Below are 57,671 nucleotides of genomic sequence, written 5' to 3' on the forward strand. Positions count from 1 at the left end.
CGCCGATGCCGCGCAACTGCTCCAGCGTGACCATGGTGGCGCGGGCGTCGTCCATCAGCGTGCCTTCGGTCAGCTCGAGCTCCAGCAGCTCGGCCGGCAGGCCGGTGTCGTGCAGCGTGGACAGCACGATCTGGGTCAGGTTCTCATCCTTGAACTGCTTGGCCGACAGGTTGACCGCCACCCGCACCGGCTGCTTGCCGGCGGCCTGCCACGCCATCGCCTGCCGGCAGGCGGTGCGCAGCACCCATTCGCCGATCGGCACGATCAGGCCGGTCTCCTCGGCCAGCGGGATGAACTCGGTGGGCGAGATGATGCCGCGTTCCGGGTGGCGCCAGCGCACCAGCGCCTCGACGCCGACGACCTGGGCGCTGGCGACGTCGATCTGCGGCTGGTACAGCAGATACAGCTCGTTGTTTTGCAGCGCCTTGCGCAGGCCCACTTCCAGCTTGACGTGGCTCATGATCTGCATCGTCAGCGACGAACTGTACAGCTTGGCGTTGTTCTTGCCGCAGTTCTTGGCGTGGTACATCGCGGTGTCGGCGTATTTGAGCAGCGAGTTGCAGTCCTCGCCGTCCTCAGGGTATAGCGAAATGCCGATGCTGGCGGTGACGAAGATTTCATTGGTGTCGAGCAGGAAGGGCCTGCGCATGGCTTCCTTGACGCGGTGCGCCACGTTGAGGGCGTTCTCCACCCGCTCCAGGTCGGGGATCAGGATGGTGAACTCGTCGCCGCCCAGGCGCGCCAGGTTGTTGCCGCCCACTTCGGTGCGCGACACCAGGTCGCTGGGCCGGGTGGTTTCGCGCAGCCGCTCGGAGACGGCCTTGAGCAGGTGGTCGCCGACGTCGTGGCCCAGCGTGTCGTTGATGCGCTTGAAGGCGTCCAGGTCCATGAACAGCACGGCGAACTTCTTGTTGCCCTTGCGCGAACGCACCAGCTCGGCCTCCAGCGTTTCCAGGAAGGCCTGGCGGTTGGGGATGCCGGTCAGGCTGTCGCAGTAGGCCAGGCGGCGGATCTGTTCCTCGGTGCGCTTGCGTTCGCTGATGTCGCGCACCAGGCCGAGCACCTCGTCGGGGCCGGTGGCCACCAGCCGCGCCTCGAAATGGCGCACCGGCGCCGCCACCGCGTGTTCGCCCTGGCGCGCGCGCGCGGCGCCGGGGATCGGCAACTCATAGTCGAGCGAGCGGATGTGCTGGGTGTCGAGCACGGTCTGCACCTGCTCCAGCATGTGGCGGGCGATGTCGTCCGGCAGCACCTGGTTCAGGTGGCGGCCCACGCACTGGTCGCTGTCGAACACGCCGCTGGCCTCGTGGCCCTGCTCGTAGTCGAGGTAGTAGCCGTCCTTGTTCATGCGGAAGAAGGTGTCCGGGATCGCCGCCAGCACCGCGCGGTGGTGGGCGTCGGCGATGCGCAGGCGGGTGATGGCGTCGCTGGCGCGCAGCACGTACAGCACCCGGTGGCCGAGGATGGGCCAGTTGATCGGCTTGGAGACGAAATCGGTGGCGCCGGCCTCGTAGGCCTGGGTCACCGATTCGAGCTCGTCGCCGCCGGTGACCATGATGATGGGCACGGTGGTCTGGGTTTCCAGGCGGCGGATTTCGCGGCACACGGCGAAGCCGTCCATGCCCGGCATGTCGACGTCGAGCAGCAGCAGGTCCGGCGTCATGCTCTGGAACAGGGCCACGGCTTGCACGCCGTCTTCGGCCTCGACCGCGTCCAGGCCGACCTGGCCCAGCATTTCCAGCATCAGCAGGCGCATCACCGGATCGTCGTCGGCGACCAGCACCAGGCCGCGCTTGGGGGAGGTTGGGCTTGCCATGTCATGTTTCCTTTTCCAGGATGGCTCCCAATGCCTGCCGCACGGCCTGGAAAGAGCGTTCCATATCGGCCAGCAGGACAGCGGCGCCGGCGGTGGTGTCGTTGCGTCCCAGCTGCTCGAGTTCCTTGCAGCGCTGGGCCAGCGCGTCGGCGCCGACGTTGGCGCTGCTGGACTTGAGGCTGTGGGCGGCCTTGCGCATCTGGCTGATGTTGCCGGTGCTGATCGCCTGGCTCAGCGTGTGCAAGTGCTTGGGGGTGTCGTCGAGATAGGCGTGCAGCACGCGCTCCAGCAAGGCGTCGCCGTTGGTGGCGCTCAGGGCGCGGATGTTTTCCAGCGCCTGGCGGTTGATCTGGCCGTTGGACGCGGGGGCGGCCGGGCGCGGCTCGGGCGCTTCCGGCGCGGCCGGCTTGCGCGGCAGGCTGATCCAACGGGAAATGGTCTGCCCCAGCGCCTGCTGCGTGAAGGGCTTGCTCAGATAGTCGTCCATGCCGGCCGCCAGGCAGGATTCGCGGTCGCCCTGCAGGGCGTTGGCGGTGATGGCGACGATCGGCATGGCGCGCCCGCGCCCGCGCTGCTTTTCGCGGCGGCGGATTTCCGTGGTCGCGGCAAAGCCGTCCATGACCGGCATCTGGCAATCCATCAGGACCAGGTCGAACTCGGTCGCCTGCACCGCCTGCAGCGCTTCCTCGCCGTTGCAGGCGCGGCTCACTTCCAGCCCCAGCCCTTCGAGCATGGCGCTGGCCACTTCGACGTTGACCGGGTTGTCTTCCGCCAGCAACACCTTGCGCCGCCGGCGCGCGCGCGGGGCCGGCGTCGGGCCGGGGCTGAAGGCGGCCAGCGGCGGCGCCACCGGCGCGGCGGCCGGCGGCGACTCGGCCGGACGTGCCGGCGCGCCGCGGCCGGGCGCCAGCAGGCAATCGAACAGGTCGCAGGCGCGCGGCGGCTTGATCAGCTGGAAGGCGACGCCGGCCTCGCGCCGCTGGACGCCGTCGGCGGCGTTGCGCTCGGTGCTCAGCAGCAGCAGCCGGGTGGCGGCCAGCGCCGCTTCGGCGCGGATCGCGGCGGCCAGCGCCAGGCCGCTGGTGCGCGGCAATTCCATGTCCAGCAGCACCACATCGTAGGGACGGCCGGCGGCGGCCGCCTGGCGCAGCTGCGGCAGGGCGTCGGTGGCGGTGGCGCCGGCGCTGGCGATGCGCCAGCTGCGCAGCAGCGTTTCCAGCTCGTCCCGGCTGGTGGGGTTCTCATCGACAATCAAAGCGCGGCATTCCTGGGTGGCGTGGAAAGAGGGATCGTCGACATCGATGCGACGTTTGTCAAAATTTACGGCAAACCAAAAGATCGACCCTTGCGTTAGCGCATGGTCGACTCCTATCGTGCCACCCATCAGCTCCACCAGTTGTTTTGAGATCGCCAGGCCCAGGCCGGTGCCGCCGTGCTTGCGGGTGGTCGAGCCGTCCGCCTGCGAAAACGAATCGAAGATGCGCGCCCGCGCCTCGCTGGAGACGCCGATGCCGGTGTCGTGCACTTCGAAGCGCAGGCCGACGGTTTGCGCATCCTCCCGCACCACGGCGACCTTGACGGTGATCTTGCCGCTCTCGGTGAACTTGATCGCGTTGCCCAGCAGATTGAAGATGACCTGGCGCAACCGGTTGGGATCGCCGCAGATGGCCACCGGGATATCGTTGGCGACCGCCAGCTCCAGCCGGATGCCCTTGGCCTGCGCCTGCGGCGAGAAGACGTTGTCTATGTCGTCGAGCAATTCGCGGAAATTGAAGTGGATGTATTCGACGGTCAGCTTGCCGGCCTCGATCTTGGAGAAATCCAGGATGTCGTTGATGATGACCAGCAAGTGTTCGCCGGAGCGCTTGACCATGCTGGTGTAGTGGCGTTGCTGCTCGGACAGACGGGTGGCCAGCAGCAGCTCGGTCATGCCCAGCACGCCGTTCATCGGGGTGCGGATTTCGTGGCTCATGGTGGCGAGGAAGGCGCTCTTGGCCTGGCTGGCGGCCTCGGCGGCGTTCTTGGCCTTTTCCAGCTGTTCGGTGCGCACGCCGACCTGGCGTTCCAGCTGGTCGCGGTATTGCGCCAGCGCGGCGTCGCGCGCCTCGACCTGGGCCAGCATGTCGTTGAAGCTGTCGGTCAGCGCGCCCAGTTCGTCGCCGCGCTGGTGGACGATGCGCGGCGTGGGCTGGCCGCGGCTGACCTGCTGGGCGGCGGCGATCAGCTTGCCGACCGGCTCGGCGACGCTGCCCTTGAAGCGGGCCGCCGTCAGCAGCGCCATCATGAACGACAGGATGGCGGCCACGGCCGCAGCGGCCAGGTGCTTGAACAGGTCCAGCCACATGCGGGTTTGCGCGCACTCGATCATCACGGTGCCGATGAACTCGTCCTTGACGCGCACCGGCCGGTACAGGCGCAAGGCCGGCGCCCACAGCGGGCCGCTGTGGAAGGTGCTGATCTGCTGGCCGGCGTCTTCGATCGCCAATTGCTCCGGTGCATCTTGCTCGCTGGGCAGGGCGGCCGACTTGTAGCGGGCCAGCAACTGGCCGGTGCTGTCGTACAGGATGGCCTGCTGGATCTGGTCTTCGACCGCCAGCGTGGTCAGCGTCTGCTGGGCGCGCCGGGTGTCGGCCGACAGCAGCGCCGCCACGCTGTTGTTGCCGATCACGCCGGCCAGCGAGGACAGCTGCCGGCGCTCGTCGTCGGTGCGGCTCAGGACGGACGTCGCGGCAAAGGCGAAGAACACCAGCATCAAGGCGCTGCCGGTGGACAGCACGGAAATGATGGTCAGTTTCTGGCTCAGACCCGAACGTTCGAAATTGAACATTGCTGTAAGCGTTGGCAAACGGTGAGCGCCGAAATCGTCGGCGCGACAAGCTGATCGGTAAGTGCCAGTAGGAAAAATATAGGGTTCAGATCAAGGTGGCCTTGATCTGCATCTAATCCCCGCACGTTTGAGCATTCTCAAAGGCCGCGGCGAAGTGCGTCGCAAGCTGCAAGGATGGAGCGAAAAAAAATCCTGTTCGTGGCGGAGGCCGTCACGCTGGCCCATGTCGGCCGGCCGCTGGCGCTGGCGCAAACGCTGGCGCCGCAGCGCTACGACGTGCACTTTGCCTGCGCGCCCGGCTACGAAGCCTTTTTCCAGGGCAGCAGGCTGAGCAGTTGGACGATCGGCAGCATTTCCAGCGCGCGTTTCCTGGCGGCCCTGGCCGCAGGCAAGCCGGTGTACGACAGCGCCACCTTGCAGCAGTATGTGCGGGACGACCTGCGCCTGCTGCAAGCGGTGCGGCCGGATGTGGTGGTGGGCGATTTCCGGCTGTCGCTGTCGGTCAGCGCGCGCGTGGCGCAAGTGCCGTATGTCGGCCTGATCAACGCCTACTGGAGTCCCTACGTGCCGCAGCGCTACACGGTGCCGGCGATCGCGCTGGCGCGGGTGTTGCCGATCGCGCTGGCGGACCGGCTGTTCCGCCTGGTGCAGCCGCTGGCGTTCGCCCTGCACAGCCGGCCGCTGAACCGGGTACGGCGCAGCTACCGCCTGCCGTCGCTGGGGTATGACTTGCGCCGCGTGTATGCCGACGCCGACTACGTGCTGTATCCGGACATCCCTGAAATGTTCCCGGCGGTCGATCTGCCGCCACATCATTCCTATCTGGGGCCGCTGACCTGGTCGCCGCCGACCGCGCTGCCCGGCTGGTGGGACGCCTTGCCGACGGACCGGCCGCTGATCTACGTCACGCTGGGCAGCTCGGGGCAGGGCGCGCTGCTGCCGCAGATCCTGCAGGCGCTGGCGGCGTTGCCGGTGCGGGTGATCGCCGCCACCGCCGGTCAGGCCGATCCCGGCCAGCCGCCGGACAACGCCCATGTGGCCGACTACCTGCCGGGCGAGGAGGCCGCGCGGCGGGCGCAGCTGGTGATCTGCAACGGCGGCAGTCCGACCAGCCAGCAGGCGCTGGCGGCCGGGGTGCCGGTGCTGGGCATAGCGGGCAACCTGGACCAGTATCTGAACATGCGCGCGGTGGCGGCGCTGGGGGCCGGCGCCTTGCTGCGCTCGGACCGGCTGGACGAGGACACGCTGCGGCGCACCGTGCTGGACTTGCTGGAGCGCCCGGCGGCGCGGGCTGCGGCGGCCCGGCTGGCGTCGCTGTTTCAGCGCTACGACGTGGCGACCCGCTTCGACGCGGCGCTGCGGCGCGCGGCCGGCGGCGCCCCTGCCATTTGAGCCCGCCCGCCGTCAGGGCTTGCCGGCCGGGCCGACCAGCAATTCGCGCAGCGGCTTGCGCAGCGAGCGCGCCGCCGCCGCCGGGCCGGCGCCGATGCGGCCCATGAACACCGCCGTCTCCCACGCCGCCTGGCCGACCAGCGCCGCGCCCTCGCGCGCCAGCGCCTCCGCCCGTTCCTGCATGCCGGGCGTGCCGGAGAACACCCGGCCTTCGCGTACGTAGCGGGCGAAGATCAGCGGCGTCAGTTCCGGTTGCAGTTGCAGGCCCTGCGCGGTGGCGGTCAGCCAGAAGCGCTGCATGGCGCGGCCGGCCTGCAGGTAGTCGTCGACCCGCTGGGCGCGGCGCGGCGCGGTCAGCACGAAGTGGGCGGCGCAGGCCAGGCCGGGGATCAAGTCCATTTGCAGGCGCGGCGCCAGCGTGCCGGCCAGCCAGGTGTTGAAGAATTCCACCCGCTGCCAGCGCTGCATGATCCAGCGCATCAGCTTGGCGGTGGCGGCGTCCACCCCCAGCGCCTGGTCGGGGATGCGGTCCTCGCTGTAGCGGGCGTTCCATTCGATCACCGACTTGTGCACCTGCCAGGCTTCCGGCATCGTCAGGCGCAGCTTGGCGTTGCGGAACATCAGCCGCGCCGCCGCCGCGCGCTGGCGGCCTTCCAGCCAGTGCACGCCGTAGCCGTCCGGCAGCGTGGCCACCAGCGCCGAGCGTTCGGCCGGCGTCAGCGGGCGCCGGCTCAGCGGGCGCCGTTGCACACTGCGCGGCAGGATGGCGTCGGCCAGCGGATCGGGCTCCAGGTCCGGCGCGGGAACGAACTCGACGCTGAGGGTGGGGCGGCTCTCCGCCGCCTCGACGTGGCGCATGACCCGCATCTCCAGCTGGTAGCTGCTGGCGGCGATGGCCATGGTCTCGAGCAGCGCGCCAATCGAGATCTGGCTGGGATGGCCGTCGAGGTCGTAGACGCAATGGTCGCGGGTGTCGTGGCCGTGCACCACCAGGCGGCGGGCGTCGAGGATTTCAAAGCGCCACGGCTGGGTGTTGTCGCCGCTGGGGGCCCAGCGCGCCAACTCCAGGATCTGTTCCAGCGTGGCGTCGAGGTGTTGTTCCATCTTGCTCATGATTGCTCTCCGCGCCGGCGTTTCACCAGCATCATGGTCAGCCGCTGGAGCGGGTGGCGGTGGCCGCCGGGGCGCCAGGTGCGGACCAGCTTGTTACGATAGGCGTCGAAATGATAACCGCGCGGCGCGGCCTCGACCTGGCCCCGGTTCAGCAGGATCTTCAGCGCCTCGGTGGCGGCGGCGCCCGCGCACAGCTCGCAGCCCATGATGGTCGACGGCCCGCGCTGCTCCTTCAGGTTGATGCTGGACGGATCGACCAGGTAGCGCGCGTGCAGCCCGGCCGGCGCCAACCCGACCAGGAAGCGCAAGGCCTTTTCCTCGTCCGGCAGCGAACCCCAGCCGAAGTATTGCTCGAACGTCATCCGGCCCGGCAGGAAGTTCAGCACCGCCGTGCCCATGCCCAGCGGCGCCGCCGTGATGGCCGGGATGCCCAGCCGCGCGCAGGCGGCGAAGGTGGCCTGGCGCGCGCCGAAGGCGAAGAAATCCAGGCCGTCCACGTACAGGTCCACGCCTTCGAAGAACTGCGCCAGGTTGCCGCTGTTGACTCCGCTTGGAAAGCGGACGATCTGCAGCTCGGGATTGATGTCGCGCGCCATCTCGGCCAGCACCTCGACCTTGGGTAGCCCCAACGTGGACATGGTGGCGCCCACTTGCCGGTTGAAGTTGGCGATGTCGAAGGTGTCGAAGTCGGCGATGTGGAAGGCGCCCACGCCCAGCCGGGCCAGGGTCAGCAGGTGCACGCCGCCGACGCCGCCCATGCCGGCGATGGCGATGCGCTTGCCGCGCAACACCGATTGCTCGGCCTGCGTGACCCAGCCGATGTTGCGGGCGTACGCCTGTTGGTATGAAAAAGGTTGCGACATGGGTCTCCCGAGAATGACAGACAAGGCGGCTCAGCGGAGTTAGACACACAGGTCGGGCAGAAAGTTCCCGAAAAAAAGAAAAAGCCTCCCGGTCAGGCAGAACGCGCTCAAGATCGCGCTCTGTCCAGACAGGGAGGCTTTTTGTCAGCAGCAACCGCCGCGCTTGCCGGCGCCGCCGTAGCGGGCTTCCTGACGTTCGCGGAAGAATTCCTCGTAGGTCATCATCGGCTCGTCGGGATGGGTGGCTTCCCGGTGCGAGACGTAGGTGTCGTATTCAGGCAGGCCCATCATCAGACGCATGCTTTGTCCGAGATAGCGGCCGGCCTTGGCGATGTCGCCCAGCATCACTGCACCTGGGGCGACAGGACCAGCGGGCTTTCCTGGGCGGTCGGCTGGGCCGAGGCGCGCGCCGCCAGCACCGTGCGGATGCCGAACGCCAGCACGCTGAGCACGACGATCATGAAGAAGCCGGCCAGCGACGCATCGAGGTAGTCGTTGAAGATCACCTGCTGCATCTGCAGCACCGACTTGGCCGGCGCCAGCAGCTTGCCTTCGTCGAAGGCGGCCTGGTACTTGGCGGCGTGCGCCAGGAAGCCGATCTTCGGATTGGCGTCGAAGATCTTCTGGAAGCCCGCCGTCAGCGTGCACAGCAGCAGCCACACGGTGGGCAGCACGGTGACCCAGGCGAACCGGGCGCGCTTCATCTTGAACAGCACGCAGGTGCCGAGGATCAGCGCGATCGCCGCCAGCATCTGGTTGGCGATGCCGAACAGCGGCCACAAGGTGTTGATGCCGCCCAGCGGATCGACCACGCCCTGGTACAGGAAGTAGCCCCAGGCCGCCACGCACAGGCCGGTCGCGCTCAGGTTGGCGTACACGTTCTCGGTCTGCTTCATGGCCGGCACGAAGGCGCCCAGCAAGTCCTGCAGCATGAAGCGGCCGGCGCGGGTGCCGGCGTCGACCGCCGTCAGGATGAACAGCGCCTCGAACAGGATGGCGAAGTGGTACCAGAAGGCCATCATGAGCTTGCCGCCGATGACGCCCGACAGGATCTGCGCCATGCCCACCGCCAGGGTCGGGGCGCCGCCGGCGCGCGAGATGATCGAGTGCTCGCCGACATCCTTGGCGGTCTGGGTCAGCATTTCCGGCGTGATGTAGAAGCCCATCTGCGACACCGCGTGTGCGGCGGACTCGGCAGTGGTGCCCAGCAGCGCGGCCGGGCTGTTCATGGCGAAGTAGACGCCCGGCTCGATGGTCGAGGCGGCCACCAGCGCCATGATGGCGACGAACGATTCCATCAGCATCGCGCCGTAGCCGATGAAGCGGGCGTGGGTCTCGTTCTCGATCATCTTGGGCGTGGTGCCGGAGGCGATCAGCGCGTGGAAGCCGGACACGGCGCCGCAGGCGATGGTGATGAACAGGAACGGGAACAGCGAGCCGGCCCAGACCGGACCGGTGCCGTCGATGAACTTGGTCATGGCCGGCATTTTCAGGTAGGGCGCGACCACCACGATGCCGACCGCCAGGCCGACGATGGTGCCGATCTTGAGGAAGGTCGACAGGTAGTCGCGCGGCGCCAGCAGCAGCCACACCGGCAGCACCGAGGCGACGAAGCCGTAGCCGATCAGCATCCAGGTCAGCTCGGTGCCGGTGAAGGTGAACATCGGCGCCAGGGCGGGGTTTTCCTGCACGATCTGGCCGCCGAAGATGGCCGCCATCAGCAGCACGAAGCCGATGATCGACACTTCGCCGATGCGGCCGACGCGCACGTAGCGCGTGTAGACGCCCATGAACAGCGCGATCGGGATGGTGGCCATGACGGTGAAGCTGCCCCACGGCGAGCCGGTCAGCGCCTTCACCACGATCAGCGCCAGCACCGCCAGGATGATGACCATGATCATGAAGGTGCCCAGCAGCGCGATCATGCCGGGGATCTGGCCCAGCTCCGATTTGATCAGGTCGCCCAGCGAGCGGCCGTCGCGGCGCATCGAAATGAACAGCACGATGAAGTCCTGCACCGCGCCGGCGAACACCACGCCGGCCAGTATCCACAGCATGCCGGGCAGATAGCCCATCTGGGCGGCCAGCACCGGGCCGACCAGCGGACCGGCGCCGGCGATGGCGGCGAAGTGGTGGCCGAACAGCACGTACTTATTGGTCGGCACGTGGTCGAGGCCGTCGTTCAGCTTGTTGGCCGGGGTCATGCGGCGGGCGTCCAGGCCCAGCACCTTGTCGGCGATGAACAGGCTGTAGAAGCGGTAGGCGATCAGGTAGACGCAGACGGCGGCGATGACGATCCAGATGGCGCTGACGGCTTCGCCGCGCTTGAGCGCGATGACGCCCAGCGCCGCGGCGCCGCACAGGGCGAGCGCGGCCCAGCCCAGCCGGCTGGCCAGGGTGGGTGGCGCGGTGTGGTGCAGTGTTTTCATGCTTCCTCCAAGGTTTTGGGCGCTGCTTTGAGACCCCACTGCAGCTTATGTCCAGTATTCAGGAAGCTGATAACCGCCGCAAGCGCAGCACTACGCACTATGGCTCGGTACAACTACGTAGTCGCCGCGGCCGGCGGGGGCGTAGAATCGCGCTACAGAATCATTCGGGACGAACGTCATGAAGTTGCGGCAAAAAGTCATATTCCTGGCCATCACGCCGCTGATCCTGGCGCTGATCGCCATCGCGCTGGCGGTGCGCCACCAGTCGGTGCTGCTGGCCCAGCAGCAGCGCGAGACCATCCAGCAAGCCTACCTGAGCAGCAAGGAGGCCGAACTCAAGCACTATGTCGCGCTGGCCTCGCACGCCATCGCCCATCTGTACGAATCGGGCCGCGACGACCAGGCCACCCGCGACGAGGCCAAGCGCATCCTGTCCTCGCTCAGCTATGGCGACGACGGCTATTTCTTCGTCTACGATATGCAGGGCAACACGCTGATGCATCCGCGCCAGCCCGAGCTGGTGGGCCGCAACCTGTACCAGCTGCGCGACGAGCAGGGCCAGCCGACCATCCAGAACCTGCTGGCGCGCGCCCGCGCGGGCGGCGGGCTGGAGCGCTACAGGTGGGTCAAGCCGTCCACCCACAAATCCGGCGCCAAGCTCGGCTACGTGATCCCGATGCCGAAGTGGGGCTGGATGCTGGGCACTGGTATCTATCTGGACGACGTCGACCAGGCGCTGGCCAGGGTCGATGTCCAGCAATCGGGCAACATCCGCAACACCATGCTGTGGATCGCCGCGATCGCCATCGCGGCCTCGGTGGCGGTCGCCAGTTCGGGCCTGGCGCTCAACATCAGCGAGCTGCGGGTGGCCGACGCCAAGCTCAAGGTGCTGGCCCAGCGCGTGGTCGAATCGCAGGAGGAGGAGCGGGCGCGGCTCTCGCGCGACCTGCACGACGGCATCAGCCAGTGGCTGGTGTCGATCAAGCTGCAGATCGAGGCCGGCATCATCCGCCTGACGTCCGGCCTGGCGTCCGGCCAGGTCGCGCAGCAGCAGGCGGCGCAGGCGGCCTTCGAGCACGCGGCCGACCAGCTCAACAACGTGATGGGCGAGGTGCGCCGCATCTCGCACAATCTGCGCCCGGCCATCCTGGACGACCTGGGCCTGGCGGCGGCGCTGCACCACCTGGGCCAGGAGTACACGCTCAGCAGCGCAACCCCGGTACACTTCGAGGCGGACGGTTGCACCGACGACTTGCCCGATGTCGCCAACACCGTGCTGTTCCGCGTGGCCCAGGAAGCCTTGACCAATATCGAGCGCCACGCCGGCGCCAGCCGCATCGAGATCCGCCTGACCGGCGAGCACGGCGGCGTCACCCTGCGCATCCGCGACGACGGCGCCGGCTTCGACGCCGAGGGCATCGCCCTGCATCCCAAGCACGGCATCGGCTTGCGCAATATGATGGAGCGGATGGACGCCATCGGCGGCCGCTTTGACATCGCGTCCTCCAGCGACGGCACGGCGGTGACTGCCTTTGCCGGCAATAGTTAATACCGTTTATAAAGATTAAGACATGACAGCCACAATCAAAATCCTGCTGGTCGACGACCATCCCCTGGTGCGCGACGGCCTGCGCGCGCGGCTGGAGGCGATGCCGCAATTCCAGGTGGTGGCCGAGGCCGGCGGCGCGGCCGAGGCGCTGGAGCAGGCCGCCCAGTGCGAGGTCGACCTGGTGCTGATGGACATCAATATGCGCGGCACCAACGGCATCGAAGCGACGGCCCAGTTCAAGCAGGCGTTTCCGCGCATCGCGGTGCTGATCCTGTCGATGCACGACAAGCTGGAATACGTGTCGCAGGCGATCCAGGCCGGCGCGCGCGGCTATGTGCTCAAGGACGCGCCCGGCAAGGACATCGTGGTGGCGATCGAGACCGTCATGTCCGGCGGCATTTACTACAGCGCCGCGCTGGCGCGCCAGCTGGCCCAGCCGCACACCCAGGACAACCAGCTGACCTCGCGTGAGCACGAGGTGCTGCGCCACATCGCCAACGGCGAGTCGAACAAGCAGATCGCCCGCGCGCTCGACCTCAGCGTGCGCACCGTGGAAACCCACCGCCTGAACATCAAGCGCAAGCTGGGCATCGAGGGGCAGGCCGAGTTGATCCGGTTCGCGGTCCAGCACGTGCAGTAACCTTGCGGCGGTTGCAATCCTGTTGTAAATACAGAGTATCGACTCTAATTCTATTAAGCAATTTTTAACAGTGCGTGTTTGTGCGGCAATATCTGCTATATTCCTGCACCGCTTGTGTATTTGCAATTGTATAAAAGTAAACGTTTCGCGCGCGATGATTGGTCTTACACTGGTCGTATTGAAAATAACAATACTGTCGGGTGGTAATTGATTGCCTAATATCAATGCTTGATCTAAGATTGCGCGCACAACCTTCAATGAGATATTGATGTCTGCGCCTGAAACTAGCATGTTTCCACTGGTGGAATTACAAGCCGTGTCCAACGCTCACAACGAGTGGGTGGCACTGACTTTTGAATTGTCCGCAGACTCGGGCGACGCCTTCCAGGCGGCGCTGACCTTGCTCAAGACGCAGGACGCGTTCGCCGCGCTGGCGCCGCTCGATTGCATCCTGCCGGTGGCCCAGCCGGCGCTGCTGGAACTGTCCCAACTGTCCGAGCTGCCGCCCCACCGCGTGATCCTGCGCGTGCCGGCCGCCGCCTGCGCCGAGCTCCCGGTGCAAAAGAAACTGTCCTCGTATGCCGACGCCGGCTACCGCATCATGGTCGACGGCGTGGCCGGCATGGACGCCACCCTGTGCGGCGCCAAGTCGCTGATGGTCGACGCCGCGCTGGTGATGCCGCCGGTGCTGGCGCTGGTGGCCCAGCCGGGGCCGCACCTGGCCGCCGGCATGGGCAGCGAAGCGCGCATCGCCGAATGCGCCCAGGCCGGCTTCAGCTGGTTCGCCGGCGACTTCGCCCTGCATCCGCCGCAAGACATGAACGCCGGCGACGGCACCTCGCGCAAGCGCCTGCTGGCGCTGCTGGGCTTGCTGGCCCGCGACGCCGACTCGCGCGAGCTGGAAGTGCTGCTCAAGCAGGATCCGGCGCTGTCCTACCATTTGCTCAAGCTGGTGAACTCGGCCGCGTTCGCGCTCAGTTCGCCGATCCACAGCTTCGGCCAGGCCATCAACGTGCTGGGCCGGCGCCAGTTGCAGCGCTGGCTGCAGCTGCTGCTGTACGCGCGCCAGCAGGACGACGGCATGTCCAACCCGCTGCTGCCGCTGGCGGCGGTGCGCGCCGCGCAGATGGAAGGGCTGAGCAAGGCGCTCGGCTGGGAGCGCGACCAGCAGGACATGGCCTTCGTGGCCGGCGTGTTCTCGCTGCTGGACGTGTTGCTGGGCATGCCGATGACGGAAATCGTCGCCGCGCTCAGCCTCGACCTCGACGTGGTGATGGCGCTGCTCGACCGCGCCGGCCCGCTGGGCGAACTGTTGGCCCTGGTGGAGCGCCACGACCGCGCCGGTCTGGACCAGGCCGGCATCGACCATGAGACCTATTGGCAAGCGCAATTGCAGGCTTACCACTGGGCGATCCAGGTCAGCAGGAATATCTAAGCCATGGTCGCGCATCCCGTCTCCGATTTCCTGAGCAACAGCGCGGCTTTATGCGACGCGGTGTTGCGCTTGCGCGGAGCGGCGCTGGCCGAGGAGCTGGGGCGCATCGTCCGCAGCGTGATGAACAGTCCGCTGGGCGAATTCCTGCCGGCCGACACCCACGCCATGCTGCTCAAGGCGCCGGTGATCGAAGTGCTGGCCGCCAACGACGACGCGGTGCCCAGCCTGACCCAGGACATCCTGTTCGACGACGAATATTTCGGCCGTTTCGTGGTGTCCGGGCGCGAGCGCTACAGCTCGCTCGACCGCGAACACCTGGCCAGCCTGGCCAACCTGGCCGGCAGCGTGTTGCAGGTGCACGCGCTGGCGCAGCGTTCCAGCCACGCCTACGTGCAGGTGGAATCGCAGCTGCAGCACCAGGCGCAGATCCTCGACCACATCCACGAGTCGGTGCTGACCATGGACATGAGCGGCTTCATCATCAGCTGGAACAAGGGCGCGGAGCGCCTGTTCGGCTACAGCTCGGTGGAAGCGGTGGGGCGCAACATCCTGTTCCTGTACGACGACGAGGACGAGAGTTTCGACGACACCTTCCTCGAGCAGGGCGGGCGCCTGATGGAAGTGCGGCGCAAGAAAAAGTCGGGCGAAGTGTTCTGGGCCAGCCTGTCGCTGTCGCCGCTGCGCGACATCAACGACCGCGCCATCGGCCTGATCGCCTACCTGACCGACATCACCGAACGCAAGATGGCGGAAGAGCGCATCCACCACCTGGCCTACTACGACGCGCTGACCAACCTGCCGAACCGCTCGCTGCTGACCAAGCTGGTCGACCAGGCCTTGACGGTGGCCCAGCGCAGCAAGCTGCACGGCTGCGTGTTGTTCATCGACCTCAACCGCTTCAAGCTGATCAACGACACCCTGGGCCGCAAGATCGGCGACGAGTTGCTGTGCGAAGTGGCGCGCCGCTTCCGCGCCGTGCTGCGCGACCAGGACCTGGTGGCGCGGCTGGGCGGCGACGAGTTCGCCGTCGGCCTGTTCGACATCGGCCAGCATTTCGAGGCGAGCATGGTGGCGCAAAAGCTGCTGGGCACCTTGAACACGCCGATCGTGATCGACGGCCACGACCTGCGCGTGGGCGGCAGCATCGGCATCAGCGTGTACCCGCAGGACGGCGGCGACGCCGAGACCCTGCTGCGCCTGGCCGACATCGCCATGTACCGCGCCAAGCAGGAGGGCGGGTCGGAAGGCGACCACGTCGCGTTCTACAGCCAGGACATGAACCAGGGCATGCAGGAGCGCATGCGGATTGAAACGGGGCTGCGCCACGCGCTGGGCCACGGCGAGCTGCTGTTGCACTACCAGCCCAAGTTCAGCATCGACACCGGCAAGATCATCGGCGCCGAAGCGCTGGTGCGCTGGCGCCATCCGATACGCGGCCTGGTGCCGCCGATCGAGTTCATTCCGCTGGCCGAGGCCACCGGGCTGGTGGTGCAGGTCGGCGAATGGGTGCTGGAAGCGGCCTGCGCGCAGGCCAAGGTGTGGAAGGATGCTGGCTTGCCGCCGATACGGCTGGCGGTCAATGTGTCGGCGCGCGAGTTCACCTCGGCCTTGCCGGGGCGGGTGCAGGAGACGCTGACGCGCTACGGGCTGGAGCCGACATGGCTGGAGCTGGAGATCACCGAAAGCACGCTGATGCACAACATCGACCGGGTGATCGGCATCATGGACCGGATCACGGCGCTGGGCGTGACCTTGTCGCTGGATGATTTCGGGACGGGGTATTCGAGTTTGTCGTACTTGAAGCGCTTCCCGATCGATACGTTGAAGATCGACCGTTCGTTCACCATCGGCATACCGGGGGATGCTAATGATTGTGCGATTGCCAATACCATCATCAGTATTGCGCAGCAGCTCAAGCACAAAGTCATCGCCGAGGGCGTGGAGACGGTGGAGCAGCTGGCGTTTTTGAAGAATTCGGGTTGTGATGAGGTGCAGGGGTATCTGTTCTCGCGGCCGCTGGAGGCGGAAGCGTTCGAACAGGCGCTGCGCGAGAACTGGACGCCGGGGCAGGCCAGCCGGGCCGCTTGAGGGCGGATCGACGGTTCGGCACCCAAGTGGGGGTGAAATCTGTATAATGCTGCACACTTAGGAAGCGTGGCCGAGTGGTTGAAGGCACTAGTCTTGAAAACTAGCGACGGGTTAAACTGTTCGTGAGTTCGAATCTCACCGCTTCCGCCAGGAAATAAAGAAACCGCCTTCGGGCGGTTTTTTATTGCCTGGCGGAAGCGAGCAGGGCCCCTGCGGGCCCTGCGTGTGAGATTCGAAGGGCATGGCCCTGCAGGGCCATCCCGCTCCGAATCGCCCAACTGCTGCCGCGTAGCGGCAGCCTAGCGCGCCGAGGGCGCGCGGTGCGTGCATACTCTAACTCTCACGGTAAGCAGACCGGCGGCTCGTCAAAAATTTCCTAATTTCAATTCCATGATGCAATAAATGTCCAATTGCCGGAACACCCCGAGCGCGCCCCTATATCGAGGTCATGCCCAGCGGCACGAAGTTCTGGCGCATGAAGGTACGCCAGGCGAATGGCAAGGAGTCGCGGCTGTTCTTTGGCAGCTAGCCCGGGGTCACACTGGCAGGTGCTCGCGCAGAGCGTAGCATTGTTAAGCAGCATCGTGCTGAGGTATGGTAAGGATCGCTCTTATGTTCCGCTGCGCATAAAAAGGAGTCCTTGTCGCACCCCTTTCTCTTCGGGGTTCCTTTTCGTGTTACCGTATTCAGCGCCGTTAACTTTTGGGGGTAGAGCAATGAAAAATATCGGCTTCTTCGGAGTGCTTGCGCTTGTACTTGGCGGATGTGCCTTAGTGCCAGTCCAAGATCAGACCCTTAAAAATGCTAAGGGCGGGGAAATAACATGCAAGCAAGTGGGCACGGGCCTGTTTTCCTCTTCGCTCGGGAAGTCTCGATTTGATGACTGCGTGGCGAAAGCCCGCGCTGACGGGTATCAGTAAGAAACACATCCCGCACTGTGCTATGTGTAACGGCTCGCGTTTTAAACGGGCCATGCTCGCATTTGACGCCGATCTCAGCTCGAATTAATTGCAACTGGCGACGCGATCATGCTCATGCCCTCTGCAAATGAGCTTACAATCGACGGCGCTGGCTCGCATTCCACGGTGGCGTGCTCGCAATAGATGAAAATGAAATTAGATCACCATCTGCGGACGTACAGCGGCACTTACATTTTTTCCTCAAAGGGATGCCTGTGGGAATTTATAAATGCAACGTTTATGCCAACAAAGATGATCAAAATCCGGAGCGCAGTGTACTTGTACGCGGCGATACTGAAAAAGATGCGGTGAGCAAAGTGGCCAATCTTTATCCGAATTATCCACGAGTAGATTCGTGTGGACTAGCGTCTGATGGCGAGGCACTCATTTTGCCTGATGCTCAAAGTCATATCGAACAATTCACATCCTCCAACGGTAAATCCATACCTTCAAAAAAGTGACTGCCGCAAAGAGGTAAGACTCTTGGATTGGCGTATGCCCTGTTTGGGTACATCCAGCCGGCAGGCTTCCATCGGCGGGCACGCATGGGGGAAAATATTCTGTCCTTATAACGATCAGGAATGCCGCTGCGGAGAATTTTGCATCACGTCCATCTGGAGTAGCCCGAGAAATCCAGGCAATCATGCAAGAGCCATTAAGCGTGTCGTAGACAATTGCACCGGACGGAAGAGTGAAGCTGCGGACGCCGATCAGACCGGCGATGCACCCAAGGAGTCGGAAATGGAATTTACTTTCAAGCTCAACTATCAACTGTCCGGCGCGGATGGAAATCAGGACGAACTGGTCGAGCGCCTGGGCGGGGGCGGATGTGATGATGCCCTGATTGGCATAGGCGTCCCGGGCCGAATAGCGCTTGAATTTACGAGGGAAGCGAACTCTGCCTTTGAAGCCCTGACCAGTGCACTGACCGATGTAAGGCAGGTCATCCCATCTGCCCAGCTCATCGAGGCGGGACCAGATCTGGTTGGTCTTACCGACATTGCGGACGCGGTTGGCGTGACGCGTCAAAACATGCGGAAACTGGCGGTGAATAATTTCTCCACTTTCCCCGTGCCTGTCCACGCGGGCAGCTTGTCCTTGTGGCATTTGGTCGATGTGCTTCATTGGATGAGAAAAAAAGCTGCGTACAACATCGCTCCTGGCGCCATTGAAGTTGCGGAGGCGGCGAAGCAAATTAATCTGGCTAAAGGCGCCAAGCAAATTGAGCCTGCGACTGTAGACCTGATGCAGGCATTGTTCGTCTAAGATGCATCCGTGAACAAGCTAGCTGTATGGCGGGTATTTGACGAATACCTGTTATGCGCGTAATCTGTAAATATTCGTTATACAGGTAAAACGCAGAAAGCATCTCATGAAGCAAATTCTGGCGCTCTCCAAACAGCTTGGGCCGCTTCTTCAGTCGGTGCGCAAATCCGCTGGTCTTTCGCAGACGGAGCTCGCGCAACGTGTGGGCATTAGCCAAAGCCGCATCTCCGCGATGGAGCTGGACCCTGGATCGATCAACGTCGAACAACTGTTGGCGCTGCTAGCGGCACTGAATTACGAAGTGCTAGTGCAGCCGAAAAACGATGATGCCGAAGTGCGTGGATCAGCCACGCCGGATTGGTAAGCCATGGGACGCAAATCGCACTCGCGCTCGTTATCGGTCTGGAGCAACGGCGAGCGCGTAGGAACCTGGACCATCCCCGCTCGTGGCGAAACACAGTTCCTCTATGATAAGGCGTGGCGGGCATCGGCTGTGGGGCGGCCGCTGTCGCTGTCGTTGCCCTACACAGGCGACCAGCCTTTGCGAGGCGATGTCGTCCGCGATTTTTTCGACAACCTGCTGCCGGACAGCGAACCTATCCGCAAGCGCCTGGCATCGCACTACAAGCTGGCGTCCATTGAAGCGTTCGATTTGCTGCAGGAAATCGGCAGGGACTGCGTTGGCGCGGTCCAGCTGCTGAAGGAAGACGACGCGCCCACCAACGTCAAACGCATCGATGGCAGTCCGATGTCCGAAGAGGACGTCGAACGGCATCTGATCCAGCTCACGCAGTCGGGGACGATGGGGCGCGGCGAGGATGCCGACGACTTGCGCATCTCATTGGCTGGCGCGCAGGAAAAGACCGCTCTGCTGTGGCATAACGGCGGTTGGATGCGGCCACATGGATCGACCCCTACCACCCACATACTCAAATTGCCCTTGGGGCTGGTCGGCCACCGCAAAGCGGACCTGACGGCATCGGTAGAGAACGAATGGTTGTGCATGAACCTGCTGGCGGGATTTGGCCTGCCGGTTGCCCAGACCGCCATCTTGAATTTTGGCGGCCAGAAGGTGCTCGGTGTCGAACGCTTCGACCGCCGAATGCACCCGTCCGGAAAATGGATCATGCGCTTGCCGCAGGAAGACTTTTGCCAGGCCCTCGGAGTACCGTCGCACTTGAAGTACGAGAGCGACGGCGGGCCGGGCCTGGCGGATCTGGCTGCGGTGCTGCGCGGCTCCGAGCGCGCGCAGGAAGATCTGACGACGCTGTTGGCCAGCCAGGTGTTGTTCTGGATGATGGCCGCGCCGGACGGTCACGCCAAGAACTTCAGCATCCACTTGCTGCCGGGGGGGCGCTACGCGCTGACGCCGCTCTATGACGTCATGTCGATTTGGCCGATAGAGGGTGGCGGGGCGAATCAATATTCGCTGCACAAAGCCAGGCTGGCCATGGCCATGCTGGGCAAGAGCAAGCACTACCGATACTCAGACGTGCGGCGGCGACACTTCAATAGCACCGCTGCAAAGTACTTCCTGCGCGCCGATGCGGAAGACGTCATCGAAAGCGTGCTGGCGAGGACCCAAGGTGCGATTGAGGCGGTCGCGGCTAGGCTGCCGCCGGGATTTCCTGAACGGGTCGCCGGGATGATCTTTGCCGGCATCGAGCGATCCGCAAAGCAATTGAGCGGCGCTTGAACCCGTAAACTTCAAGGCGGCGCTAGTCGAAAAAAGGAATTGACCTTCCCACTGCAGTAAGCTTTACAGTGTGTGTAAGGATTTCGGTTTTGAGCCGACTATTGACTACCCATGTGTTCAAAGATAGGCTAGCAGGACTGTAGACAGCATCTCCCCATGAAGACTTTCCACCCCACTCGGTTTCTGACGGTTATCGTCGCTCTCATCAGTATGCTGTTTATGCAGCTTGCTGTGGCGTCGTATGTGTGCCCCGGAACGCCGGCGGCAGCTCGGAGCCATGCGGCACCAGCCAACCCTGTCATGGCGGATATGCCGAACTGCCAAGGCATGGATGCCGCACAGCCGGCGCTATGCCATCTGCACGCGCATGGCGAGCCCTCCAAGCAATCGCTCGATAAAACGCCTGCGCCAGAAGTGCCGCCTTTCGTCCCGGTCACGTTGCTGTTGACTCTGCAACTGTTCGAGGTCGTCTCGATTGTCGATGCCACCTCCTATCCGCCGATCGAGCTGGCGCGATCGACAGCGCCGCCTATCGCCATCCGCAATTGCTGTTTCCGCATTTAATTTTCCAGACTGCCTAGTTCGTCATCGCATCGCCGCGTCCGGCGAGCGCGATGTTGTCCGTTGCATTCTGGAGGTTCTATGCCATCCCCGTTATCCGTGCATGTCTACGCACGCTCTTCGTGTCTTCGCGTGTTGTCGAAGACCACTTTCACGCTCGCCTGCCTGGCGGCCGCACATGGCGTGCCGGCGGCATCGCCAGCGCTCACGCTGGGCCAGGCCCAGCAGCAGGCAGTCGACCACTCGCGCCAGCTGAGCGCCCAGGATCAGGCCACCGCCGCCGCCCATGAGATGGCGGTCGCGGCTGGCCAACGCCCCGATCCCGTCCTCAAGGTCGGCATCGACAATTTACCTGTCAGCGGCCCTGATCGGCTCAGCCTGACCAATGACTTCATGACCATGCGCAGGGTCGGCATTGCGCAGGAGCTGACGCGCGCCGACAAACTGCATTGGCGTGCCGCGCGCCTGGAGCGCGAAGCGGACAAGGCGCAGGCGCAAAAGGACGTCGCGCTGGCGGCGATCCAACGCGACACCGCCATCGCGTGGCTGGAGGTCTACTACACGCAGCAAATGGCCAGCGTGGTCGCCACCCAGGTGGCCTTGTCGCGACAGGAAATCGAGGCCGCCGAGGCAGCCTACCGTGGCGGGCGCGGCAGCCAGGCCGAGATGCTTGCCGCGCGTTCTGCCTTGCTGGCGCTGGATGACCGGGGCAGCGAGGTCGGCCGCCGCCTGCGGGTCGCCCAGACCATGCTGGCCCGCTGGACCGGTTCCGGCGAGGCCGCCGTCGCCGGCGCTCCCGATATCGACAGCATACGCCTGGACCCGAGGTCGCTCGACAGCGACCTCGCGCACCACCCACAAATCGCGGTGATGAGCAGGCAGGAGGATATCGCGCAGGCGGAGGTCGGCCTGGCGCAAGCGAACCGGCGCGCCGACTGGAGCGTGGAGGTGGCGTTCCAGCAGCGCGGTCCGGCGTATTCCAACATGGTTTCGGTCGGCATTTCGGTGCCCTTGCAGTGGGACCGGAAGAACCGGCAGGATCGCGAACTGAGCTCCAGGCTCGCCGTGCTCGAACAGGCGAAGGCCGAGCGCGACGAAATGCTGCGGGCACACGTCGCGGAGGCGCGCTCGATGATCGTCGAGTGGCAGAGCGGGAAGGAGCGGATCGCCCGCTACGCACGCGAAGCGCTGCCGCTGGCGGATGCGCGCAGCCAGGCGCTGCTGGCCGCCTACCGCGGCGGGAAGGCGACACTGGCCGAGGTGCTGGCGGCAAGACGCAGCGAGGCCGAGCTTCGCTGGCAGGCGCTACAGCTACAGATGGATACCGCGCGGCTATGGGCGCAACTCAATTTCCTCTTTCCAGAGACTGGCGTCACCCAGCATTCCAGCAAGACCAACCATCAGGCGTCCCAATGAATAACAAGAACATGCTCGCGGTGATGATCGCGATCGCCGTTGCCGCCGGCGGATACGGCGCTTACCGATTTGGAATGCGACAAGGGATGAAGGCGGGACCGGAAAATGACGGCGCGGCAGCCGTCGCCACGGGCGGGAGCGACAGGAAACCGCTCTACTGGCACGATCCGATGGTGCCTGGACAAAAGTTTGACCAGCCCGGCAAGTCGCCCTTTATGGACATGCAACTGGTGCCCGTCTACGGCGGCGATGGCGACGAGGGCAGCGTCACCATCAGCCCGCGTGTGCAACAGAACCTGGGCGTGCGCACCGCAATCGTCACGACCGGCAAGCTGTCCGCCGGCGTGGCGGCGGTTGGCAGCGTCGCGTACAACGAACGCGACATGGCGCTGGTCCAGGCGCGCAGCAATGGATTTATCGAACGCTTGTATGTGCGCGCTACGCTCGACCCGGTCAAGCAGGGACAGCCATTGGCCGAATTGTACGTACCCGACTGGATCGCGGCGCAGGAGGAATACCTGGCGGCGCGGCGCATGCAGGGCGGCGATACTGCATCGCTGGTCGATGGCGCCCGCCAGCGCATGCGGCTGGCCGGCATGAGCGATACGCAAGTCCGCCTGGTCGAAACGAGTGGCAAGGTTCATCCGCGCATCACAATTTCCGCGCCCGTCAGCGGCGTGGTCGCGGAGCTGGGCGCGCGCGAAGGAATGACCGTGACGGCGGGGACGTCGCTGTTTCGCATCAACGGCCTCGCTACTGTCTGGGTGTATGCGGAAGTGCCCGAGAGCCTGGCTGCCCAAGTGCGCCCTGGCGACGCCGTCGAAGCGCGCGCGCCGGCGCTCGCCGGCAGCGTCTTCCGGGGGAAGGTCGGCGCGGTCTTGCCTGAAGTGAGCAGCGCCACACGGACGCTGAGAGCGCGTATCGAGCTGGCCAACCCGAATGGACAACTGGTGCCGGGCATGTTCGCCACGCTTACGTTCACGTCGCATGGCGGCGCCGAGGTCCTCCTGGTGCCATCCGAGGCCGTGATACAGACCGGCACGCGCAGCGTCGTCATGCTGGCGCAGGAAGGTGGAAAGTTCATGCCGGTCGATGTGGAGCCCGGACTTGAAAGCCATGGCATGACCGAGATTCGCCAGGGCCTGGCGGCCGGACAGAAGATCGTCGTATCGGGCCAGTTCCTGGTGGACTCCGAAGCCAGCTTGAAGGGAACGGCCACGCGCATGGGCGAGATGGCGATGCCCAGGACCCCGGCGGCGGGAGCGACGAAATGATCGCAAAATTGATACGCTGGTCTATCGTCAACCGTTTCCTGGTTTTGCTGGCGACCGTTTTCATTGCCGCATGGGGCATGTGGTCGCTGGCGCGCACACCGCTCGATGCGATCCCGGACCTGTCGGATGTGCAGGTCATTATCCGCACCACGTATCCGGGGCAGGCGCCGCAGATCGTCGAGAACCAGGTGACCTATCCCTTGACGACCACCATGCTCTCGGTGCCGGGGGCGAAGACGGTGCGCGGCTATTCCTTCTTCGGCGATTCCTTCGTCTACATCCTGTTCGAGGATGGCACGGATCCCTACTGGGCCAGGTCACGCGTGCTCGAATACCTGAACCAGGTGCAGTCCCGCTTGCCGGCGCAGGCGAAAACGGCGCTCGGCCCGGATGCGACCGGCGTCGGCTGGATCTACGAGTATGCGCTGGTGGACCGCAGCGGCAAACTGGACCTGTCCCAGCTGCGCGCCTTCCAGGATTGGTTCCTGAAGTTTGAACTCAAGGCGGTGCCGAACGTGTCGGAAGTGGCCAGCGTCGGCGGCATGGTGCGCCAATACCAGATCGTGCTCGACCCCGACAAGCTGCGCGCCTATGCCATCCCGCACGGGAAGGTGATCGAGGCGGTGCAGCGCGCCAATCAAGAGACCGGCGGCGCCGTCATGGAACTGGGCGAGGCCGAATACATGGTGCGCGCCTCCGGCTATTTGCAGTCGCTCGACGACTTCCGGAAAATCCCCCTGGTGACCACCGATGCCGGGGTAGCGGTGCGGCTGGGCGACGTGGCGCGCGTGCAGCTCGGGCCCGAGATGCGGCGTGGCATCGCGGATCTCAACGGCGAAGGCGAAGTCGCCGGCGGCGTGATCGTCATGCGCTCGGGGAAGAACGCGCAGGAAACCATCGCCGCCGTCAAGGCCAAGCTCGCCACGCTCAAGTCGAGCTTGCCGGCCGGCGTGGACATCGTCCCCGTGTATGACCGCTCCCACCTGATCGAGCGCGCGGTCGACCATCTCCAGCACAAGCTGATCGAGGAATTGATCGTCGTCGCGGTGGTCTGCGCGATCTTCCTGTTTCATCTGCGCTCGGCGCTGGTGGCGATCGTGTCGCTGCCTTTGGGCATCCTGATCGCCTACATCGTGATGTCGTATCAGGGCGTGAACGCCAACATCATGTCGCTGGGGGGCATCGCGATCGCCATCGGCGCCATGGTCGACGCCGCGGTCGTCATGATCGAGAACGCCCACAAGCATATCGAGGCATGGCATCACGCCCACCCCGGCCAGCGCCTGGCCGGTGATACGCAATGGGCCGTGATCGGCGACGCCGCCGCCGAAGTGGGGCCGGCGCTGTTCTTCTCGCTGCTGATCATCGTGCTGTCTTTCATTCCGGTGTTCACGCTGGAGGCGCAGGAGGGCCGCTTGTTCGCGCCGCTGGCCTACACCAAGACCTATGCCATGGCGGCGGCGGCCGGCCTGGCGGTGACGCTGATTCCGGTCTTGATGGGCTACCTGATCCGGGGCCGCATCCCCGAGGAACAACGCAATCCGCTGAACCGCTGGATGATCGCGCGCTACCGGCCGTTGCTGGAAATCGTCCTGCGCCGTCCCAAGGCCACCCTGGTCGCGGCCGGCCTGATCGCGGCCGCGACGATCTGGCCGATGTCGCGTCTGGGCGGCGAGTTCATGCCGCCGCTGGATGAAGGCGATTTGCTGTACATGCCCTCCGCATTGCCGGGCATCGGCGCGGGCAAGGTGGCCGAACTGTTGCAGCAGACCGACCGGCTGATCAAGGCGGTGCCGGAAGTGCAGACCGTGTTCGGCAAGGCCGGCCGCGCGGAGTCGGCCACCGATCCGGCGCCGCTGGAAATGTTCGAGACCACCATCCAGTTCAAGCCGCGCGACCAGTGGCGTGCCGGCATGACCATGGACCGGCTGGTCGAAGAGCTGGACCGCACCGTCAACGTGCCGGGACTGTCCAATATCTGGGTGCCGCCGATACGCAACCGCATCGACATGCTCGCCACCGGCATCAAGAGTCCGGTCGGCGTCAAGGTGGCCGGCGCCAGCCTGCGGGAGATCGATCGCATCACCAGCGACATTGAGCGGGTCGTCAAGGGCGTGCCTGGCGTGTCGTCCGCGCTGGCGGAGCGTCTCAATGGCGGGCGCTACATCGATGTCCGGATCGACCGCGATGCGGCGGCGCGGTATGGGCTGAATATCGCCGATGTGCAGAGCGTCGTGTCCAGCGCCATCGGCGGCGACAATATCGGCGAGACGGTCGAGGGCTTGCAGCGCTTTCCGATCAATGTGCGCTATCCGCGCGAGCTGCGCGACTCGGTCGGGAAGCTGCGCGATCTGCCGGTGCTGACCGGGCGGGGCGCCCAGATCCGGCTGGGCGACGTCGCCGCGATCCGGATCGACGATGGCCCGCCCATGCTGAAAAGCGAGAACGCGCGGCTGTCCGGCTGGGTCTATGTCGACATCCGTGGCCGCGACCTCAGCTCCGCCGTGCATGAGATGCAGCAGGCCGTTGCCCGGCAGGTGCGGCTGCCGGCCGGCTATTCGGTGTCCTGGTCCGGGCAGTTCGAATACCTGGAGCGCGCGACCGCCAAGCTCAAGCTCGTCGTGCCGATGACCTTGCTTATTATTTTCGTCTTGCTGTACCTGACCTTCAAGCGGGTGGATGAAGCGGCCTTGATCATGGCGACCCTGCCGTTTGCACTGGCCGGCGGTATCTGGCTGCTGTGGGCGCTTGGGCACAATCTGTCGGTCGCCAGCGGCGTCGGTTTCATTGCCCTGGCGGGCGTGTCGGCCGAATTCGGCGTGATCATGTTGCTTTACCTTAAGCAGGCATGGCAAGCGCGGCTGGCCCAGGGCGCCGCGGGCGAGGCCGACCTGCTGGACGCGATACGCGAAGGCGCGGTGCTGCGTGTCCGGCCCAAGGCGATGACGGTGGCCGTGATCCTCGCCGGTCTGGTGCCGGTCATGATGGGATCGGGCACGGGGTCCGAAGTCATGCAACGGATTGCGGCGCCGATGGTCGGCGGGATGATCACCGCGCCCTTGCTCTCCATGTTCGTGGTGCCGGCGGTCTACCTGTTGTTACGGCGCCGGTCGATACGCGCCGCAGCCGTGGTCGTAATGACGCCGGGGAGCGATCGGCCATGAAACGGGCTGACTCGTCGGGAATGGCCTTGTTGGCCGAAGATGTTATCCTCGGCCACCGGCCCGGTGCCAGACTTCAGGAGCGTGCGATGATGATGTTTCGTTGGTGGATAACGCTGATGCTTGCCGTCGGCAGCAGCCAGGCCTGGGCCGACGGCCAGACCTTCCGCATTCCCACCCGTCCCGGCGTCGAGACCAGCGTCTACTGGGAAGCGCGGGAGGGCGCCAAGGCCACCGTGTTCCTGTTCACCGGCGGCAACGGCGGCTACGGCAAGGTGGTCGACGGCAAGCCCACCAGCCACAACTTCCTGGCCCGCAGCGTGGCGCTGTTCCTGGCCGACGGCTTCAACGTCGCCATCTTCGGCCTGCCCAGCGACACCCCCGCGCTCGACTACAGCGACCGCGTCAACCCCAAGCACCTGGCCGACGTGCGCGCCGCGCTGGAGTTCGTGCGCGGCAAGAGCCCGGCGCCGGTGTGGCTGGTCGGCACCAGCCGCGGCACGGTGTCGGCCGCCTACGTCGCCATCGCCAGCGTGGACGATCCCGGCATCGCCGGCCTGGTGCTGACCTCCAGCGTGACCGCCTTCAAGAAGGAGGGCGCGGTGCCGGCCCAAAACCTGGCCGCGCTGAAACTGCCGGTGCTGGTGGTGCACCACGCCAACGACGCCTGCGCGATCTGCCGCCCCTACGAAGTGGACTGGATCATGAAGGGCCTGAAAAACGCCCCGCTCAAAAAACAGTTGATGATCACCGGCGGCGGCGACCCCAGCGGCGACCCCTGCGAGGCCTACCATCACCACGGTTACATCGGCCAGGAAAAGGAAGTGGTCGACCTGATGTCGTCCTGGATGGGCCATCCTGCCAATTGATGATTTGACATCAAGACTGGCGCGCCCGATAATCGACGCTCCGCCATATGCCGAGACGAGCCCATGGGTACCGCGATAGACAATACCGAAGTGTTGAAAGACTGGTTCCTGCGCAGCGGCGTGCACACGCCGCTGCACACCTGCATCGGGCCCCTGCCCAGTTCCAAGGCCTCGATCGTGCGCTGGAGCAGCAACCAGCCGGACGCGATGATCCAGACCATCAGCTCCCATCCCAACGATTACCGCATCGCCATCATGCTGGAGCCGGTCGACGCCCGCATCTGGCTGCACGGCCAGCCGGTGTGGGGCGGGGTGATCGCGGCCGAGCGTTTCCGCATCTGTCCGCCCAGCGGCTCCAGCCAGTGGAGCCGCCTGAGCAGCTGCGACATCGTCAACCTGTTCGTGCCGGCCGCGCTGATCGACAACCTGAACGCGCAGCGCGAAACCCCGCTGAGCCTGGGCGCCCAGCAGTTCACCTCGGACCGCCACGTGATGGAACTGGTGCGCCGCATGCTCAATGGCGACGCCATGGCCGGTCCGCTGCAATCGCAGTACTGCGACGGCCTGATGGTGGCGTTGCTGAGCTATTTGCTGGAGCACTACAGCCGGCCCGCGACGGCGCCGCTATCGAGCACCCTGGGCGGCGGCCGCCTGCGGCGCGTGCTGACCCACATGGGCGGCAACCTGGCCACCGGCGTCAGCAACCGCGACCTGGCGGCGCTGTGCGGCATGAGCGAGGCGCATTTCTCGCGCGAGTTCCATCTGGCACTGGGCCTGCCGCCGCACCGCTACCTGATGAAGATGCGGCTGGAGCAGGCGCGCACCATGCTGCTGGCCGGCGGACGGGCGATGGCCGACATCGCCGAAGCCTGCGGTTTCCACGACGCCAGCCATTTGTCGCGCACCTTCAGCCGCCATTTCGGCACGCCGCCGGCAAGGTTCCGCCAGCAAAAAGGAAGTTAGTTTCTCAGCAGCCGGCGCGAGAAACTCACCGCCGCCCCCAGCGCGGCGAAGCCGGCCGCGACCAGCAGCGCGTACACCGTGCCGCGCGTATCCGACAGCGTGAAGCAATACGCCACCAGCGCCGCGCCGGTGGCCTGGCCGCTGAGACGGGCGGTGGCGACGATGCCGCTGGCGCTGCCTGAACGCGCATGCGGCGCGCTGCCCATGATGGCCTTCATGTTCGGCGCCTGGAAGAAACCGAAGCCGACCCCGCACAGCGCCATGCGCCAGCCGATGTCGAACACCGAGGCGTCGGTCGCCATCCCGCTCAACAACAGCACGCCCGCGCACAGCAGCAGCAGGCCGATGCCGCCCAGGGTGCCGGCGTTGTAGCGGTCGCTCAGCCGGCCGGCCACCGGTCCCATCACGGCCACCAGCGCCGGCCACGGCGTCATCAAAAAACCGGTGTCGATCGGCGAACGGCCCAGCGTGTGCTCGAAGAAAAACGGCAGCGACACGAAGGCCAGCCCCTGCACCGCGAAGGTACAGAAGGCCGTCAGCGCGGACAGGGCGAACATCGGATTGCGGAACAAGTCCACCGGCAGCAGCGGCGCCGCGTGGCCCCGCTGGCGGCGCAGCAGCAGCCCCCAGCAGACCGCCGCGCCGGCGATCTCGGCCGGCAGCCGTTGCGGCGCGGCGCCATGGGCGGCGTCGCCCAGCGCCAGGATCAGCAGGCCGAAGGCGCCGACGTTGTACAGCGCCGCCAGCAGGTCCACCTGGTGCGCCGCGCGCGGCGTGTGCGGCAGCGCCTGGTACGCGGCGCTCAACGCCAGCACGCCCAGCGGCACGTTGATCGCGAACAGCCATGGCCAGGACGACAGCGACAGGATCAGCGAGGCCACTGTCGGCCCCACCGCGAACGCCACCGCCACCACCAGCGCGTTGGTGCCGAAGCCCTGGCCCTGGCGCTCGGGCGGGTAGATGGCGCGGATCAGCGCGGTGCTGACCGCCATCATGGCGCTGGCGCCCAGGCCTTGCAGCAGTCGCGCCGCCACCAGCGACGGCAGCGACCAGGCCAGCGCGCACGCCAGCGAGGCCGTGGTGAACAGCACCAGGCCGCCGAGCGCGACGCGGCGGTAGCCGGCGATCTCGCCCAGCGCGGCGAACGGCAGCAGCGTCGCCACCATCGCCAGCTGGTAGGCGTTGACGATCCACACCGAGGCCGCCGGCGTCGCGTGCAGCTGCTGCGCCATGGCCGGCAGGGCGGTGTTGGCGATCGCCGTGTCCAGCGAGGCCAGCGCCACGCCGGTCATCAGCGACAGCATGGCCCACAGCCGTTCGGCCGGCGGCAGGCCGGTCTCGGCCGCGGCGTAGCCGCCCAGCGCGCTCAATCGCGCACCACGCCGGACGGCCCGATGCGCTCGGCGTTGGGCACGTCGGACATGCGGATGCGGATCAGGTGGCGGCGTTCGTCCACATAGGTGGTGCGGCCGTGCAGCATGCGGTGGTTGTCGGCCCACAGCAGGGTGTCGGTGGCCAACTGCTGCTTGAAGCGCGGCGCGCTGTGTTCTGCCACCTCGTTCATCAGCGCCAGCGCCTCCACCAGCGCCGGCGTGCTCAGGTCGGGGCGCACGGCCAGGCCTTTCTGGATCGCGTCGTAGCGCCAGCGCAGCGTGAAGCGGTCGCCGTCGCGGCACGGCGGGCCGAACACCGGCGCCACATGGTGCTCGATGTTGGTCTCGCCGGCGGCGTACACGGCCGGCACACGGAACGGCACCGGCGCGCTGCGCAGCAGCTCGTAAGCGGCGCGGCCGGCCGCCGTTTGCTGCAGGGTCTGGTAAATGTCCTCGCCGTCGATCAGCAGCGAATGGCCGCCTTCGCAGTTGGCCGCCTGCACCACGTACAGGATGAACTGCTCTTCCGGCATCGGATAGAACGAGGAATCGGTGTGCATGTCGGCGCTGCCGACGCGCTCGGAAAAAGTGGTGAAGCGGGCGTCGCTGTGCGCCTGCGGCCGCGACTTGACGTCCCAGGCCACGCGGCCGGTGCGCTGGTCGGTGGAGGTGGGGTAGCCCAGCATCAGCGTGATCGCATACAGGGCGGCGTTGCGGCGGTCCTCGCTCAGGCCGTGCAGGCCGAGACCGGTCAGCGCGGCGCCGTTGGTGCCCAGGCCGCGCAGCTGGCGCGTCAGCCGGCGCAGCGCGCCGACCTCGCCCAATTCGGCGCGCAGGGCCACCTCCTCGGGGTGGGCGTAAAAACCGTTTTCATTAAAACCATTAAAGCGGCGGCTTAGTATCTCGTAAATGATATTTAAATCATTTCCCCAGGAGATATCGGCCGGCACGATGGTGACGTTTTCATTGATTTTTAATAAAGTTGGCATAAAAATTCCTCTTAATTAAAACGGTTGCTGCTGCCGGGACTGTGCAGATATTCTAAAGCTATGTTAAGGTTCTGGTTGTTGTTTTTGATGCTGAATGGCAACTAAATTTATGGTATTGGCATTGATAAATGCTTTAGAAACAATATGTTGTGAATAGTGCACAAGGCTGTAAGGCCCGAGGTTTGCTGGGTGCGGCATGCGTTATGATTGAATTTGACCATACCCGCATTGCGGCCAGTTACTATCAAATTAAACGTTGAAGGACTAGCATAATGAAATGGTTTAATTCGCTACGCCTGGCGCAAAAACTGGGGCTGGCTTTCTCCCTGGTATTGGCTTTGACCGTGCTGGTGGGGGTGTTCTCCGTCTGGGAGTTATCGCAGGTTAATAATACCTCCAAGCGGTTTTCGGCGCGCTGGATGCCCAGCATCCGGGTGATCGAAGACATCAAGTCGCAGATCGCGCGCATCCGCACCCGTGAGCTGCAATACATCATTTCGACCAGCCCGGCGGACATGGACAAGTACGACCAGGTGATCGCCAAGGACCTGGTCGACCTGAAGAAGATGCAGGACGACTATGTGGTGCTGGCCAGCACCGCCGAGGAACAGGCGATGTATGCCAAGTTCGTCGACCTGTGGGCGCGCTATATGGATGAAGACGCCAAGATCCGCGCCGCCGCCCGCGCCAGCAACGACGACCAGGCCAAGGCGCTGATCCGCGGCGAATCGAACAAGCTGATCGTGGCGCTGCGCGGCCAGGTCGACCAGCTGGTCGAGTTCTACACCGACGGCGGCAAGCAGGAGGCGGTCGAGGGCGACCGCCGCTACGCCTCGTCGCGGCTGTGGATATTGGCGCTGGTGGTTGGCAGCGTGCTGTTCGGCGCCGCCGGCGCGCTGCTGATCACGCGCTGGCTGACGCGCAGCCTGGGCGGCGAGCCCGACTATGCGACCGACATCGTCCGCCAGATCGCCGCCGGCGACCTGGGCGTGACGGTCGAGACCCGCGCCGGCGACAGCACCAGCCTGCTGTTCGGCATGCGCACCATGCGCGACAACCTGGAGAAGATCGTCGGCGAGGTGCGCGGCGCGACCGGCGTGATCGCCAGCGCCTCCGGCCAGATCGCCGCCGGCAACCTGGACCTGTCCTCGCGCACCGAGCAGCAAGCCAGTTCGCTGGAGGAGACCGCCGCCTCGATGGAGGAGCTGACCTCGACCGTGCGCCACAACGCCGACAACTCGGCCCAGGCCAACCAGCTGGCCACCGTGGCCGCCAGCGTGGCGCAGAAGGGCAGCGCGGTGGTGGCGCAGGTGGTCGACACCATGGGCGCGATCAACACGTCTTCGCGCAAGATCGCCGACATCATCGCCGTCATCGACGGCATTGCGTTCCAGACCAATATCCTGGCCTTGAACGCGGCGGTGGAGGCGGCCCGCGCCGGCGAACAGGGCCGTGGCTTCGCGGTGGTGGCGACCGAGGTGCGCAACCTGGCCCAGCGCTCCGCCGCGTCGGCCAAGGAAATCAAGGACTTGATCGGCGAATCGGTCGGCCAGGTGGACATCGGCAGCAAGCTGGTGGCCCAGGCCGGCGCCACCATGAACGAGGTGCTGGAAAGCGTGCAGAGCATGGCCGGCGTGATGGCGGAAATCACCCACGCCAGCCGCGAGCAGAGCGCCGGCATCGAGCAGGTGAACCAGGCCATTTCGCAGATGGACACGGTGACCCAGCAGAACGCCGAGCTGGTGCAGCAGGCGGCGTCGGCCTCGCAGGGCCTGCAGGACCAGGCCGCCACGCTGTCGCAGCTGGTGAGCGTGTTCCGGCTCAAGGATGGGGCGCGCGGCGGCCCGCCAGCGGCGCGTTCGGCGCGCGCGCCCAAGTGGCCGGCGCTGAGCGGCGCTGCGCCTTAGCGACCTTGGCGCTGGCGTGGTCAGCGCCCCACAGTTTGCACTGCGGCATGGGAATGCGAGCAGGAAAGTACTAAAACAGCAGTCCTGTCCGTGACCTGAGCGCGGCGACCAAAGACACTCCGTGACAGTTGCAGTATTTCATCAAACTGTCATACCACGGAGTGTCACATGTCGCCTATTCGCCCTATCGTTCGTGCCGTCGCGCTGTTGTGCGCCGGCGCGGTTCCCCTGACCGCCGCCGCCCAGGCCAGCGCTGAAGCCAGCACCGCCAACACCGTTGCGCCGCCGCGCGTGGAAATCACCGGTTCGCGCATCAAGCGCGTCGACGCCGAAACCGCGTCCGCCGTACAGGTGATCACGGCCGAGCAGATCGCCCGTTCCGGCGCCGCCACCATCACCGACGTGCTGCGCGATCTGCCGGCCGGCAATACCGGCGGCTACACGGCCGAGGGCACGCCGGGCCAGGCCTTCGGTTCGGCCGGCATCTCGCTGCGCGGCCTGGGCGCCGGCGCCACGCTGACCCTGATCAACGGCCGCCGCGTGGCGCCGTTCGGCTTCGGCTCGGCCTCGTTCGTCGACACCAACTCGATCCCGGTCGACGCCGTCGAGCGCATCGAGGTGCTGCTCGACGGCGCCTCGGCGATCTACGGCGCCGACGCCATCGGCGGCGTCATCAACATCATCCTGCGCAAGAACTACGAGGGCCTGGCGCTCAAGGTGTCCGGCGGCACCTCGGCCTACCACGACGGCAACACCGGCGACATCGGCCTGACCTACGGCAAGGGCACCCTGGCGCAGGACGGCTACAACTGGCTGCTCAGTCTGTCCCATCGCGACACCAGCCCGGTGCTGGTCAACGCCCGTCCGCGCACCAAGGACGCCGACTTCCGCCGCTTCGGCCTGGCCGACCGCCGCTCCTCGTTCTCCAGCAACGTCTACACCGCGTCCGGCACCACCGGCGGCAGCTTCCTCGGCATCATCGGCGATTGCCCGGCGCTGGTGGACGCCGGCTCGCCGCTCAACGGCCGCTGCATCAACGACAACACCACCGCCGTCACGCTGCAATCGAAGAGCCAGCGCGACAACGTCTACAGCGCGCTGACCTACGACCTGGGGCAGGGTTGGGAAATGTTCGGCGACGCCGCGCTCAGCCGCAGCCGCCAGGCTTCCAGCATGTACAGCTACGCCACCAATTCCTACGGCGCCTACACCAACGACCTGCTCGACAAGCACGGCCTGTACGGCAACGCGCCGGGCACCACCATCAGCTACCTGCTGCTGCCGGCCGGCCATCCGCAGAACAAGTGGGGCCAGACGGTGGGCGTGCGCTACGTCTTCAACGACGTGCCGACCACCATCAGCAGCGAGAGCCGCAATATGCGCGCCACCCTGGGCGCGCGCGGCACGCTGGGGCGTTGGGACCTGGAGGCGGCGGCGATGTTCTCGCGCTCGCTGACCGACACCCGCTACCACGGCTACATCCAGGACAAGGTGCTGATCAACGAGGTGCTGGACGCGGACGGCCTGGTGCGCAACAGCTTCCAGCTGCACAACCCGGGCGGCAACGATCCGGCGCTGATGGCGCGCCTGTATCCGCTGCTGGACAACCACGCCGACACCAGCACCAGCAGCGTCGATGTGCACGGCAACCGCGAACTGTTCGCGCTGCCTGGCGGCCAGCTGGCGATCGCCGTCGGCGCCGAGTACCGCCGCGAGAAATTCGACGCCGCGCCGGACCCGCTGTTCACCGACGGCTCCATCCAGCTGATCGGCATGACCGGCGCCAGTGGTTCGCGCAGCGTGGCCGCCGCGTATGGCGAGCTGTCGGCGCCGGTGCTCAAGACGGTGGAGCTGAGCCTGGCCGCGCGCTCGGACCGCTACAGCGATTTCGGCTCGGCCTTCACGCCCAAGGCCGGCGTCAAATGGAGCGCGCTGCCGCAGCTGGCTTTCCGCTCCACCTACGCCGAAGGCTTCCGCGCGCCGTCGCTGCCGGAGCTGCACGCGGGGAACACCAACGGCTACACCAAGGTGCTCGATCCCAAGCGCTGCCCGGTGTTCAGCACCACCAACGATGATTGCGAACGCTACGTGGCCTTCACTACCGGCGCCAATCCCGACATCCAGGCGGAAAAATCCAAGAGCGTGACGATAGGCTTCGTGGCCGAGCCTGTGCCGGGATGGTCGTTGTCGGTCGATGCATACCACATCAAGCGCCGCGACGAGCTGTCCACCATCAGCTCCACCTACCTGCTCGAGCATGAGGCGCAGTTTGCCGACCGCATCGTGCGCAACGCCGTCAGCGGCAAGCTCGATCACCTGAGCCTGATCACGGCCAACCTGTCGTCGACGCAGACGCGCGGCGTCGACGTCGATGCGCGCGGCAGCTTCAGCGTGGGCAGCTACGGCCGCGTCTCGCTGAGCGCCAGCTACAACCGCATGAACAGCTACATGAGCACCGACGTGCCGGGCAACGATCCGGTCGACTACGTCGGCTACTATGGGCAGCCGAAGAACCGCGGCCGCGCCGGCGTGGCCTGGGACCTTGGCCCGTGGGACGCCAGCATCAACTGGAGCTATGTGGGCGGTTATTTGTTGAAGAGCTCGCCGGATACGGTGTGCTCGTTTGAAGCGGCCGCGCCGCAGTTGTGCAACGTCCACTCGTGGCTGACGGCCAGCGCCTATGTCAGCTACAAGGGTTTCCGCAACCTGGAGCTGTCGATGTCGGTGCAGAACCTGGCCAACAAGGAAGCGCCGATGGACGCCAGCCAGATCCCCTACCTGCAGGGCTACAGCCCGTCGTACCACAGCCAGCTGGGCCGCTTTGTACAGCTGACCGCCAGCTACAAGTTCAAGTAATCAACCCAGGCGCCGGCCTTGTGCCGGCGCCGTTTCAAGAGTCTCCCCATGTCCTGTCACCGAATTCTCATGGCGCTGAGCGCGCTGCTGCTGTCCGCCTGCAGCACCCTCGCGCCTATCGATCACAACAACGATGCGCTGCGCATCGAATGCCACTGGGACCTGCAATACCCGAGCGTGGCGCCGGCCGACGCCACGCTGGCGCAACTGCGCGAAACGGCCACGCGCCGCCTGGCCGCGCTGAACCTGAACGCCCAGTGGGAACTGAACAGCGAAGGCGCCAGCGCCGAAGCCTTCACCGACAGCGAGCCGGACCGCCAGCGCCTGCATCGCCTGCTGAGCGTGGTGCTGCCGGGGATGGAGCGCTATCCGGCCCCGTTCTTCGCCAATGTCCGCCTGCACAACATCGTGCTGGTCAAGGAACTGGCGGTGGGCGGCCAGCGCCGGCTGGCGATGCCGATGGCCGAGGTCGACAGCGTGGCCTACGCCGACAACAGCGCCAAACTGTGCCCGGCCGGCATGGAGATGCGCGTGCATCACGAGTTCTACCACTTCATCGACTACCGTGAGCACAACGACTACTACCACGCCGATCCCGCGTGGCTGGCGCTGAACCCGGTCGGGCTCAACTACGGCAAGGGCGGCGCCAGCTTCTACGGCAAGAACCTGCAGGATGTCGGCCACGCCAAGCCGGGCGTGGTCAGCCTGTATTCCAGCTACGGCCAGGAGGAAGACAAGGCCGAGACCTTCGGCTGGATGATGACGCCCGACTACGCCGCGCGGCTGGACCTGTACGTGATGCAGGACGCCAACCTGGCGGCCAAGCTGCGCCACATGCGCGAGCAGTTCCGCAAATACAGCCAGCCGGGGACATGAGAAATAATTAATTGTTGGGCTTGCAATAGGTGCAAGCAGCCGCAGCTTAGGTCGGTCCATTCTTAAAAAGTGATTAAGATGAATCGATACCCGCTGTGGAAGTACATCGTGATTGTGATCACGGTGTTATTGGGCGCGTTGTACACCGCGCCCAATTATTTTGGCCAGTCGCCGGCGCTGCAGATCAGCAGCGGCAAGACCAGCGTGCGCGTGGACGCCGAGCTGGTGGGCAAGGTCGAGGGCGCGCTCAAGCAAGCGCAAGTGCCTGGCACCGGCGTCGCCTACGACAGCGCCCACGCAGCGGTGCGTGCGCGCTTCGCCGATCCCGATACCCAGTTCCGCGCCAAGTCGGTGCTGGAGAAAAGCCTGAACGCCGACACCGCCGATCCGCAATATCTGGTCGCGCTGAATCTGATGGCCGATACGCCGCAGTGGCTGCAGAGCCTGCACGCGTTGCCGATGTACCTGGGCCTGGACCTGCGCGGCGGCGTCCACTTCCTGATGCAGGTCGATACCAAAGCCGTGTTGGACAAGAAGCTGCAAGGCGTGCAAGCGTCGGTGCGCAGCGTGCTGCGCGACAAGGCCGTGTTCCATGGCGGGATTGCGCGCGTCGGCAACACCCTGGAGATCAGCTTCCGCGACGAAGCCACGCGGCAGAAGGCGAAGGACCTGATCGCGGGCCAGGGCCCCGAGCTGCTGCTGGCCGACGCCGGCGACGGTGCGCAGCTGAAGCTGGTCGCCACGCTCAAGCCGGACGCGTTGAAGCAGACCATCAACGACGGCGTGACGCAGAACATCGCCACCTTGTCCAAGCGCGTGAACGAGCTGGGCGTGGCCGAGCCCATCATCCAGCAGCAGGGGGCGGACCGCATCGTGGTGCAGTTGCCCGGCGAGCAGGACGTGGCGCGGGCCCGCGCCGTCCTCGGCCGCACCGCCACGCTGGAAGTGCGCATGGTCGACGAGAGCATCACGCGCGGCACCGAACTGGGCGCGGCGATACCGTTGAACTCGCAGCTGTACACGGTGGGGCGGGGCGCGCCTACCGTGCTGTACAAGGACGTGGTGCTGACCGGCGACTACATCACCAGCGCCACCGCCGGCCTGGACGAGAACCAACAGCCGGCCGTGTTCATCGACCTCAACACGGCGGGCGGGCGCAAGATGTCGGCCGCCACCAGCGACCGCGTCGGCAAGCATATGGCCATCGTGCTGATCGAGAAGAGCGGCAAGCCGGAAGTGATCTCGGTGGCCACGCTGACCAGCGAACTGAGCGCGCACTTCCGCACCACCGGCGTCGGCTCCGCGCAGGATGCGGCCGACCTGGCGCTGATGCTGCGCTCGGGCGCGCTGTCGGCGCCGATGGAGATCGTCGAAGAGCGCACCATCGGCCCGCAACTGGGCGCGGAGAACGTCGCCAAGGGTCTGCATTCGACCATGTACGGCTTTGCCGCGATTGCCGTGTTCATGATCGGCTACTACATGCTGTTCGGTTTCTTCAGCGTGCTGGCGCTGGCTTGCAATCTGCTGTTGCTGCTGGCCTTGCTGTCGCGGATGCAGGCGACCCTGACCTTGCCTGGCATCGCCGCCATCGCGCTGGCGCTGGGCATGGCGATCGACGCCAACGTGCTGATCAACGAGCGTATCCGCGAAGAGTTGCGCGGCGGCGCCACGCCGCAACAGGCCATCGCCACCGGCTTCGACCGCGCCTGGGCCACCATCCTCGATTCCAACGTCACCACCCTGATCGTCGGCGTGGCGCTGTGGGTGTTCGGCTCCGGGGCGATACGCGGCTTTGCGGTGGTGCATTGCCTGGGGATCTTGACGTCGATGTTTTCGGCGGTGTTCGTGTCGCGCGGGGTGGTCAACCTGTGGTACGGGCGGCGCAAGAAGCTGTCGTCGTTGGCGATTGGCACCGTCTGGCGCGCCAAGTAGATTGTGGTGGATAATGGCCGCACCAAAACGACCAAGGGAGTTCTGATGAAAAAACTATTGCTAGGCTGCGCATTGCTGGCGGCGTTTTCTGCCTACGCGGATGAAGCCGCCACATGCTCGGCGTCCGCTGGCAGCTATCGCAGCGGCGTCGTCGTGAAGGGGCCGAAATTTTCGCACGGCCAGTTCCGCAAGGGCGTGGAGCTGTCGCACACCCATCTGAAGATGAAGTCCGACCAGGACGGCAAGGTGTACGACGTCGCTATCGATAATGTGTTCGCCAGCGGCTTCGAGCCGAACCAGAAGACCGTGCCGGCTTCGCTGAGCGGCATCCGCATCAACGACCGGGTGGAGGCTTGCGGCCAGCTGTACACGGACGGCGGCGTCGGCATCCATTGGGTGCACACCAACTGCGGCAAGAAGCCGACGCCGGCCAAGCCGGATGGTTGGCTGAAGGTGATCGCGGCCGATGGCCAGCCGGGCCAGAATATCGAAAACAATACGCAGTACTGCTCGGTCTTCAAATAAGCCTGGTATTGTCGTGCTTGCTATACTGTTGCCTGTGAGAGAAATTTTCAGGGGAATAGTTTGCAGGCATTGAACAAACGATGGAAGCGATGGGGCGTGGGCGTGGCTGGCGCGGTGGGTGTGTACGCGTTGGCGGGCGGCTGGCTGTTGCCGCAAGTGATCAAGAGCCAGCTTCCAAAGTTTGTCGAGACCGAGCTGGAACGCAAGGCTAGCATCGGCGAAGTCAGCTTCAATCCCTTCACGCTGCGGCTGGCGGTGCAGCAATTCCAGCTGACCGAGGCCAGCGGCGCGCCCCTGTTCGGCGTCGGCGGGCTGGAGGTGGAGATGCAGTGGCGCTCGCTGCTGCGCCGCGCCTGGAGTTTCGCCGAGATCCGCATCGTGGCGCCGACGGTGCAGTTGGCCATCGCGCCGGACGGCAAGTTCAATATCGCCGAGTTCATGGCGACGCTCAACCAACGCAAGCACGATGACAGCGACAGCGGCATGCCGCGCCTGGTCGTCGAGCATTTCGTGCTGGAGCAGGGCAAGGTCGACATGCATGACCGTCATGCCGGCTACAACGATACCTATGCGCCGATCGCCTTCACGTTGAACAACCTGAGCACGCTGCCGGACGAGAACGGCGACTACGCGCTGAGCGCGGACGCGGGCTTGGGCGGCAAGCTGCGCTGGAAGGGCACGAACGCGCTCAATCCTATAGTCGGCAGCGGCGTGCTGACCTTGGAGAATATGGCCTTGCCGGGTGTGTCGACGTATCTGAAGTCGTTCGCGCGGGTGGCGGTGGTGGACGGGCGTTTGTCGGCCAAGCTGCCTTACAAATTCGCTTACAAGGATGGCCAGCTGGATGCCAGCGTGGCCGGCGCCGGTCTGGCCTTGAACGACCTGGTGGTCAAGCGCGATGGCGCGGCCGAGGCTTTCGTCAAGTTGAAGCTGTTCGATGTCAGCGATGTCGGCGTGGATCTGCTCAAGCGCACTGTGACGGTGGGCGGCATGCATGTCAACGGCGGCGTGCTGGCGGTGCGGCGCGATGCCAAGGGCGAGCTGGACGTGGCGAGCTTGATGCTGCCCGCTGCGCCCGCGAAGGCGTCGGCGCCTGTCGCGGCGGCCAAGCCTGCGCCGGCGGGCAACTGGAAAATCCAGCTCAAGCAGCTCGCATTCGACGACATCGCCGTGGCGGCGGTGGATGAAACCGTCAGCCCCGCGCTGAAGTTCAATGCGGACAAACTCAAGCTGCACCTGCAACTGCAAGCCGAACCCGCCGCCGACGGCCTCAAGCTGAACATCGCCGACGCGGCCTTCTCGGTGGACAATCTGGTGCTGAACAGCGGCGCGATGACGCCGTTCAAGCTGGCGCAGCTGGGCTTCGACGGCGGCGAGATCGACCTGGCCGCGCACCGCGCCAGCCTGGGGCGCCTGTACTTCGACGGCGGCCAGCTGGACCTGTCGCGTGACGCCAAGGGCAAGTTCCTGTTCCTGAGCGCCTTCCCCAAATCGGGCGGCGGCGCGCAGGCGCCGGCCAAGGATGCCCCGGCCTCGGCGCCATGGGCAGCCAATATCAAGACCGTCGAGTTCAACAAATTCGGCGCCCGCTACGACGATGCGAGCAGCGGCATCAAGGCCAATCTGCAAGACTTCAACCTCAAGCTGACCGACGCCGGTACCGACCTGAAGAAGCCGCTGGCCTTTGACGGCGCGGTCGGCCTGCGCGAAGGCGGCCTGCTGACCGCCAAGGGCAAAGTGGTGCCGTCCACCGGCGCCGTCGACACCGATCTCAAGCTGACCAAGCTGGCGATCGCGCCGGTGCAGCCTTTGCTATCCAAGTACGTCAAGCTGAAGATCGCGGCCGGCAGCATCTCCGGCCAGGGACGCTTGCACACCGGCGCCGGCGGCAAGACCGATCCCGGCCTGCGCTACGACGGCTCGTTGGAAGTGGCCGAACTGGCGCTCGACGAGGAAGACAACGACCGCTTCGCCCACTGGAAGTCGGTACGTGCCGACAAGCTGGCCTTCGGCCTGTCGCCGGATGTGCTGGATATCGCCGAGCTGCGCGTCATCGAGCCGGACGCCACGCTGATCATCGAGAACGACCGCAGCTTCAACGCCCAGCGCCTGCTGGTGACGCAGCCTGCCGCCGCCAAGCCGGCCGCCGCGCCGGCGACGACCGCCGAGCCGTTCCCGGTCAAGGTGCGCCGCGTGCGCTTCGAGAACGCCAAGCTGGCCTTCACCGACCTGAGTTTGCGGCCGCAATTCGGCGCCAGGATTTATGAGCTGGGCGGCGTGATCACCGGCCTGTCGTCCAAGCGCGACGCCAGCAGCCAGATCGAGCTGGACGGCCGCGTCGACGACTTCGGCCTGGCGCGCATCCGCGGCAAGCTCAATCCCTTCGTCCCGGCCGACAACACCGACATCAACGTGGTGTTCAAGAACGTCGACATGGTGTCGGCCTCGCCATACAGCATGAAGTTCGCCGGCTACAAGATCGCCCAGGGCAAGATCTCGCTGGACCTGGAATACAAGGTCGCCAAGGGCCAGTTGGAAGGCAACAACCACATCGTGCTCGACAACCTGACGCTGGGCGAGCGCATCGACAGTCCGGACGCGCTCAAGCTGCCGCTGGAACTGGCGCTGGCCATCCTGAAGGACAGCGACGGCCGCATCGACCTCGGCGTGCCGGTCTCCGGCAATATGAACGATCCGCAGTTCAGCTACGGCTCGGTGGTGTGGAAGGCGATCGGCAACATCATGAGCAAGATCGTGACCTCGCCGTTCCGCGCGCTGGGCAATCTGTTCGGCGTCAGCGGCGACAAGCTGGAGTCCATCGACTTCGATGCCGGCAGTGATGCGGTGTTGCCGCCGGAGCGCGAGAAGCTCAAGCAGGTGGCGCTGATCCTGGCCAAGAAGACGCAGCTGAAGCTGTCCGTGCCGGGCCAGTACAACGAGCCGGTGGACGGCGCGGCCCTGCGCGCGCAAGCCTTGCGCCGCGTGGTGCTGGCGCGCGCCGACATCAAGCTGGCGGCCGGCGAGCAGCCTGGCCCGCTCGACATGGGTCAGCGCAAAGTGCGCGGCGCCATGCGCGACCTGTATGCCGAGCGCTTCGGCGCGGCCGAGCTGGACCAGCAGAAGAAGGCCGCCGAAGCCGCCGCCGGTCCTACCGCCGCCGCCGACCCAGCGCAAAAGAAACTGCCGATGCTGCAGCGTCTGGGCAAGCTGGTGCAGGGCGAGCCGCAAGTGGCGGACGCCACGGCCTTCTATGCCAAGCTGCAAGAGCGCCTGGAGCAGAAGCAGCCGTTGCCGGCGGACGCCTTGCCGCAGCTGGGCGCCAAGCGTTCCGCCGCGATCATGGCCGCTTTGAAAGGCGAGGGCGTCGACGCCGCGACCGCGCACACCACCGCGCCGGAGCCGGTGGACGCCAGCGCCGGCAAGCCGATCGCCTTGAAACTCGGACTGTCGGCCAAATAAGATGAGCGACGATAAAAAACACGCTGGCGGCAGCGCGCTGCTGGCCGGATTTGCACTGCTGGCCAGCCAGCTGTCGCTCAATTTCGGCGCGGCGATCGCCAAGCATCTGTTCCCGCTGGTGGGCGTCGAAGGCGTGACGGCTTACCGGGTTGGCCTCGCGGCGGTGCTGATGCTGGCGATCTTCCGTCCGTGGCGCACGCCGCTGACGTGGGCGCAGGGCGTCAACGTGGCGATCTATGGCAGCGTGATCGGCCTGATGAATCTGCTGATCTACCGTTCCTTCGACCGCATCCCGCTGGGCATCGCGGTGGCGATCGAAGTGGCCGGGCCGTTGACGGTGGCGGTGCTGTCGTCGCGCCGGCCGCGCGATTTCGCCGCGGTCTGCCTGGCGGTGCTGGGCTTGTATTTCCTGCTGCCCATCCACGGCAAGGTCGACCAGCTCGATCCGGTCGGCGTGATGTACGCGGCCGGCGCGGCGGTGTGCTGGGCCTTGTACATCGTGTACGGCAAGCGGGTGTCGGTGATGCATGGCGGGCAGTCGGTGGCGTGGGCCATGTTGGCGGCGTCGTTGTTCATCGTGCCGCTGGGCGGATGGTACGGCGGCGCGGCGCTGCTGACGCCAAGCTATCTGCTGATCGGCCTGGCGATCGCGGTGATGTCGAGCGCCTTGCCGTACACGCTGGAGATGCTGTCGATGCGCACCTTGTCGTCGCGCACCTTCAGCATGTTCAGCAGCGGCGCGCCGGCGCTCAGCGCGCTGGCCGGCATGGTGGTGCTGGGCGAGCACCTGACCTTGACGCAATGGCTGGCCATCGCCAGTATCGTGCTGGCGTCGGCGCTGACCTCGTTGCGCTGAACTGTGTTGCGTTTGTGTCTAGTTCGTGGCAGCATAGCCGCTTACTGGAGGAGTCACCCTATGCAAGTCGTCCGCGCACAACAACCGATCGCCGCCGCCACTGTCTCGCTGATCGCGTGGGTGCTGTGCGTCGCCGCCTTCCTGCCGCCGCTGAACAAATACATCGTGGGCTCGGTGCCGCTGGTGATTTTGGCCGGGGTTGGCATCGCCGTCAGCCTCATCCTGCACCTGGTGTTCATCGGCATGTCGGCCAAACTGCTGGGCCGCTCGCCGGTGCTGTGGGTGCTGATCTGTCTGTGCCTATTGCCGGTGGCGTCCATCGCCGGCCTGATTCTGTTCGAGTGGTTCAGCGACCAGGAAAATCAAGCCAGCGTCTAAAAATGGTATTGCAAAAAGCCTAAACCTTCGGCTAGTATGGATCCCGATGCAACATTGCATCGACGTCGCTCGGACGGTTCCGGGCGCTTACGTGAGATATCCATGACTGACACCCAAACTCCGCGCAGCTTTTCGCGCATCGATCGCCTGCCCCCCTACGTTTTCAATGTCACCGCCGAGCTCAAGCTGGCGGCGCGCCGTCGCGGCGAAGACATCATCGACATGTCGATGGGCAATCCCGATGGCGCCACACCGGCGCACATCGTCGAGAAACTGGTTGACACCGTACAACGTCCCGACACGCACGGCTACTCGGCCTCCAAGGGCATACCGCGTCTGCGGCGTGCGATCACTAAGTGGTACCAGAACCGCTATGAAGTCGAGTTCGATCCCGATGCGGAAGCCATCGTCACCATCGGCTCCAAGGAAGGCCTGGCCCACCTGATGCTGGCGACGCTGGACCAGGGCGACACGGTGCTGGTGCCCAATCCCAGCTACCCGATCCACATCTGGGGCGCGGTGATCGCCGGCGCGAACATCCGCTCGGTGCGCATGACCCCCGGCGTCGATTTCTTCGACGAGCTGGAACGGGCGGTGCGCGAGAGCTATCCGAAGCCGAAAATGATGATACTCGGCTTCCCATCGAACCCGACCGCGCAGTGCGTGGAGCTGGAATTTTTCGAGCGCGTGGTGGCGCTGGCCAAGCAGCACAACATCCTGGTGGTGCACGACCTGGCCTACGCCGACATCACCTTCGACGGCTGGAAAGCGCCGTCCATCATGCAGGTGCCGGGGGCGCGCGAGGTGGCGGTGGAGTTCTTCACCATGTCCAAGAGCTACAACATGGCCGGCTGGCGCATCGGCTTCATGGTCGGCAACAAGGAGCTGGTGTCGGCGCTGGCGCGCATCAAGAGCTATCACGACTACGGCAGCTTCACGCCGGTGCAGGTGGCGGCGATCGCCGCGCTGGAAGGCGATCAAAGCTGCGTCAGCGAGATCTGCGCGATGTACCAGAGCCGCCGCGACGTGCTGCACAAAGGCTTGTGTGAAGCCGGCTGGCCGGTGGACAAGCCGAAGGCGTCGATGTACATCTGGGCCCGCATCCCGGAACAGTATCGCCACCTGGGTTCGCTGGAGTTTTCCAAACTGCTGCTGGCCGAGGCCAAGGTCTGCGTCTCGCCCGGCATCGGCTTCGGCGACTATGGCGACGAGTATGTGCGGTTCGCGCTGATCGAGAACGAAGCCCGCATCCGCCAGGGCCTCCGCGGCATCAAGGCCATGTTCCGTAAAGCTGAATAAATCTGCTTGGACTTTACGCCGCATCAAACGGGATGTTTGATGCGGCGGCTACTGTGTTCCTGAATTCCTACAGGAGCACCCATCATGCCATTCTCGTCCATCAGCGACAGTACGCGTCGATTGCTCGACGCTGTCAGGAAACTCGAACTCACTTTGCAATCGGCTGGCTTGCCGCGCATCCTGGCGCGGTTGCCGGTATGCTGGCTGTGCTGGCACTACTGCCGCACGCTGGACCAGAAGATCGTCCGCATCAAACGCATCGCCGGCAAATTTGAGCAGTGGCTGCCGACGATCCGCGCTTACTCGGGCGATGGAACGGCGCAGATGGAGTTGATCGACGTCGACCTCAGCATGCGCAACGATATCGAAATCACCAAGAACACCATGTGGGAACTGCGCAGCTACTGCATCGACGTCGGCCGCATGTTCGAGCAGCTGGGCTACCAGTCGCCGGGATTGCGCCGGCGGCAGGCGCTGTTCTTGCAGATTTTGGAGAACTCCTGTGTAGCGGCCGGCACCATGCAGGCCGCGCTGGCCGAGCACGACAATACGGCGCTGGCCTTGCTGCGCGCGCGGCAGGTGCAGCAGCATGTCGGCGGCGCCGAGGCGCCGGCCGTTTAGAAACCTTCCAGCACGATCTTGCCTTTGGCGCGGTTGCTTTCGATCAGCGCATGCGCGCGCTTCAGGTTGGCCGCGTTGATCTTGCCGTAGCGTTCGGCCAGCGTGGTCTTGATGACGCCGGTTTCGACTAGCCGGGCCACATCGTTCAGCAGCTGATGCTGCTTCTGCATGTCCGCCGTCTCGAACATCGAACGGGTGAACATGAATTCCCAATGCAGGGAAACGCTCTTGCGCTTCAACAGTCGCACGTCGATGGCGGCCGGGTCGTCGATCAGCGCGACCTTGCCTTGCGGCGCGACCAGCTCGGCGATGGCGGGCCAGTGATGGTCGGTCTGGTTCAGGCTGGCGACGTGCGTCACCGCTGGCAGGCCGAGGCGGGCGATCTCTTCGTTCAGCGGCTTGCTGTGGTCGATGACGTGGTGCGCACCCAGTTCCCGCACCCAGGCCGCCGTGTCGGGACGCGAGGCGGTGCCGATCACCGTCAGTCCGGTCAGCTGGCGCGCCAGCTGCACGAGAATTGAGCCGACGCCGCCGGCCGCGCCGATCACCAGCAGCGACTGGCCGCGCACGCCCTTGTCGCGGCTCACTTCCAGCCGTTCGAACAACAGCTCCCAGGCGGTGATGGCGGTCAGCGGCAGCGCGGCGGCCTTGCCGAAGTCCAGGTTCTTGGGTTTGTGGCCGACGATGCGTTCGTCCACCAGGTGCAGTGCGCTGTTGGTGCCTGGGCGCATCAGCGCGCCGGCGTACCAGACTTCGTCGCCCGGCTGGAACAGCGTGACGTCGGGGCCGACTGCCCGGACCACGCCGGCCGCGTCCCAGCCGATGACTTTGCTGTCGCCGTCGGCCGGCGCCATGTTGGCGCGGATCTTCACGTCCACCGGATTGACCGAGATGGCGCGCACTTCGATCAGCAGGTCGTGGCCGCTCGCTTGCGGCGCTGGCAGTTCGATGTCGATCAGGGCGTCCTCGTCGGTGATGGGGAGGGACTTGCGGTAGGCGACGGCTTTCATTGCAATGCTCCGGCTGCGTTGGGATAGGGGTATCATCATTTATTTCGCGGCCTTGAAAAAGGGGTGGTATAGCGAAACACTTTCAAAGGAATGCTGAAATTGCTGCGATTGGATGATTTGACCGTCTTTGCCCGTACCGCCGACCGGGGCAGCCTGTCCGCCGCCGCGCGCGAGCTGGAGATATCGCCGGCGCTGGCCAGCGCCTCCGTCAAGCGGCTGGAAGGCGAGCTGGGCTTCCGTCTGTTCGCCCGCACCACGCGCTCGTTGCGCTTGACGGAGGATGGCGAACACTATCTGCGCCACGCGCGCGAGGCGTTGCGCTTGCTGAAGGAAGGCCACGATGCGCTGATCCAGGGCCAGGAAACGCTGGGCGGCACGCTGAAGATTTCGATGCCGTCCGACCTGGGCCGCAATATGATGGTCGGCTGGCTGGACCAGTTCCAGGCGCTGTATCCCAAGGTCAGTTTCCAGCTCAGCATCAGCGATCGGGTGTCGGACATGTACCGCCAGCCGGTCGATATCGCCATCCGCTACGGCCGGCAGGAGGACTCCAGCCTGGTCGCGCTGCCGCTGGCGCCGGACAATCGGCGCGTGCTGGTGGCCTCGCCGGACTACATCAGGCAACACGGCAAGCTGACGGAATTGAACGAGCTGCTGCGCCACAACTGCCTGCGCTTCATGGTGGAGGAGGTGATACACGACCGCTGGAGTTTCTACCGCAATGCCGCCGCCGAGCCGCTGGCCATCCACGTCAGCGGCAACCGCAGCGCCGACGATGCCGACGTGGTGCGGCGCTGGGCGGTGGCGGGTATGGGCATCGCCTACAAATCGCGGCTGGACCTGGCGGACGATATCCGCAGTGGGCGCCTGCAGATCCTGATGCCGGACATACTGGGCGAGCCGGCGCCGCTTAATATGCTGTGCATGCACCGTGCGCAGATCACGCCGACGGTGCTGCAACTGCGGGACTTCCTGCGCACGCACTGCGAGCAAGCATAGAAATACGCTTAGAAAATAATTAAAACGACAAGCTGGCGCTTACGGCGGCGCAAAATGCGCTTACCATAGCTCCAATATTTACCAGGAGATACTCCGATGACCGAAACCCAGCGCGACATCCTCAGTGCCTGTTTTTCCCTGACCTTGATCGCACTGGCGGCGTTTGTCATGCATCGCTTCTTCCTGCCGCTGATCTGGGCCGGCATCCTGTGCGTGGCCACGTGGCCGCTGTACCAGCGCATACGGGCGCGCTTCGGCCGCCACGATGTGCTGGCCGCCGCCGCGCTGACCTTGATCTGCGTGGCCGTCTTCATCGTGCCGGTGTCGCTGGGCGTGGCGCAGGCGGCCAAGCAGGCGCCCGAGCTGGCCAACTACATCGTCACCGCCAACACCGACGGCATTCCGGTGCCGGCTTTTGTCCTGCATCTGCCGATGGTCGGCGAATGGCTCAGCGACTGGTGGCAAGCCACGCTGAGCCAGCCGCACGGACTGTCGCACCTGCTGTCCGAGCGTGAAATCAACGGCCTGCATTCGGCCAGCGACATGATCAAGGTGGCGGGCGTCGGCTTCATGCATCGGCTGGTCGACTTCGGCCTGGCCTTCCTGTGTTTGTTCTTCTTCTACAAGGACGGCGAGGCGTTGAACCGCCAGATCACCGCCATCGGCAGCCATTGCTTCAGCGAGCAGCGCTGGGCGCGCTACGCTGAAAAAATCCCGACGGCGATCCGCGCCACCGTCAACGGCCTGGTGCTGGTGGGCCTGGCGGAAGGCGTGTTGATCGGCATCGGCTACGCGTTCGCAGGCCTGCCATCGCCCGCGCTATGGGCGGCGGTGACAGGCATCCTGGCGATCATTCCATTTGGCGCGCCGATCGCTTTCGTCAGCGCGGCGGCGGTGCTGGTGTTCAACGGCGCGGTGCCGGCGGCGATCGCGGTCGCGGTCTGGGGCACCATCGTGCTGTTCGTGGCGGATCACTTTGTACGGCCCGGCATGATCGGCAACGCCACGCGGCTGCCGTTCCTGGCCGTACTGTTCGGTATCCTGGGCGGGGTCGAAACCCTGGGCCTGGTCGGACTGTTTATCGGTCCGGTTGTGATGGTTCTGTTTGTGACGCTGTGGTACGAGGCGAATCTGTTTGATGACGGTACGCCAGTTGCCAAACCCAGGTGAGGAGCGCGAGCGAGGCCGCGGCATCGGCCGGCCTGTCTTGCGACTGGATCGGGCAACTGGCACCGGCAACCATTAGTGCGCCTTCGACAGGATCAGCAGCCAGCGGCGGAACATCAGCACTTCCAGATGGCCTGCCTGTACGCCGGTGTCGCATTCCATGATCGGGTTCACCGCGTAGTAGCGCTTGCGGAAGTCACGGCACACCAGCACTTCGCGTTTGCCCATGCGTACCAGGAACGAGGTAGGCATATATTCGAGACCGAAGCGGGAACCAAAGCTGCTATTCAGTGTAGTCATGACATTTCCTTTGTGGGGAGTAGCGTTTAACGAGGAGTTCAGAATAGCATAACTACTGTATGAATAAACAGGTACTGTGTAAATAAACAGTAAATTCGTTTTTTCGTGGTTTTTCCACCAACTTGCACGGTTAGAAGCGTTGGAGCGCCAAATTTTCACCAAATTCGTCCGTTTCATTGAAGCAAGATTGTCGCCGGGTGGCGAATTCGGCCTGCACCTGACCGCCGGCCTGGCGCTGCTGGTGGCGGCTGCCGCGGTTTTCGGCGATTTGGCCGAGGATGTGATGGGCAAGGAGTCGATCACCGTGCTCGATATGCAGGTGGCGCACTGGTTCCATGCCCATGCCTTCGAACCGCTGACCAGTTTCATGCTGGGCGTGTCGCTGCTGCATACCGGGGCGGGGATGGTGCTGCTGGTGGCGGCGCTGGGCTGGTATTTCTGGCGCGTGCAGGCGCGCTACTGGCTGCTGGCACTGCTGGTGGCCGTGCCCAGCGGCGCGCTGCTGAATGTCGCCCTGAAGTACTACTTCCAGCGTGCCCGGCCGGTGTTCGATGAGCCGCTGGTGACGCTGATGACCTACAGTTTCCCCAGCGGCCACACATCGGCCGCGACCTTGTTCTACGGCCTGCTGGCGAGCTATCTGGTGATCGCCCGTCCGCACTGGCATGCGCGCTTGGGTACGGCGGTCGGCTGCGCCTTGATGGTATGGTTGGTGGCGTTGAGCCGCGTCTATCTTGGCGCGCACTATTTAAGCGACGTGCTGGCGGCCATGGCCGAGAGCGTGGCGTGGCTGGCGGTCTGCATCACGGCGATCTCGACGCTGCGCCGGCGACGGGAAGCCAGAACGATATAAACTATTTCCGGGAGAACGCGCTGGACAGCATCATCGTCATCATCAACGCCGGCGCCGGGCAGGGCTATTGCGGCGGCTGGACCGCCGCGCTGGCGGAGAAATTCCGCAGCCACGGCGTCGAGCCCGACATCACGCTGGCCAAGAGCGGCGCGGCGATGGTGGCGCGCGCCGAACAGGCGTTGGCCGACGGCGCGCCGGTGGTGGTGGCGGGCGGCGGCGACGGCAGCATCAACGCGGTGGCGTCGGTGCTGGTGGGCAGCGCCACGCGGCTGGGCGTGCTGCCGCTGGGTACGCTGAACCACTTCGCCAAGGACTTGAAGATACCGCTGGAGCTCGACGCGGCCGTGGCCAATGTGGTGCAGGGCAGGGTGTGCCAGGTGGACGTGGGCGAAGTCAATGGACGCATCTTCCTCAACAATTCCGGCCTGGGCATCTATCCCGACATCGTGCGCGACCGCGAGCAGCAGCAGCGCCATCTGGGCCGCAGCAAGTGGCCGGCGTTCGGCCGCGCCTTGTTCGCGGCGTTGCGGCGCTTTCCGTTCATGAGCGTGCGGCTCAAGATCAATGGCGAAGAGCATCTGCGCCGCACGCCCTTCGTCTTCATCGGCAACAACGAATACCGGCAAGGCCTGACGCTGGGCGCGCGCGAGCGGCTCGATAGCGGCAATCTGTGCCTGTACGTGGCGCAGAAGCCGACCCGGCTGGGACTGCTGCGCTACGGGCTGCACGCCATGCTCGGCAAGCTGGGCGAGGCGCGCGATTTCGACGTGCTGTCGGCGCCGGAGTTGATCATCGAAACGCGGCACCATCACATGCGGGTGGCCACCGACGGCGAAGTGTCGTTGATGAAGCCGCCGCTATGCTACCGCTCGCGGGCGGCGGCGTTGAGCGTCATCGTACCGGCCCAGGAGGGGTAGCATGCGCACCATCGTCCATTTATCCGATCTGCATTTTGGCCGCGTCGACCAGAATCTGCTGCGGCCGCTGCAAGCGCTGGTCGCCAGCCTGGCGCCGGACGTGGTGGTGGTGTCCGGCGACCTGACGCAGCGCGCCAAGACCGAAGAGTTCAAGGCGGCGCGGGCCTTCCTTGATACTTTGCCGGGGCCGCAGATCGTGGTGCCTGGCAATCACGACATCCCGCTGTACAACGTCGCCAGCCGTTTCCTGACGCCATTGCGCAAATATACCCGCTACGTCACGCTGGACTTGACGCCTGAGTATGTGGATGAAGAGATCGCCGTGCTGGGCATCAATACCGCGCGTTCGCTGACCTTCAAGGATGGCCGCATCAACGGTGAACAGATCGAGCAGATCCGCCGCCGCATGGGCGCGGTGGACCCGCAACTGACGCGCATCATCGTCACCCATCACCCCTTCGACATGCCGGAGGCGCTCGACGAGAACGACCTGGTCAACCGCGCGCCGCTGGCGATGCGGGCGTTCGCCGAATGCGGCGTGGATTTGCTGCTGGCCGGGCATTTGCACGTCAGCCACGCGCACAACACGGCGCAGCGTTACGAGATCAGCGGCTACGCGGCCTTGATGGTGCAGGCGGGAACGGCCACCTCCACACGCGGGCGGGGCGAATCGAATTCGTTCAACGTCATCCGCGTCGAGCACGACAAGGTGGAAGTGCAGCGCTACAGCTGGGTGGACGGCACAGGCAGCTTCGAACTGGCGCACACCGAGCGCTTCCAGCGCAGCGGCGGCGCCTGGACGCTTACCGCCGAAGCCTAAACCCGGGTGGGGTCACGTCTGACATTCGTGGTTAAAGCCAATAGTTCATGAAGCGGGCGGCGAATTCGCGCAGGCGGTCGGCCCACGGGCGGTGGCGCCACGCTTCCGGCGTGATCTGCACCGAGTCGCGCAGGTCTTCCTGGAAGGCGCGCTCCATCTCGCCGCCGAAGGCGTCGCCCATGATCACCACGTTCAGCTCGCTGTTGTGCAGGAAGCTGCGGGTGTCGATGTTGGTCGAGCCCACCGTCGACCAGTTGCCGTCGATGACGGCGGTCTTGGCGTGCAAGACCGCCAGCTTCAGCTGGTGGATCTTGACGCCGCTGTCGAGCAGGTCGTCGTAGAAGGCGTGGCCGGCGTAGAACACCAGCCCGCTGTCGGAGACGCCCGGCAGCACGATCTTGACATCCACCCCGCGCCGCGCGGCCGCCATCAGCGCTTCCACCGTCTGCCGGTCCGGCACGAAGTAGGCCGAGGTGATGTGGATGCTTTTCTTCGCTTCCTGGATCGCCAGGTTGTAGGCCTTGTAGATCTCGAACCTGCCGCCGGGCTCGCTGCCCAGCACGCGCACCACCTTGTCGCCGGCGATCACCGGTTGCGGGAAGTAGTCGGCCTCCGTCAAATCATCCTTGTCCTGCGTGGCCCACTGGCGCACGAACAGCCACTGGAAGGCCTGCACCGCCGGGCCTTCGACCTTGACGTGGGTGTCGCGCCAGCCCACCTGCGATTTGTCGGTCGGCCTGGCGGACGAGCGGAACAGCGAACTCTTGGCATAGGTCGCGCTGATGTTGATGCCGCCGGTGAAGGCGATCTTGCCGTCGACGATCAGCACCTTGCGGTGGTCGCGGTTGTTGAGCTTCCAGCTTTCGCCGCTCAGCTTGCCCGGGTTGACCGGGTTGAATTCGATCAGGTGGATGCCCGCTTCGCGCATGCGCTTGAAGAACTCGGCCGGCACGCCCAGCGTGCCGACGCTGTCGTACAGGATGTTGACCGTCACGCCTTGCCGCTGTTTTTCTATCAGCGCGTCGGCGAACTTCAGGCCCAGCTCGTCCTGGTCGAAGATATAGGTTTCCAGGTTGATGTTGTTGCGCGCGCCGTTGATGGCCTTGAGCATCTCGGCCATGGTCTGCGGGCCGTCGAACAGCAAGGTGGTCTTGTTGCCGGCGATCAGGGGCACGCCGGTGGCCGCTTCCTCCAGCGCGGCTTGCGCCTGCATGTCCAGCGAGCCTTTCGGCCAGCGCTTGGCCAGCAAGGCCTTGCCGCGCTCGGCGCTCAAGTCGCCGTGGACGCCCTTGACGCTGGGCACGGCGGCCGGATCGAGCTGGCCGCTCATCGCCGTCACGTTGGGCAATGACGCGCATGCGCCCAGCAAGCCCCAGCACATCAGGCAGAGCGGAAGCCAGCAACGCATGCGCGCGGTTTTCATTTGAGCGTCTTTTCAGGAGTGAGCGTTTCATCGGGCGGCGCCAACTGCGCCGCTTCTTCTGCCGCCGAGCCAAACAGGAACGACACCGGCCCCTGGCGGAAACGCCGGCCCAGCGCCTTCACCAGCAGCCAGCCGTGCTTGAAGCGCACCTGGCGCGAGCGCAGCGCCACCCACAGCGCCAGCCCGAAGCTGACCAGCAGGTTGACCGAGCCGATCGCCAGGAAGCCCGCTACCGAGGTCAGCACTAGTTCCCAGCTGACATGGTAGTCCAGTCCGACCATCGCTGTCGCAAAGTTGGCCGACGAGAAGGTGACGTGGCGGATATCCAGCGGCATGCCCAGCAGGAAGCCCAGCAGCGGCATCACGCCCAGCAGGATGCCGAAGAAGAAGTTGCCCATCAGGCCGCCCAGGTTGTTCTCCATGTACACGCCCAGGCGCTCCAGTCGCTCCTGGCCCAGCAGCCAACGCAGGCCGCGCAGCTGCGCGATGCGTTGCGCCCAGCGCGTGTACAGCGCCTTGTTGTCGTAGTAGCCCGAGATCAGGCCGGCGACGAACAGGCAGACGCCGGCGATGGCCGCGTACACCAGGGTCGGCCCATGGATGGGATCGATGTCGCTCAGCAGGCGCATGGCCTTCTCCGGCGACACCAGGTGGTGGCCGGTGATCAGCGGCCAGGCCATGGCGATCAGCCAGGCGGTCGGGATGGCGGTGGCCAGGTTGCCCAGCACCGCCATGTTCTGCGTGCGGATCACCTTGTTGCACAGCTCGGCCATGCTGTCGATGTCGATGTTGCGGCCGTCCTTGCTGTGCAGGCCGGCGGCGATGCGCGAGGCCGTCATCGCCGGCTGCTTGGTGGCCACCGTGAAGTGCAGCAGGTGGATGAACATGAAGCCCAGCGAATAGTTCATGCTGAACAGGAAGGCTTCGACCAGCGGCGCGGCGCGCAGGTAGGACATCAGGATCTTGAACAGCGCCATGAAGCCGATCACCAGGCCGGCGCCGGCCGAGGACACGAACATGCTGCCCAGTTCCTTGCGGCTGTCGGCCACGTAGTGCTCGCCGGTGTGGCTGGCGTTCTCGGTGACGTTGCGCGCCAACAGGTCGATGTTGTCGCGCATCAGGTCGCGCACCATGTACTTGTTGTTGTGCGCCTCGATCAGCTCCAGCGCCATGCCGACCGCGGCGCCGCGGCGCGGGTTGGGCGGGCCTTCCTGCTGGTGCGGCGCGTGGGTCGCGGCCAGCAGCTTGAGGTCGGCCGGCGGCGTCGCCTGCAGCTCGCCGCTGACGTCGACCAGGAACAGCAGCTTGCGCAGCCGGTCTATGCTTTGCGTCAAGGTCACCAGCAGGTAGGTCAGGGCGATGCTGGTGCCCTGGCTCAGCGCCTTCTTGCGGATCTTGGCCACCACGACGTCGCACTGGTCCAGCATCACCAGCAGGTGGCGGGCGTCTTCCAGCGGCGCCTCGTCGCCGGCCAGCATGCGCTGGTAGCTGTCGAGATAGGCGTTGACCTCGTAGTTCTGCACCATGAATGGCGATTCGTAGGTCTCGATCTCGGTATGGAAATTGGTCAGCTTGGGTTCCAGGCCGATCGCGCTGACGCGGTAGGACAGCGTGCGTATCGATTCGAGCAGGCCGGGCAGCATCAGGTTGGGGCCGGCGTCCGCCGCGTCGTGCAGGCCGACCACGTCCACCAGGGCCAGCCAGTCGGCGGCCGGCACGGCGGCGATCCAGAGGTGGTCGGTACGTTTGTAGATCACCTGGTCGAGCGCATCGCTCAGGTAGACCTCGCCCAGCGCGGGCGGCAGGATGCGGTAGGCGATGCGGCGTTTGAGCTCGCTGAAGAAGCCGTCGTTCGACAGCACGCCGATCTCGGTGTACAGGCTGGCGTGGCGGCGGCTGGCCAGCAGCTTGCACGCGTAGTGGCGCAAGGCCAGCGCGTGCGCCGGATTGCCTTTCAATAGCTGGCACAGCGTGCGCACGTTGGCGGTGGCGCGCGCGCCGTCGGTGGCGCGTTGGGGACGCAGGGTATTGAACAGCTCGACCATCAGGCCGATGTCGCTGCTGTCTGCATCGATGCGTTCGAGGATCTCTAGCATGCGTAAGGCGGGCGGACCGCGTAGGACAAAAAACGCAGTATAGACGTATAAGTCTGGCAAGTATGTACGCTGGCGAACATTGCCTGTCCGCCCGGAAACTCCGCTAACAGCAGAGCAATATTTTACGGGCCTGCTGGCGCAGTTCGGCGCGGAAGTCGGGATGGGCGATGGCGATCAGCGCCTCGGCCCGCTGGTGGGCGGACTTGCCGCGCAGCTGGGCCACGCCGTATTCGGTGACCACGTAGTTGACGTCGTTCTTGCCGGTGGTGACGTGGGTGCCAGGCGTCAGCGTCGGCACGATGCGCGAGATCGAACCCTCCCTGGCGGTGGACGGCAGCACGATGAAGGCCTTGCCGCCGCGCGAGCGGTTGGCGGCGCGCACGAAATCGACCTGGCCGCCGGTGCCGGAATAGGGCAGGTGGGCCAGGCTCTCGGAGCCGCACTGGCCCAGCAGGTCGACCTGCAGGCTGGCGTTGATGGCCACCAGCTGGTTGTTCTGGCCGGCCAGGTAGGGATCGTTGGTGTAGCTGACCGGGTGCATTTCCAGCATCGGGTTCTGGTGCATGAAGTCGTACAGCCTGCGCGAACCGAGCGCGAAGGTGGCCACCATGCGGCCCGGCAGCCAGGTCTTGCGGCTGTTGTTGACGGCGCCGCATTCGACCAGTTTCAAGATGCCGTCGCCGATCATCTCGGTATGGACGCCCAGGTCGTGCTTGGCGGTCAGCTGCATCACCACCGCGTCGGGGATGCCGCCGTAGCCGATCTGCAGCGTCGAGCCGTCCTCGATCATCGCCGCCACATGGCGGCCGATGGCTTCCTGCACCGGGCCGATCTTGGGCAGGCCGACTTCGATCACCGGTTCGCTGCTTTCCACCAGCGCCGTCACCTGCGAGAGGTGGACGTGGCACTGGCCGTGCGCGTAAGGCACGTTGGGATTGACCTCCAACACGATCGCGCGCGCCTTGAGGATGGCGGCCATCGTGTAGTCGGCGCCTAGGCTGAGCGCGAAGTTGCCGTGCTCGTCCATTGGTGAGGCCATCGAGAACACCACGTCGGCCGGCAGCAGTTCGCGTTCGATCAGCGCCGGCAGCTCGGAAAAATACGCGGGAACGAAATCCGCCCAGCCCGCCTGGCCGGCCGCGCGCGAGGCGCCGCCGAAGAACAGCGCGACATGGCGCACATGGTGGGCGGTGTCGCAATCGAAGTAGGCGTATTTGCGCATCGCCAGGATCTGCGCCACTTTGACGTCGTGAAAGCGGGTGCGCTGGTCGGACAGCGCATGCAGCAGCGCGGGCGGCTCGCCGGCGCCGCAGGGCACGATGATGGTGTCGCCGTCGCGCAGCAGGTCCAGTGCTGCGCTCGGGGAGCAACGCTTGCCGTCATACAGGGCCTGCATGGGGACCGCCTTTCGCATGGTGAAATGTCACTATAAACCAAGTAGCCGCAAAATATGCTGGAAACGTGCTGCTGCGCACAGAGGTGTTGCGCCCACTGTCCTACGATGGAGCTTATGAAACCCATCCTGTACGCTTCGGGCTTGGCGCTGGCCTTGACCTATCCGCTGTCCGCGGCGGCGCAAACGGCGTCGCCGGTGCAGGTGTATGGCCTGCTCGACGCCGGCGTGGTGGCGGAACGCGGTTGCAGCGGCGATTGCGCGCGCACCCGGCTCGACAGCGGGATCGCGTCCGGCTCGCGGCTGGGCGTGCGCGGGCGCGAGGAGCTGGGCGGCGGCACGGCGGCGGTCTATACGCTGGAGGCGGGCATCCTCAACGATACCGGCGCCTCCGACCAGAACGGCAAGCTGTTCGGCCGCCAGGCCTATGTCGGGCTGGACGGCCCGCTGGGCATGGTCACCTTGGGCCGGCAGTACAACCTGGTCTACGAGACGCTGATCGACGTCGCCGATCCCTTCCACGGCGGCATGGCGGGCAGCGCGGCCAACCTGGTCGGCACCACCACGCAGCGCTACGACAACACGATCAAGTACCAGTCGCCGCGCAGCCGGGGCGGCTGGACCGGCGCGGCCATCTACAGCTTCGGCGAATCGCCGTACAACAGCAAGGTCAACCGCGCTTACGGCGCCACCATCGGCTATGCCAACGGCGCCGCCACGCTGCGCATCACCCATCAGCGCAAGGACAATCTGCTGGACGCCAGCGGCAGCACGCCGGCGGTCGACCAGTCGGCCAGCAATACGCTGGTGGCGGCCAATATCGATTTCGGCCGCTTCGTCGCCTATGCCGCTTACGGCCACAGCCGGGGCGACGGCAGTTCGCCGTGGGACATGTCCAACCCCTACGGCGCGGTGGTGCAGAGCATGCCGTCCAATAACAGCCGCGATGTGCTGGTCGGCATCGCCGTGCCGATGGGCGCCACCACCTGGCTGGCGTCCTACATCCACAAGGACGACCGCAGCGCCGCCAACCGCGACGCCAACCAGATCGCCGTCGGCGCCAGTTACGCGCTGTCGCGCCGCACCGACTTGTATGCCTCGTTCGCGCGCATCCAGAACCGCAACGGCGCCGGCTACACGGTCGGCAACGCCAGCGCCCCTGGCCGCGGCGACCGCGCCATCACCATCGGCTTGCGCCACTCTTTCTGATCCGTGCTAAATTGCCTGTTTTACTGATCACCAGGAACAAGCATGTATCTGACTTACTTCAACGGCGGCTGGTCTGAAGGCAATACCCCTTTGTTT

At 65.3% G+C, this 57,671-nt stretch carries 45 protein-coding genes, 1 tRNA gene and 1 pseudogene (2 of these 47 running past the window's edge); 34 read left to right on the top strand and 13 right to left on the bottom strand.

Annotated elements, in window-relative coordinates:
- Both AC07OK_RS11695 and AC07OK_RS11700 read right to left on the bottom strand, forming a co-directional pair.
- Positions 1 to 1,816, bottom strand: partial view of a putative bifunctional diguanylate cyclase/phosphodiesterase gene (locus tag AC07OK_RS11695; protein WP_494690464.1) — the 5' portion only. 374 nt of this gene lie to the left of the window's left edge; only the first 1,816 of its 2,190 coding nucleotides appear in the window; the start codon lies at positions 1,814 to 1,816; its stop codon lies off the left edge, out of view.
- A 1-nt stretch (position 1,817) separates the two neighbouring features.
- Complete coding sequence (locus AC07OK_RS11700; protein ID WP_494690465.1) at positions 1,818 to 4,643, bottom strand: hybrid sensor histidine kinase/response regulator; 2,826 nt, start codon at positions 4,641 to 4,643, stop codon at positions 1,818 to 1,820.
- Positions 4,644 to 4,817: 174 nt separating this feature from the next.
- On the opposite strand from AC07OK_RS11700, the gene AC07OK_RS11705 reads away from it, so the two are divergent.
- The gene (locus AC07OK_RS11705; protein ID WP_494690466.1) at positions 4,818 to 6,035 is read left to right on the top strand and encodes a glycosyltransferase; all 1,218 of its coding nucleotides are present in this window, start codon (positions 4,818 to 4,820) and stop codon (positions 6,033 to 6,035) included.
- 12 nt (positions 6,036 to 6,047) lie between these two features.
- Here AC07OK_RS11705 and AC07OK_RS11710 read toward each other — a convergent pair whose 3' ends face one another.
- The 4 genes from AC07OK_RS11710 to AC07OK_RS11725 form a co-directional block, all read right to left on the bottom strand.
- Positions 6,048 to 7,148, bottom strand: a complete 1,101-nt coding sequence (locus AC07OK_RS11710; RefSeq protein WP_494690467.1) for a nitroreductase family protein — start codon at positions 7,146 to 7,148, stop codon at positions 6,048 to 6,050.
- A complete protein-coding gene (locus AC07OK_RS11715) occupies positions 7,145 to 8,011 on the bottom strand; it encodes a ThiF family adenylyltransferase (protein ID WP_494690468.1) in 867 nt (288 codons plus the stop codon). The genes AC07OK_RS11710 and AC07OK_RS11715 overlap by 4 nt, the downstream gene beginning before the upstream one ends.
- A gap of 144 nt (positions 8,012 to 8,155) precedes the next feature.
- Positions 8,156 to 8,356: a YbdD/YjiX family protein gene (locus AC07OK_RS11720; protein WP_494690469.1), complete on the bottom strand. Its 201-nt coding sequence runs from the start codon at positions 8,354 to 8,356 to the stop codon at positions 8,156 to 8,158.
- Positions 8,356 to 10,440, bottom strand: a complete 2,085-nt coding sequence (locus AC07OK_RS11725) for a carbon starvation CstA family protein (RefSeq protein WP_494690470.1) — start codon at positions 10,438 to 10,440, stop codon at positions 8,356 to 8,358. Before AC07OK_RS11725 ends, AC07OK_RS11720 begins: the two co-directional genes overlap by 1 nt.
- A 178-nt stretch (positions 10,441 to 10,618) precedes the next feature.
- Between AC07OK_RS11725 and AC07OK_RS11730 the strand changes: the two genes are divergently transcribed.
- From AC07OK_RS11730 to AC07OK_RS11805, 16 genes and pseudogenes are all read left to right on the top strand, one after another.
- The gene (locus AC07OK_RS11730) at positions 10,619 to 11,989 is read left to right on the top strand and encodes a cache domain-containing protein (RefSeq protein WP_494690471.1); all 1,371 of its coding nucleotides are present in this window, start codon (positions 10,619 to 10,621) and stop codon (positions 11,987 to 11,989) included.
- Between the two features lie 22 nt (positions 11,990 to 12,011).
- Complete coding sequence (locus AC07OK_RS11735) at positions 12,012 to 12,629, top strand: response regulator (protein WP_217945567.1); 618 nt, start codon at positions 12,012 to 12,014, stop codon at positions 12,627 to 12,629.
- A 268-nt stretch (positions 12,630 to 12,897) separates the two neighbouring features.
- Positions 12,898 to 14,064, top strand: a complete 1,167-nt coding sequence (locus AC07OK_RS11740; protein ID WP_494690472.1) for an EAL and HDOD domain-containing protein — start codon at positions 12,898 to 12,900, stop codon at positions 14,062 to 14,064.
- 3 nt (positions 14,065 to 14,067) lie between these two features.
- Complete coding sequence (locus AC07OK_RS11745; protein WP_494690473.1) at positions 14,068 to 16,152, top strand: putative bifunctional diguanylate cyclase/phosphodiesterase; 2,085 nt, start codon at positions 14,068 to 14,070, stop codon at positions 16,150 to 16,152.
- 60 nt (positions 16,153 to 16,212) lie between these two features.
- Positions 16,213 to 16,302: transfer RNA gene (locus tag AC07OK_RS11750), tRNA-Ser, on the top strand.
- Between the two features lie 940 nt (positions 16,303 to 17,242).
- Entirely contained in the window at positions 17,243 to 17,572 is a 330-nt protein-coding gene (locus AC07OK_RS11755; protein WP_494690474.1) for a hypothetical protein, read from the top strand.
- Between the two features lie 34 nt (positions 17,573 to 17,606).
- Positions 17,607 to 17,807 (top strand): annotated as a pseudogene (locus AC07OK_RS11760) (hypothetical protein); the annotation flags it as partial.
- Between the two features lie 45 nt (positions 17,808 to 17,852).
- Positions 17,853 to 18,377 (top strand): helix-turn-helix transcriptional regulator, encoded by a 525-nt coding sequence (locus AC07OK_RS11765; RefSeq protein ID WP_494690599.1) that lies wholly within the window; start codon positions 17,853 to 17,855, stop codon positions 18,375 to 18,377.
- A gap of 106 nt (positions 18,378 to 18,483) precedes the next feature.
- The gene (locus AC07OK_RS11770) at positions 18,484 to 18,741 is read left to right on the top strand and encodes a helix-turn-helix domain-containing protein (protein ID WP_494690475.1); all 258 of its coding nucleotides are present in this window, start codon (positions 18,484 to 18,486) and stop codon (positions 18,739 to 18,741) included.
- Positions 18,742 to 18,744: 3 nt separating this feature from the next.
- Entirely contained in the window at positions 18,745 to 20,073 is a 1,329-nt protein-coding gene (locus tag AC07OK_RS11775; RefSeq protein WP_494690476.1) for a type II toxin-antitoxin system HipA family toxin, read from the top strand.
- Between the two features lie 156 nt (positions 20,074 to 20,229).
- A complete protein-coding gene (locus AC07OK_RS11780; RefSeq protein WP_494690477.1) occupies positions 20,230 to 20,637 on the top strand; it encodes a hypothetical protein in 408 nt (135 codons plus the stop codon).
- A 129-nt stretch (positions 20,638 to 20,766) separates the two neighbouring features.
- Complete coding sequence (locus tag AC07OK_RS11785) at positions 20,767 to 22,050, top strand: TolC family protein (RefSeq protein WP_494690478.1); 1,284 nt, start codon at positions 20,767 to 20,769, stop codon at positions 22,048 to 22,050.
- A 23-nt stretch (positions 22,051 to 22,073) separates the two neighbouring features.
- Complete coding sequence (locus AC07OK_RS11790) at positions 22,074 to 23,324, top strand: efflux RND transporter periplasmic adaptor subunit (protein WP_494690600.1); 1,251 nt, start codon at positions 22,074 to 22,076, stop codon at positions 23,322 to 23,324.
- Complete coding sequence (locus AC07OK_RS11795; RefSeq protein WP_494690479.1) at positions 23,321 to 26,488, top strand: efflux RND transporter permease subunit; 3,168 nt, start codon at positions 23,321 to 23,323, stop codon at positions 26,486 to 26,488. The genes AC07OK_RS11790 and AC07OK_RS11795 overlap by 4 nt, the downstream gene beginning before the upstream one ends.
- Before the next feature lie 86 nt (positions 26,489 to 26,574).
- Positions 26,575 to 27,354, top strand: coding sequence for an alpha/beta hydrolase (locus AC07OK_RS11800; RefSeq protein WP_494690480.1), 780 nt, complete (start codon positions 26,575 to 26,577; stop codon positions 27,352 to 27,354).
- A gap of 63 nt (positions 27,355 to 27,417) precedes the next feature.
- Entirely contained in the window at positions 27,418 to 28,317 is a 900-nt protein-coding gene (locus AC07OK_RS11805; protein WP_494690481.1) for a helix-turn-helix domain-containing protein, read from the top strand.
- On the opposite strand, the gene AC07OK_RS11810 is transcribed toward AC07OK_RS11805, so the two are convergent.
- Both AC07OK_RS11810 and AC07OK_RS11815 read right to left on the bottom strand, forming a co-directional pair.
- Positions 28,314 to 29,621, bottom strand: a complete 1,308-nt coding sequence (locus AC07OK_RS11810) for an MFS transporter (protein WP_494690601.1) — start codon at positions 29,619 to 29,621, stop codon at positions 28,314 to 28,316. The two genes, AC07OK_RS11805 and AC07OK_RS11810, sit on opposite strands and share 4 nt — an antisense overlap.
- A 62-nt stretch (positions 29,622 to 29,683) precedes the next feature.
- Positions 29,684 to 30,679, bottom strand: coding sequence for a TauD/TfdA family dioxygenase (locus AC07OK_RS11815; protein ID WP_494690482.1), 996 nt, complete (start codon positions 30,677 to 30,679; stop codon positions 29,684 to 29,686).
- A gap of 272 nt (positions 30,680 to 30,951) precedes the next feature.
- Between AC07OK_RS11815 and AC07OK_RS11820 the strand changes: the two genes are divergently transcribed.
- The 10 genes from AC07OK_RS11820 to AC07OK_RS11865 all read left to right on the top strand — a co-directional run bounded on the left by AC07OK_RS11820 (position 30,952) and on the right by AC07OK_RS11865 (position 45,388).
- Positions 30,952 to 32,586 carry a methyl-accepting chemotaxis protein gene (locus AC07OK_RS11820; protein ID WP_494690483.1) on the top strand — a complete coding sequence of 545 codons (1,635 nt, stop codon included), beginning with the start codon at positions 30,952 to 30,954 and terminating at the stop codon, positions 32,584 to 32,586.
- A gap of 168 nt (positions 32,587 to 32,754) precedes the next feature.
- Positions 32,755 to 35,442 (top strand): TonB-dependent receptor plug domain-containing protein, encoded by a 2,688-nt coding sequence (locus tag AC07OK_RS11825; RefSeq protein WP_494690484.1) that lies wholly within the window; start codon positions 32,755 to 32,757, stop codon positions 35,440 to 35,442.
- A 48-nt stretch (positions 35,443 to 35,490) separates the two neighbouring features.
- Positions 35,491 to 36,318, top strand: coding sequence for a hypothetical protein (locus AC07OK_RS11830; protein ID WP_494690485.1), 828 nt, complete (start codon positions 35,491 to 35,493; stop codon positions 36,316 to 36,318).
- 78 nt (positions 36,319 to 36,396) lie between these two features.
- Complete coding sequence (gene secD, locus AC07OK_RS11835) at positions 36,397 to 38,250, top strand: protein translocase subunit SecD (RefSeq protein ID WP_494690486.1); 1,854 nt, start codon at positions 36,397 to 36,399, stop codon at positions 38,248 to 38,250.
- 45 nt (positions 38,251 to 38,295) lie between these two features.
- A complete protein-coding gene (locus tag AC07OK_RS11840) occupies positions 38,296 to 38,775 on the top strand; it encodes a hypothetical protein (protein WP_494690487.1) in 480 nt (159 codons plus the stop codon).
- 60 nt (positions 38,776 to 38,835) lie between these two features.
- The gene (locus AC07OK_RS11845; RefSeq protein ID WP_494690488.1) at positions 38,836 to 42,234 is read left to right on the top strand and encodes a DUF748 domain-containing protein; all 3,399 of its coding nucleotides are present in this window, start codon (positions 38,836 to 38,838) and stop codon (positions 42,232 to 42,234) included.
- A gap of 1 nt (position 42,235) precedes the next feature.
- Entirely contained in the window at positions 42,236 to 43,090 is an 855-nt protein-coding gene (locus tag AC07OK_RS11850; protein WP_494690489.1) for an EamA family transporter, read from the top strand.
- Between the two features lie 60 nt (positions 43,091 to 43,150).
- Positions 43,151 to 43,468 carry a hypothetical protein gene (locus tag AC07OK_RS11855; RefSeq protein WP_494690490.1) on the top strand — a complete coding sequence of 106 codons (318 nt, stop codon included), beginning with the start codon at positions 43,151 to 43,153 and terminating at the stop codon, positions 43,466 to 43,468.
- 102 nt (positions 43,469 to 43,570) lie between these two features.
- A complete protein-coding gene (gene alaC / locus AC07OK_RS11860; protein ID WP_494690491.1) occupies positions 43,571 to 44,767 on the top strand; it encodes an alanine transaminase in 1,197 nt (398 codons plus the stop codon).
- Positions 44,768 to 44,851: 84 nt separating this feature from the next.
- Positions 44,852 to 45,388, top strand: coding sequence for a hypothetical protein (locus tag AC07OK_RS11865; RefSeq protein ID WP_494690492.1), 537 nt, complete (start codon positions 44,852 to 44,854; stop codon positions 45,386 to 45,388).
- Here the strand turns inward: AC07OK_RS11865 and AC07OK_RS11870 are convergent.
- Positions 45,385 to 46,398 (bottom strand): zinc-binding alcohol dehydrogenase family protein, encoded by a 1,014-nt coding sequence (locus tag AC07OK_RS11870; protein ID WP_494690493.1) that lies wholly within the window; start codon positions 46,396 to 46,398, stop codon positions 45,385 to 45,387. The two genes, AC07OK_RS11865 and AC07OK_RS11870, sit on opposite strands and share 4 nt — an antisense overlap.
- Before the next feature lie 90 nt (positions 46,399 to 46,488).
- Between AC07OK_RS11870 and AC07OK_RS11875 the strand changes: the two genes are divergently transcribed.
- Entirely contained in the window at positions 46,489 to 47,397 is a 909-nt protein-coding gene (locus tag AC07OK_RS11875) for a LysR family transcriptional regulator (protein WP_494690494.1), read from the top strand.
- 96 nt (positions 47,398 to 47,493) lie between these two features.
- Positions 47,494 to 48,567: an AI-2E family transporter gene (locus tag AC07OK_RS11880; protein WP_494690495.1), complete on the top strand. Its 1,074-nt coding sequence runs from the start codon at positions 47,494 to 47,496 to the stop codon at positions 48,565 to 48,567.
- 72 nt (positions 48,568 to 48,639) lie between these two features.
- Here the strand turns inward: AC07OK_RS11880 and AC07OK_RS11885 are convergent, their stop codons facing one another.
- Positions 48,640 to 48,864 carry a hypothetical protein gene (locus AC07OK_RS11885; protein ID WP_026335227.1) on the bottom strand — a complete coding sequence of 75 codons (225 nt, stop codon included), beginning with the start codon at positions 48,862 to 48,864 and terminating at the stop codon, positions 48,640 to 48,642.
- A 139-nt stretch (positions 48,865 to 49,003) separates the two neighbouring features.
- Here AC07OK_RS11885 and AC07OK_RS11890 point away from each other — a divergent pair, with 139 nt between their 5' ends.
- Genes AC07OK_RS11890 through AC07OK_RS11900 form a run of 3 tightly spaced genes read left to right on the top strand, consistent with a single transcriptional unit; the run spans position 49,004 to position 51,454 of the window.
- Entirely contained in the window at positions 49,004 to 49,717 is a 714-nt protein-coding gene (locus AC07OK_RS11890) for a phosphatase PAP2 family protein (protein WP_494690496.1), read from the top strand.
- Positions 49,651 to 50,634 (top strand): diacylglycerol/lipid kinase family protein, encoded by a 984-nt coding sequence (locus AC07OK_RS11895; protein WP_494690497.1) that lies wholly within the window; start codon positions 49,651 to 49,653, stop codon positions 50,632 to 50,634. Before AC07OK_RS11890 ends, AC07OK_RS11895 begins: the two co-directional genes overlap by 67 nt.
- Before the next feature lies 1 nt (position 50,635).
- Positions 50,636 to 51,454, top strand: coding sequence for a metallophosphoesterase family protein (locus tag AC07OK_RS11900; protein ID WP_494690498.1), 819 nt, complete (start codon positions 50,636 to 50,638; stop codon positions 51,452 to 51,454).
- Between the two features lie 31 nt (positions 51,455 to 51,485).
- On the opposite strand, the gene cls is transcribed toward AC07OK_RS11900, so the two are convergent.
- The 3 genes from cls to AC07OK_RS11915 form a co-directional block, all read right to left on the bottom strand.
- Entirely contained in the window at positions 51,486 to 52,877 is a 1,392-nt protein-coding gene (gene cls / locus AC07OK_RS11905) for a cardiolipin synthase (protein ID WP_494690499.1), read from the bottom strand.
- Positions 52,874 to 54,973, bottom strand: a complete 2,100-nt coding sequence (locus tag AC07OK_RS11910; protein WP_494690500.1) for a site-specific recombinase — start codon at positions 54,971 to 54,973, stop codon at positions 52,874 to 52,876. Before AC07OK_RS11910 ends, cls begins: the two co-directional genes overlap by 4 nt.
- Positions 54,974 to 55,076: 103 nt before the next feature.
- Entirely contained in the window at positions 55,077 to 56,369 is a 1,293-nt protein-coding gene (locus AC07OK_RS11915) for an acetyl-CoA hydrolase/transferase family protein (protein WP_494690501.1), read from the bottom strand.
- Positions 56,370 to 56,483: 114 nt separating this feature from the next.
- On the opposite strand from AC07OK_RS11915, the gene AC07OK_RS11920 reads away from it, so the two are divergent.
- The gene (locus AC07OK_RS11920) at positions 56,484 to 57,575 is read left to right on the top strand and encodes a porin (protein ID WP_494690502.1); all 1,092 of its coding nucleotides are present in this window, start codon (positions 56,484 to 56,486) and stop codon (positions 57,573 to 57,575) included.
- A gap of 42 nt (positions 57,576 to 57,617) precedes the next feature.
- A protein-coding gene (locus tag AC07OK_RS11925; RefSeq protein ID WP_494690503.1) for a branched-chain amino acid aminotransferase crosses the window boundary here: on the top strand, positions 57,618 to 57,671 show its beginning. Its footprint extends 783 nt past the window's final position; only the first 54 of its 837 coding nucleotides appear in the window; the start codon lies at positions 57,618 to 57,620; its stop codon lies beyond the right edge, outside the window.

The sequence above is a fragment of the Duganella sp. GW821-FHT07G03 genome (genome assembly GCF_059418605.1).

Bases quoted from the DNA above. Each gene is read 5' to 3' on its own strand.
- AC07OK_RS11700 (WP_494690465.1), bottom strand. From the start codon at position 4,643: ATGTTCAATTTCGAACGTTCGGGTCTGAGCCAGAAACTGACCATCATT.
- AC07OK_RS11705 (WP_494690466.1), top strand. From the start codon at position 4,818: ATGGAGCGAAAAAAAATCCTGTTCGTGGCGGAGGCCGTCACGCTGGCC.
- AC07OK_RS11710 (WP_494690467.1), bottom strand. From the start codon at position 7,148: ATGAGCAAGATGGAACAACACCTCGACGCCACGCTGGAACAGATCCTG.
- AC07OK_RS11715 (WP_494690468.1), bottom strand. From the start codon at position 8,011: ATGTCGCAACCTTTTTCATACCAACAGGCGTACGCCCGCAACATCGGC.
- AC07OK_RS11720 (WP_494690469.1), bottom strand. From the start codon at position 8,356: ATGCTGGGCGACATCGCCAAGGCCGGCCGCTATCTCGGACAAAGCATG.
- AC07OK_RS11725 (WP_494690470.1), bottom strand. From the start codon at position 10,440: ATGAAAACACTGCACCACACCGCGCCACCCACCCTGGCCAGCCGGCTG.
- AC07OK_RS11730 (WP_494690471.1), top strand. From the start codon at position 10,619: ATGAAGTTGCGGCAAAAAGTCATATTCCTGGCCATCACGCCGCTGATC.
- AC07OK_RS11735 (WP_217945567.1), top strand. From the start codon at position 12,012: ATGACAGCCACAATCAAAATCCTGCTGGTCGACGACCATCCCCTGGTG.
- AC07OK_RS11740 (WP_494690472.1), top strand. From the start codon at position 12,898: ATGTCTGCGCCTGAAACTAGCATGTTTCCACTGGTGGAATTACAAGCC.
- AC07OK_RS11745 (WP_494690473.1), top strand. From the start codon at position 14,068: ATGGTCGCGCATCCCGTCTCCGATTTCCTGAGCAACAGCGCGGCTTTA.
- AC07OK_RS11765 (WP_494690599.1), top strand. From the start codon at position 17,853: ATGGAATTTACTTTCAAGCTCAACTATCAACTGTCCGGCGCGGATGGA.
- AC07OK_RS11770 (WP_494690475.1), top strand. From the start codon at position 18,484: ATGAAGCAAATTCTGGCGCTCTCCAAACAGCTTGGGCCGCTTCTTCAG.
- AC07OK_RS11775 (WP_494690476.1), top strand. From the start codon at position 18,745: ATGGGACGCAAATCGCACTCGCGCTCGTTATCGGTCTGGAGCAACGGC.
- AC07OK_RS11780 (WP_494690477.1), top strand. From the start codon at position 20,230: ATGAAGACTTTCCACCCCACTCGGTTTCTGACGGTTATCGTCGCTCTC.
- AC07OK_RS11790 (WP_494690600.1), top strand. From the start codon at position 22,074: ATGATCGCGATCGCCGTTGCCGCCGGCGGATACGGCGCTTACCGATTT.
- AC07OK_RS11795 (WP_494690479.1), top strand. From the start codon at position 23,321: ATGATCGCAAAATTGATACGCTGGTCTATCGTCAACCGTTTCCTGGTT.
- AC07OK_RS11800 (WP_494690480.1), top strand. From the start codon at position 26,575: ATGATGATGTTTCGTTGGTGGATAACGCTGATGCTTGCCGTCGGCAGC.
- AC07OK_RS11805 (WP_494690481.1), top strand. From the start codon at position 27,418: ATGGGTACCGCGATAGACAATACCGAAGTGTTGAAAGACTGGTTCCTG.
- AC07OK_RS11810 (WP_494690601.1), bottom strand. From the start codon at position 29,621: ATGCTGTCGCTGATGACCGGCGTGGCGCTGGCCTCGCTGGACACGGCG.
- AC07OK_RS11815 (WP_494690482.1), bottom strand. From the start codon at position 30,679: ATGCCAACTTTATTAAAAATCAATGAAAACGTCACCATCGTGCCGGCC.
- AC07OK_RS11820 (WP_494690483.1), top strand. From the start codon at position 30,952: ATGAAATGGTTTAATTCGCTACGCCTGGCGCAAAAACTGGGGCTGGCT.
- AC07OK_RS11825 (WP_494690484.1), top strand. From the start codon at position 32,755: ATGTCGCCTATTCGCCCTATCGTTCGTGCCGTCGCGCTGTTGTGCGCC.
- AC07OK_RS11830 (WP_494690485.1), top strand. From the start codon at position 35,491: ATGTCCTGTCACCGAATTCTCATGGCGCTGAGCGCGCTGCTGCTGTCC.
- secD (WP_494690486.1), top strand. From the start codon at position 36,397: ATGAATCGATACCCGCTGTGGAAGTACATCGTGATTGTGATCACGGTG.
- AC07OK_RS11840 (WP_494690487.1), top strand. From the start codon at position 38,296: ATGAAAAAACTATTGCTAGGCTGCGCATTGCTGGCGGCGTTTTCTGCC.
- AC07OK_RS11850 (WP_494690489.1), top strand. From the start codon at position 42,236: ATGAGCGACGATAAAAAACACGCTGGCGGCAGCGCGCTGCTGGCCGGA.
- AC07OK_RS11855 (WP_494690490.1), top strand. From the start codon at position 43,151: ATGCAAGTCGTCCGCGCACAACAACCGATCGCCGCCGCCACTGTCTCG.
- alaC (WP_494690491.1), top strand. From the start codon at position 43,571: ATGACTGACACCCAAACTCCGCGCAGCTTTTCGCGCATCGATCGCCTG.
- AC07OK_RS11865 (WP_494690492.1), top strand. From the start codon at position 44,852: ATGCCATTCTCGTCCATCAGCGACAGTACGCGTCGATTGCTCGACGCT.
- AC07OK_RS11870 (WP_494690493.1), bottom strand. From the start codon at position 46,398: ATGAAAGCCGTCGCCTACCGCAAGTCCCTCCCCATCACCGACGAGGAC.
- AC07OK_RS11875 (WP_494690494.1), top strand. From the start codon at position 46,489: ATGCTGAAATTGCTGCGATTGGATGATTTGACCGTCTTTGCCCGTACC.
- AC07OK_RS11880 (WP_494690495.1), top strand. From the start codon at position 47,494: ATGACCGAAACCCAGCGCGACATCCTCAGTGCCTGTTTTTCCCTGACC.
- AC07OK_RS11885 (WP_026335227.1), bottom strand. From the start codon at position 48,864: ATGACTACACTGAATAGCAGCTTTGGTTCCCGCTTCGGTCTCGAATAT.
- AC07OK_RS11900 (WP_494690498.1), top strand. From the start codon at position 50,636: ATGCGCACCATCGTCCATTTATCCGATCTGCATTTTGGCCGCGTCGAC.
- cls (WP_494690499.1), bottom strand. From the start codon at position 52,877: ATGAAAACCGCGCGCATGCGTTGCTGGCTTCCGCTCTGCCTGATGTGC.
- AC07OK_RS11910 (WP_494690500.1), bottom strand. From the start codon at position 54,973: ATGCTAGAGATCCTCGAACGCATCGATGCAGACAGCAGCGACATCGGC.
- AC07OK_RS11915 (WP_494690501.1), bottom strand. From the start codon at position 56,369: ATGCAGGCCCTGTATGACGGCAAGCGTTGCTCCCCGAGCGCAGCACTG.
- AC07OK_RS11920 (WP_494690502.1), top strand. From the start codon at position 56,484: ATGAAACCCATCCTGTACGCTTCGGGCTTGGCGCTGGCCTTGACCTAT.